This window comes from Marichromatium bheemlicum, from assembly GCF_012276755.1.
Lineage (GTDB): Bacteria > Pseudomonadota > Gammaproteobacteria > Chromatiales > Chromatiaceae > Marichromatium > Marichromatium bheemlicum.
This window is the reverse complement of the sequence record NZ_JAAXKX010000025.1, coordinates 1-52,383: the sequence shown is the minus strand read 5'-3', so window position 1 is coordinate 52,383 and position 52,383 is coordinate 1. Positions and strand designations below refer to the sequence as shown.

Here is a 52,383-nt window from a genome sequence, read left to right as displayed (position 1 = left end):
GAAAAGCCCCGTTCCTACCCGTCTCGAGTAGGAACGGGGCTTCCGCGCATCTTATGAAACGCGCACGCGCGCGAAGCGGCGCTTGCCGACCTGGTAGACGTGCTCGGAGCCAGAGGCACAGACCAGGTGGGTATCCTCGATACGCTCACCATCAATCCGGACCGCTCCCTGACCGATCATGCGAATCGCCTCAGAGGTGCTCTTCACCAGACCGGCCTCCTTGAGCAGGTTGGCGATCGGCAGCCCACCATCAGCCTGTGGCGCCACCGCCAGCGACTCGATCTCCTCGGGCATCGCCCCCTGCTGGAAGCGCGCGATGAACTCCTCCTTCGCGTGGCGCGCAGCCTCCTGACCATGGAAGCGCCCCACCAGCTCGAGCGCCAGCTCGAACTTGATGTCACGCGGATTGGCCCCCTCCTCGACGGCCTGTTGCCAAGCCTCGATCTCGCGCATCTCACGTCGGCTGAGCAACACGAAGTAACGCCACATCAGGGTGTCGGACACCGACATGATCTTGCCAAACATCTCGCTGGGCGCCTCGGTGATACCGATATAGTTGCCGAGCGACTTCGACATCTTCTGCACCCCGTCGAGCCCCTCGAGGATCGGCACGGTGATCGCCACCTGCGGCTCCTGACCAAAGCTCTCTTGCAGCTGACGCCCCACCAAGAGGTTGAACTTCTGATCGGTACCGCCAAGCTCGACATCGGCCTTGAGCTGACAGGAGTCGTAGCCTTGGATCAACGGATAGAGGAACTCATGGATGGCGATCGGCTGGCCGCTCTTGTAGCGCTTGTCGAAGTCGTCGCGCTCGAGCATGCGCGCCACCGTGTGGCGGGCAGCGATTTGGATCAGCCCGGCGGCCCCGAGTTCGTCCATCCACTGCGAGTTGAAGATGACCTGGGTACGGTCGGGGTCGAGGATCTTGAAGACCTGCTCACGATAGGTCGCAGCGTTCTCCATGATCTGCTCGCGGGTGAGCGGTGGGCGGGTAGCGCTCTTACCGCTGGGGTCGCCGATCATGCCGGTGAAATCGCCGATCAAGAACAACACCTCGTGGCCGAGGTCCTGGAACTGGCGCAGCTTGTTGATCAGCACCGTATGACCGAGGTGCAGATCGGGCGCGGTCGGATCGAACCCGGCCTTGATGCGTAGCGACCCTCCACGCGCGAGCTTCTTGCGCAACAGATCCTCGACGAGGATCTCATCGGTACCGCGCTTGATGAGCGCGAGGGCGTGGTCGAGTGCTTCCATCGTTATCGTGTCTTCTCAGCTATGGCGCGCCCTTGGACGCAAAGGGAAGAGCCTACGACGCCACCCAAGGGGACTCAAGCGCAATCGCCCGCGTTCATCGACGCCACCAACCGTCCTTGTGAGAGGACGGGCTTTGAGACTACACTAGTATTCGAAAATAAAGCCCTATCCCATTGTAAAACATAAAGATTATGCGCGACTACAAATTCAGGCAGAGCGATATCTCGCTACGGCCCCGCCGCAGACGCGGACCACGCGTACTCCCAACCCTACTGCTGCTAGCAGTACTCGGCGGGAGCGGTTACGGTGTCTACTGGTGGTTTGAGCACATGCCCCAGGGCGGCCCTCAAGCGGTCGACACCGATGCGCGTGTCATCCCGCTGGAGCTCCCACCGCTGCAAGCGGACCTGAACGACGACCCCGCCCCCTCCACTGGGACGCGCTGAACCGGCTCAGGCCGAGAACGAGGACCCGCAGCCACAGGTAGTGGTGGCGTTGGGGTTGCGGATCACGAACTGGGCGCCGTGCAGGCCCTCGGTGTAGTCGATCTCGGCCCCCATCAGATATTGCATGCTCATCGGATCGACGAGCAGCTTGACCCCATCGGTTACGACCTCGGTATCACCCTCCTCGGTATGCTCCTCGAAGGTGAAGCCGTACTGAAACCCCGAGCAACCGCCGCCCTGGATATAGACGCGCAGCATCAGCCCCGGATTGCCCTCATCGGCGATCAGCTCCGCCACCTTCGAGGCAGCCGATGGGGTGAAGATCAGTGGAGCATCGGTAGCGGCATCGGCGCTCATGACACGGGAATCCTCATAACGATGGTGATGCCCGTCGAGATGCGTCCCACCGACCCTGGCTTCAACCATGACGGTCACCGGGACGCTTGACGCCTAATCGGCCAGCCGCAACGGCCAAGGGAAGGAGGCACTGGTCGCGGCCAGGTGTTCGCCGGACGGCTCGACCCGGATAACGACCAACTGCGGGACAAACCCCTCGGGCAACTCGAGCCAGCCCGAGCAGTGCTGATAGTGCTCGAAGTCCATGGCGATCGCCGCCGGCTCGGCGTCAAGTTCGTCGAGCGACCAGCGCACCGGCTCGGCGCCCGCACCGACCATCACCCCCTCGACCACCAGACTCACCCGCCCCTGGACCCGACCGACCCCATCGACGAGCTGGGTGAGGAGGAAGTCATAGCCGTATCGACCGGGCTGTGACAGCGCCGACAGGCGCAGGTCGTGGGCGCGCACTGCCCCCTTGTCGCCGGCCAGGACCAGACGCTTGAGGTAGGACAGCTCGCGTGCCTGCTCGAGTCGGACCGCCTGCGCCACCTCCAACCGCTGCTGCAGCCCCTGCACCGTCTCGCGCTCGATAATGCGTTCACGCGCGAGGATCAGGGCCTGCTGGCGGGCGGCATCGAGTTCGCGCTGCAGCGTCTCGCGCTCGACCGTGCGTGCGGCCAATTGCGGCTCGAGCAGGGTCCGCGCCGGAATACGCCCGAACTCGTAGCCGACCCCGAAGGTAAACGCCATGAGGCCGACCCCGGCGAGCAGCGCGAACAATCGATCAGGACGCCCGCCACCGCTCGCCATCGGCCGCTCAGGGTAGCAGCGCCAAGGCGCCGAGCCCGAGTGCCTCATCGAGCCCGAGCATCAGGTTCATGTTCTGCACCGCCTGACCGGCAGCACCCTTGACCAGATTGTCGATCACCGACTGGACCACGACGACACCGCTCGCGCCCTGACGGGTGACGGCGATACGACACAGGTTGGAGCCGCGTACGGTACGGGTCTCGGGGTGCGAGCCGGCCGGCATCAGGTCGACGAAGGGCTCGCTGGCATAACGGCGCGCATAGATCGCCTCCAGGTCCCGGCCCGGCTCGAGTTCGCGAGCGTAGAGCGTGGCCTCGATGCCGCGCACCATCGGCACCAAGTGAGGCACGAAGGTGAGATTAACCGGCGCGGCGGCGACGCCGTTCAGGTTCTGGGTGATCTCCGGGCCGTGGCGGTGGCCACCGGCGGCATAGGCCTTGAAGCTCTCGCCGACCTCGGCCATCAGCTGACCGACCTTGGCCTTGCGCCCGGCCCCGCTGACCCCCGATTTACCATCGGCAATCAACCACGACGGGTCGACCACGCCGGCCTCGAGCAAGGGCAACAACCCGAGGGTCACCGCCGTCGGATAACAGCCGGGGTTGGCCACCAGACGTGCCTCGCGGATCTGATCACGGTTGACCTCGGGCAGGCCATAGACGGCCTCGGCCACCAGCTCGGGGCAGGCGTGCGACATCCCATACCAGCGCTCCCACTCGGCGATATCCTTGATACGGAAATCGGCAGCGAGGTCGATCACCCGGGTACCGCGCGCCAGCAGCTCGGGGACCAGCTTCATCGCCGTCCCGTTGGGGGTGGCGAAGAACACCAGATCGCAATCGGCGAGGATCTCGGGATCGGGCGCGGTAAAGCACAGGTCGACATGACCACGCAGATGCGGAAACAGCTCGGCGACCGGCACCCCGGCCTCACCTCGTGAGGTGATGACCGCGATCTCTACCTCGGGGTGAGGCGCCAGGATGCGTAGCAACTCGGCCCCGGTATACCCGGTGCCACCAACGATACCAACCTTAAACATGCTCAAGCCTCCATGCACGGACCTGCGGCGGGCCGCACACGACGAGAATCCACTGTATAGATAGAATGCAAGACGACGCGCGGCTACGGGCGACACAGCCCTCGTCAGGCACCGACGCGCGCGACAGATGGGGGCCGGGCCCCGGCTGCCGGATCAACCCGACGCGGGAAGGACACGATGGGTACGAGATCACGCCAGCCATGGGGTGCGGCGGACGGACACGGGATGCGTGCGCATCCCGCATGGGATCGATGTACGGACCGCCGCCTAGGCGATCGCGGCCGCCGGACGGAACCGGCGCGCCCGAATCCGGGGAAGGATCAGCTGCAACCGCCACCGGAACCGCAGCTGGAACAACCACCACCCGGGAGCTGGGGGAGGTTGTTGAAGACGAAGGTAGCCGAACCCTCGCCATCGTCGGAGAAGTCGATCTCGACGCCACGCAGATATTCGAGGGTACCGTCGTCGACCACGACCTTGAAGCCGTCGCACTCGAGCACGCCGTCGTTGTCGTTGACGGCATCGGTAAAGGTCATGCCGAAGCTGACGCCGCTACAGCCGCCGGGCGAGGCGAACACACGCACCCCCTGCACGGTCGCGTCGACCTGTGAAAACAACTCCTGCATCTTCGCCTGGGCCGGCGCCGTCAGGGTCAGCTCCGCGTCGGTGAGCGCTGCGGACATGTGGGGCGAACCTCTTCTTCAGAAAACGGAAAAAATGGCTTTCGAGCATAGCAAAAGCCACCGGGGTCATCCAGCAAGTGCAAGGTAGACACGCCGATCAGAGACGTCCGTCGGCGATCAGCATCGAGAGATGGCGTTCGGCGTCGAGCAGATGGCGAGCCCAGTGCAGCTCGTAGCCGGCACACCAAGCCGCCAACGCCCACTCCGGATCCGCGTCGTAGGCGCACAACCCACCCTTGAGTTCGCAATAAATATCGGTGAGGTCATCGGCGAGGCTGCCGGACATCGCCTCGCGCCCCTCGCTGGCGAGATCGAACTCGAGCCAATAACCATCACGATCGGCAAGCAGGCGATGCAGGTGGGAGAAGAGCTCGAAGCGGGCGTCGAGATCGACCGGGGGGACATGTCCGGCATTCAACCCGCTGGCGCTCAATGAGGCCATCAGCGCCTGCAGCCGAGGCAGTAGCTCGGCGACCTCGGGCAACCAATGCAGCGCCCCCCGGGTCGAGGACTCGATCAGGGCACAGTAGCGCCGCGCCAGGGTGACGAGTTCACCGCAGGGCGCTTCGGCGGGGGGTGATGGGCGGGTAAGGACTTCCATGTCAGGGAGTGTAGCCGAGAACACGGCCCAGTGACCGCCACTCGACCCAACCCCTTCGATCGGACGGGGTCTCAGACCTCGACCATCTCGAAATCCTCCTTCCCCGCCCCGCACTCCGGACAGCGCCAATCGGCCGGCACATCGGCCCAACGGGTACCAGGGGCAATGCCGTCCTCGGGCCAGCCCTCGGCCTCGTCGTAGATCAACCCGCAGACGATACAGAGATAGGTCTTCATCGGTTACAGCCTCGCGTTTCCCCGCGTCGAGCGGCCCGGTGTCGACACCCAGCCGGCGCGCGCGGTTAAATACCGAATGAACAGAATCGGGGGAGACCCTGCGGCTTTCAACGCCGATGACCGCCACGACGGGCGCACACCAGTATGCCGGGCAGCGTTGGCCAGCAGCCGTGTCGACGACGTCAACGGTCCGTCGCCGCCGGCTGCCCGCGCCTGTCACCGGCGTCAACCGATGGCCGCCGCGCTGTTGTCGGCCACCACGCCCCGCGCCAGCGCGCGGGGCCTCTCGCGGAGATATCTCGAATGATCAATGACAGCGCTGAGCGAGCGGTGGTGCTCTGCATCGGCGGACACGACCCGAGCGGTGGCGCCGGCATCATGGCCGATGCCGAGACGATCGCCGCACACGGCGGTTTCGCGGTGAGCGCGATCAGCGCGCTGACCGATCAGGACACCTGCGGCGTGCGCGCCATCCATGCCCAGCCGGGCGAGCAGCTCGAGGCCCAGTGCCGCACCCTGATCGCTGATAGCGCACCACGCGCGATCAAGATCGGGCTGCTCGGCAGCTCGCGCGCGGTGCGCGTGATCTCCACCCTCGCCGACGAGCACCCCGAGCTGCCACTGGTGCTCGACCCGGTGCTCGCCTCGGGGACCGGTCAGCGCGTCGCCGATGCCGCGGTGCTCAATCAGCTGCGTCACAACCTGATCGCACGCAGCACCCTGGTGACCCCCAACCTGCCCGAGGCCCGCACCCTCACCGATCACCAGTCACCCGACCAGTGCGCCGAGCGGCTGCTCGCCACCGGCGCGCGCTGGGTGCTGATCACCGGCACCCACGACAGCACCGAGCAGGTCACCAACCGTCTCTACGGACGCAGTGGCGCACGACATGAGTGGCACTGGCCACGGCTAGCGGGCGAGTACCACGGCTCCGGCTGCACCCTGGCGAGCGCCATCGCGGTGCGCCTGGCCAGGGGCGAGTCGATGGTCGAGGCGGTAGCCGGGGCCCAGGAGTACACCTGGAACACCCTCGACCAGGCCTTCCGCACCGGACGCTGCCAACTCACCCCCAACCGCTTCTACGCCCTGCGACACCCATGAGCCAGGCATTGCGCGGGCTTTATGCCATCACCCCCACCACTACCGCCCCCCGCGCACTCACCGCGTGCGTGGCCGAGGCCATCGCCGGCGGCGCTCGGCTGATCCAGTATCGTGACAAAGGGGCGCACGCGCACGCGCACGCGCGCGAACAACAGGCTCGCGCACTGCTTGCCTGCTGCCGCGCCGGCGGCGCGCGGTTGATCATCAACGATGATATCGCGCTCGCCGCACGCATCGCCGCCGACGGCGTCCACCTCGGGCGCGAGGACGGCGACCCGCGCGCCGCCCGCGCCCTGCTCGGGGCGCAAGCGATCATCGGCGTGTCCTGCTACGACGACCTCGAGCGCGCCCACCAGGCCGCGGCGGCCGGGGCGAGCTATGTCGCCTTCGGCAGCTTCTTCGCCTCGCCGACCAAGCCCGCGGCGGTGCGCGCCACCCCGGCGCTGCTCACCGCCGCGCGGCGCGAAATCCCGCTGCCGCGAGTTGCGATCGGGGGGATCACACCACAAAATGGCGGTTTGCTGATCGCGGCGGGGGCGGACATGCTCGCCGTCGTCAGCGGAGTCTTCACGGCGCCGGACATCGGTGCCGCGGCCCGCGCCTACACTTCACTGTTCCCCAAGGAGTCTTCCTGATGAGCCGATCCCATGCACTCTTCGAAGCCGCGCAGCGCCACATCCCCGGCGGTGTCAACTCGCCGGTGCGCGCCTTCCGAGGCGTCGGCGGCGACCCGGTGTTCTTCGAGCGCGCCGAGGGTGCCTATGCCTACGACGCCGACGGCAAGCGCTATGTCGACTATGTCGGCTCCTGGGGGCCGATGATCCTCGGCCACGCCCACCCCGCGGTGCTGGCCACGGTCGAGGAGCGGATGCGCAAGGGTCTGTCCTTCGGCGCCCCGACCGAGCTCGAGACCCAGATGGCCGACACCGTCTGCAAGCTGGTGCCGAGCATGGAGATGGTGCGTATGGTCAGCTCCGGCACCGAGGCGACCATGAGCGCACTGCGCCTGGCGCGTGGCTACACCGGTCGTGACAAGGTGGTGAAGTTCGAGGGCTGCTACCACGGCCACGTCGACTCGCTGCTGGTCAAGGCCGGCTCCGGCGCCCTGACCTTCGGTGAGCCCAACTCCCCCGGCGTCCCCGCCGCACTCGCCGAGCTGACCATCACCCTGCCCTACAACGACATCGACGCGGTGCGCGAGACCTTTGCCAAGATCGGCTCGGAGATCGCCTGCATCATCGTCGAGCCGGTGGCCGGCAACATGAACTGCATCCCGCCGGTCCCGGGCTTCCTCGAAGGACTGCGCGAGGTCTGCACCGAGCACGGCGCGGTGCTCATCTTCGACGAGGTCATGACCGGCTTCCGCGTCTCGCTCGGTGGCGCTCAGGGACACTTCGGCATCACCCCCGACCTCACCACCCTCGGCAAGGTCATCGGCGGCGGCATGCCGGTCGGTGCCTTCGGTGGCAAGCGCGAGATCATGGAGTACGTCTCCCCGGTCGGTCCGGTCTATCAGGCCGGCACCCTCTCGGGTAATCCGATCGCCATGGCCGCCGGACTCAAGACCCTCGAGCTGATCAGCGAGCCGGGGTTCTACGACCGTCTCACCACCGCCGCCAGCACGCTGCTCGCCGGGCTGCGTGAACGCGCCGCCGCCGCCGGGGTGCCCTTCACCACTAACCAGGCAGGGGCCATGTTCGGCCTGTTCTTCAGCGCCGAGCCGGTCACCGGGTTCGCCCAGGCGACGGCCTGCAACCAAGAGCACTTCAAGGCCTTCTTCAACGGCATGCTCGAGCGCGGTATCTACCTCGCACCCTCGTCCTTCGAGGCGGGCTTCATCTCGATCGAGCACGGCGAGGCCGAGATCCAGGCAACCCTCGACGCCGCCGCCGAGGTATTCGCCGAGATCGCCGGCTGATCCGGAGCGATCGCCCCACCCCGGACGGGTCCTGCCCGCCCGGGGCACCCACCCCCTCCCCCACCAGCCATTACCACACGCCCCGCGCACCTTGCGTACACAAAGAGAAAAATGCCGAGTCGTGCGCGCCACACCAAGGACACGTTACGCAAACACCCCCGCAGACCCTCCCGCGCATGCGTTCAACACGATCCGCCGACACCGCCTCGAAAACCCCTCGCCACCGGCGAATGAAGTCCCGCCCCGTGACCACACCACGCGCACACACCGCAATCCACTCAAGGTGACAGCCTTAGTCATCCTGCGAGCACGCGAGAAAATTGCGAAAACTCGGCAATTGAAGCACACCAAAAAGACGCGATAAAGCAAATAAAAACAACAATTTGCAATCACCCTCAAGGACGATTGCGCGCTATACCCGGGAATGAACCAGAGATCAAGCCCGCCCCGCCTATACCAAGTATTCGCTCATCAAATCCAGTCTCCGACTGCCTCGTCGAAATCTACACTGGCGCTTGTGGTCATTGACGGAATGATTGCAAATTCGTTTACACGGCACTAATGTCGCCACGCATCGAGTTCCAGACGGCCTTCCATCGATGCAGTGGAGGCCCAGATCTCAAACACAGAGGATAGAGCGATGGACTATCAGAGCGTCTACAAGCAATCGATGAAAGACCCCGAGACCTTCTGGGGCGAGGCGGCACGCCTCATCGACTGGGACAAGCCGTGGGACAAGGTCCTCGACGACAGCAACAAGCCGTTCTACCGCTGGTTCAGTGGCGCGATGATGAACACCTGCTACAACGCAGTGGATCGTCACGTCATCGCCGGACGCGGCGACCAGGCCGCGATCATCCACGACAGCCCGGTGACCAACACCAAGCGGGTGATCACCTATGCCGAGCTGCAGGATCAGGTCGCCCGCCTGGCCGGCGCCCTGCAGGCGCAGGGGGTGACCAAGGGTGATCGGGTGATCATCTACATGCCGATGGTGGCCGAGGCGTTGATCGCCATGCTCGGCTGCGCGCGCATCGGCGCCATCCACTCGGTAGTCTTCGGCGGCTTCTCCTCGCACGAGCTGGCCACTCGCATCGATGACGCCAAACCGAAGCTGATCATCGCCGCCTCCTGCGGCATTGAGCCCAACCGCGTCGTCCACTACAAGCCGCTGCTCGACGAGGCGATCGAACTCTCCGACCACAAGCCCGAGCACTGTCTCGTACTGCAGCGTCCTGAGGAGCCCGGCACCCTGATCGAGGGCCGCGACCTCGGCTGGGCCGAGGCGCTCGCCGCCGCCACGCCGGCCGACTGCGTCTCGGTGGCCGCCACCGACCCGCTCTACATCCTCTACACCTCCGGCACCACCGGCCAGCCCAAGGGCGTGGTGCGCGACAACGGCGGTCACGCCGTGGCGCTGGCCTGGAGCATGGGCAACATCTATGACGTCGAGCCCGGCGACGTGTTCTGGGCCGCCTCCGACGTCGGCTGGGTGGTGGGTCACTCCTACATCGTCTACGCCCCGCTGCTGCGCGGTTGCACCACCGTGGTCTACGAGGGTAAGCCGGTCGGCACCCCGGACGCCGGCGCCTTCTGGCGCGTGGTCGAGGAACACAAAGTCAAGGTGCTGTTCACCGCGCCGACCGCCTTCCGCGCCATCAAGGGCGCCGACTCCAAGGCCGAGCACCTCGGGCGCTACGACATCAGCTCGTTGCGCGCGCTGTTTCTCGCCGGCGAGCGTTGCGATCCCGACACCCTGCACTGGGCCGAGGACATCCTCAAGCTGCCGGTGGTCGACCATTGGTGGCAAACCGAGACCGGCTGGGCGATCGCGGCCAACTGCATCGGTATCGAACGCCTCCCGGTCAAGGCCGGCTCGCCGACCTGCGCCGTCCCCGGCTACGACCTCCAGGTGCTCGACGACGAGGGCGAACCGGTCAAACCCGGTAACATCGGTCGCATCATGATCCGCCTGCCGATGCCGCCCGGCTGTCTGTCGACCCTGTGGGGCAACGACACCCGCTTCGTGCAGTCCTACCTCTCGGCCGAGCCCGGTTACTACCTCACCGGCGACGCCGGCTACCTCGACGAGGACGGTTACGTCTTCGTGATGAGCCGCATCGACGACATCATCAACGTCGCCGGCCACCGACTCTCGACCGGCGCGATGGAAGGCGTGCTCGCCTCGCACCCGGACGTTGCCGAGTGTGCGGTGATCGGTGCCGCCGACGAACTCAAGGGCGAGCTGCCGCTCGGTCTGGTGGTGCTCAAATCCGGGGTCGAGCGCGATCACGACACGATCAAGAAGGAACTGGTCAAGCTGGTGCGCGAGCAGATCGGGCCGGTCGCGGCCTTCAAGACCGTGGCCGTGGTCGAGCGCCTGCCCAAGACCCGCTCGGGCAAGATCCTGCGCGGCACCATGAAGGCGATCGCCGACGGCACCGCCTACAAGGACCCGGCGACCATCGACGACCCCTCCGCGCTCGACGAGATCGCCAACTCGCTCAGCGCCATCGGCTACGCCCGCCGCGGCTGAGCCCTACCCCGGCCGTCGTTGCTGACGGCCGGCAGCAGGCAGCACCGCCCGCCACCTGGCGGGCGGTCTTCTCCACCGCCTCCCCGGCGGTTCCCCCCCAGTATCAACGGCCTCAATCTGCAGCATTGTCGACAATCAGGATTGACAAAGCCGAAAAACACGATATCTTCGCTGTCATTCTTTGAAAGTGTCGACAATCCTGATGACCAAGGCGACCACGGCCCCCATCGAGCCAAGCGCAACCATCGCCGATCGCATCTTCGATCAGCTGCGCCAGGCAATCGTCGAGGGCAGCATCCCCGCGGGCAGCAAGATCAGCGAGCCGGTGCTCGCTGCCCGTTACGGGATCAGTCGCGGCCCGCTGCGCGAGGCGCTACGTCGACTCGAGTCGATCAAGCTGGTCGAGCGCCGCGCCAATGTCGGCGCCCGGGTGATCCAACTCAACAGCGACCAGCTGCTCGAGATCTACGACGTGCGCGAGGCGCTCGAAGGTATGGCCGCGCGGATCGCCGCCGAGCGCATGCCGGATGAGGCCATCGACGAGATCAAGCGGCTGCTGGCACAGCATCGTGGCGAGATCGCCCGCGACGACTGGCAGACCTACTTCCAGGAGGAGGGCGATCTGGACTTCCACTTCCGCATCGTCCAGGGCGGTGGCAACCAGCGGTTGTTCGACATTCTCTGCAACGATCTCTACCACCTGGCGCGGATGTACCGCTGCCAGTTCGGGATGAGGAGCGAACGGGCGCGCGACGCGCTCAAGGAGCATGAACTCATCGTCGACGCCATTGCGGCGCGCGACGGCGAGCTGGCGGAGTGGCTGATGCGTCGCCACATCCGCGCCTCGCGTGAGGCCATCGCCCGACGCCTCGTCCCACAGACCGGACGGTGAAACCCGGGCCAGCCCCGAGCATCGTCAACCACCACAGTCACGGACGCCGCGCGCGTCCGGACCGTTCAAGGAGACCCAACATCATGAGCGACACCATGACAGCCGGCGCACGACTGCGACTCGCGGTCCAGGAAGAGAACCCCCTGCAGATCGTCGGCGCGATCAACGCCTATCACGCGATGATGGCCGAGCGCACCGGCTACCGTGCCATCTACCTCTCCGGTGGCGGTGTCGCCGCGGGCTCCTACGGCCTGCCCGACCTGGGCATGACCAGCCTCGACAACGTCCTCGAGGACGTGCGTCGCATCACCGACGCCACCGAGGTTCCGCTGCTGGTCGACGCCGACACCGGTTGGGGCGGCGCCTTCAACATCGCCCGTACCGTTCGCCTGCTCAACCAGGCCGGTGCCGCCGGCTGCCACATCGAGGACCAGGTCGCGGCCAAGCGCTGCGGTCACCGTCCGGGCAAGGCGATCGTCTCGCAGGCCGAGATGGTCGATCGCATCAAGGCCGCGGTCGACGCACGTCGTGACGACTTCGTGATCATGGCGCGCACCGACGCGCTCGCCGTCGAGGGCATGGACGCGGCCATCGAGCGCGCCGTGGCCTGTGTCGAGGCCGGCGCCGACATGATCTTCCCCGAGGCGATGACCGACCTCGAGCAGTACCGCCAGTTTACCGCCGCGGTCAACGTCCCGGTGCTGGCCAACATCACCGAGTTCGGCGCCACCCCGCTGTTCAAGACCACCGAGCTGGCCGAGGTCGGCGTCTCCATGGTGCTCTACCCGCTGTCGGCCTTCCGCGCCATGAACAAGGCCGCGCTCAACGTCTACCAGGCGATCCGCAACGAGGGCTCCCAGGCCAGCGTCATCGACACCATGCAGACCCGCATGGAACTCTACGATTACCTGGGCTACCACGCCTTCGAGCAGAAGCTCGACGCGCTGTTCGAGCAGAACAAACCCGAGTAACCCGCTGACGCCGGAGACGGCGGCCTTGATCGGCCGCCGTCTCCCGCCCCGCCGTGCACTGCACCGTGCCCGGGGCCAACCCGATCCGAGGAGAGAATCATGGCCGAGACCTCGCAGAGCCAGCTGCCTAAGCCGAAGAAGTCCGTCGCCCTGTCCGGCACCGCCGCAGGCAACACCGCCATCTGCACCGTCGGTCGTACCGGCAACGACCTGCACTACCGTGGCTACGACATCCTCGACTTCGCCGACCAGGCCGAGTTCGAGGAGATCGCCTACCTGCTCATCCACGGGCGCCTGCCCAACCACGCCGAGCTGGCCACCTACAAGCGCAAGCTCAAGGGCCTGCGCGGCCTGCCTGCGGCGCTCAAGACCGCGCTCGAGCAGCTGCCGCCCTCGGCCCACCCGATGGACGTGATGCGCACCGGTTGCTCGGTGCTCGGCACCCTCGAGCCCGAGAAGGAAGACATGTCGGTGGCCGGCGCGCGCGACATCGGTGACCGCCTGATCGCCAGCTTCGGCTCGATGCTGATGTACTGGTATCACTTCTCGCACAACGGTCGGCGCATCGAGGTCGAGACCGACGACGACTCGATCGGCGGCCACCTGCTCCACCTGCTCCACGGCCAGACCCCGTCGGACGAGTGGGTGCACGCGATGCACACCTCGCTGATCCTCTACGCCGAGCACGAGTTCAACGCCTCGACCTTCACCTCGCGCGTGGTCGCCGGCACCAACTCCGACATCTACTCGGCGATCACCGGCGCCATCGGCGCGCTGCGCGGCCCCAAGCACGGCGGCGCCAACGAGGTCGCCTGTGACATCCAAAACCGCTATGCCACCGCCGACGAGGCCGAGGCCGACATCACCGAGCGGGTCGGGCGCAAGGAGATCATCATCGGCTTCGGCCACCCGGTCTACACCATCGCCGATCCGCGCAACAAGGTAATCAAGGCCGTGGCCAAGCGCCTCTCCGAGGGCAATGGCGACATGCGCATGTTCCAGGTCGCCGAGCGTCTCGAGACGGTGATGTGGGACCTCAAGAAGATGTTCCCCAACCTCGACTGGTTCTCGGCCGTGTCCTACGCGCAGATGGGCGTGCCCACCGCGATGTTCACCCCCTTCTTCGTGATCTCGCGCACCACCGGCTGGGTGGCTCACGTCATCGAGCAGCGCCAGGACGGCAAGATCATCCGCCCGAGCGCCAACTACGTCGGCCCCGAGGACCTCAACTGGCTGCCGATCAAGCAGCGCTGAGCCAGCTACCAGCTACCAGCTACCAGCTACCAGCTACCAGCTACCAGCTACCAGCTACCAGCTACCAGCTACCAGCTACCAGCTACCAGCTACCAGCTCGAGGCTGGGGCTGGTGGCCGGCGGCTGCAAGCCACCGCATTCCCAACCCACTGGAGACCTCATCCAAATGAGCGCACATATCGCCGACGCCAACGTCCGCCCCGATCCGGATCAGGAACTGGTCGCCATCGCCGACTACGTCTGCAACACCGAGATCGACTCGGCCGAGGCCATCACCACCGCCCGCCACTGCCTGATGGACTCGCTCGGCTGCGCCATGCTCGCGCTGCAGTACCCCGAGTGCACCAAGCACCTCGGCGCCATCGTCCCCGGCACCGTGGTGCCCAACGGCTCGCGCGTGCCCGGCACCGCGTTCCAGCTCGACCCGGTCAAGGCCGCCTGGGACATCGGCGCCATGGTCCGCTGGCTCGACTTCAACGACACCTGGCTCGCCGCCGAATGGGGTCACCCTTCGGACAACCTCGGCGCCATCCTCGGTCTCGGTGACTACCTCTCGCGCAAGGCAGTGGCCGACGGCGCCGCGCCCCTGACCGTGGGCGACGTGCTCCAGTACATGGTCAAGGCGCACGAGATCCAGGGCGTGCTCGCCCTCGAGAACAGCTTCAACCGCGTCGGTCTCGACCACGTGCTGCTGGTCAAGGTGGCCTCGGCGGCGGTCTCGGCACTGATGCTCGGCGCCGATCGCGACCAGGTCATTGACACCCTGTCGCAGGCCTGGGTCGACGGCCAGGCGCTGCGCACCTACCGTCACGCCCCCAACACCGGCTCGCGCAAGTCCTGGGCAGCGGGCGATGCCAGCTCGCGCGCGGTGCGTCTGGCGATGATGGTCGATCGAGGCGAGATGGGCCTGCCCTCGGTGCTGAGCGCGCCGACCTGGGGCTTCTACGACGTGCTGTTCAAGGGCAACAAGTTCGCCTTCCAGCGCGACTACGGCAGCTACGTGATGGAGAACATCCTGTTCAAGATCAGCTTCCCTGCCGAGTTCCACGCCCAGACCGCGGTCGAGTGCGCGATGCGCCTGCACGACCAGGTCAAGGACCGCATCGACGAGATCGAGCGCATCGAGCTGGTCACCCAGGAATCGGCGATCCGCATCATCAGCAAGGACGGCCCGCTCTACAACCCGGCCGACCGCGACCACTGCCTGCAGTACATGGTCGCCGTGCCGCTGATCCACGGCCGTCTCACCGCCGCCGACTACGAGGACGGCGTCGCCGCCGATCCGCGCATCGACGCGCTGCGTGAGAAGATGGTGGTGCGCGAGGACCCGCGTTACACCGCCGAGTACCTCGATCCCGAAAAGCGCTCGATCGCCAACGCGGTACAGGTCTTCTTCAAGGACGGCAGCAGCACCGAGCTGGTCGAGGTCGAGTACCCGATCGGTCACCGTCGTCGTCGCGCCGAGGGCATCCCGGTGCTCGAGGCGAAGTTCCTCGCCGCGCTCAAGACCCGCTTCCCCAAGGGTCAGGCACAGCGCATCTACGACCTCTGCCAGGACGAGCAGCGTCTGATGCAGACCCCGGTGAACCAGTTCATGGACCTGTTCATGATCTGATCCCGGTCGCGCGCCCCGCCGGGGCGCGCCCACGGGGCGCCTGGCGGCGCCCCGGCCCATTGCAAATCCCCCGCACCGCCCCACCTCTGCCGATATCCCGGCAGTCCCCAATGACCTTGGCGCCCGCCTCTCCATGAGCCATGCTCACCCCATGGTCTCCGAACGCACCCTCGCAGCCCTCAGCGGCCGTGACGAGCGATCATCCATCGCATACCCTTGACCCGTCGCACCCGGACAGCGGCACCTCGCGGAGGCAGCGCGGCAATGCACCCCCCAGCTTCAGACAGCGAGCAGTTGCGTATCGAGAACGCGACGCTACGCCGCCGTCTCGCCGCACTCGAGGCCCAGCACCACGCCGCCAACCGGCCCGACATCGTGGCGCTGCTCGACAACTTCCCCGGCATGGCCTATCGCTGTCAGAACGACAGCGATTGGAGCATGGACTATGTCAGCGCCGGCTGTCTGGCGCTCACCGGTTATCCGCAGGAGGCGTTGATGCGCTCGCGGGTCATCTACGCCGAGCTCATCCACCCCGAGGACCGCGCCCCGGTCTGGACCCAGGTCCAGGCAGCACTCGCCGCGCACCGCACCTTCGAGATCGAGTACCGGATCAACCATGCCAACGGCACCATCCGCTGGGCCTGGGAGCGCGGCTGGGGACTCTGGTCCGAGCACGATCACCTGGTGACACTCGAGGGCTTCATCACCGACATCTCCGCCTACAAGCAGGCCGAACTGGCGCTGCGTGACAACCAGGCGACACTACGCGCACTGCTCGACACCCCAGAGGACTCGATGCTGCTGATGGACGTCACCGGCAAGCTGATCGCCTGTAACGACATGACCGCCCGACAATTGCACCGCGATCGCCGCCAACTGGTCGGGCGCAGCCTGTTCGCCTTGCTCCCCGCCGAGGTCAGCACCAATCTGCGCCAGCAACTCCAACGCGTGACCGACAGCAGCGCGCCGGTGCGATTCCAGGAACAGTATCGCGACCGCTGGTTCGACCACATCCTCTACCCGGTCTGCGACAGTCTCCAGCGGATCTCACAACTGGCGCTCTATTCGCGCGACATCACCGAGCAGAAACAGCTCGAGCGCGACCTCGAGCAACTGGCCATCTCCGATCCACTCACCGGGCTGTTCAACCGTCGTCACTTCTGGTCGCTGGCCGAGCAGAGCCTGACCCAGGCGGCGCGCAAGCACACCCCGAGCAGCGCGCTGATGATCGACATCGACTACTTCAAGTCGATCAACGACCACCATGGGCATCTCGTCGGGGACCAGGTGTTACAGACCACCGCCAACCGGCTCAAGGACAATCTGCGTCAGAGCGACATCCTCTGTCGTTACGGCGGCGAGGAATTCGCCGCCTTGCTCCCCGAGACCGACCTCGACACCGCCTGCGAGACCGCCGAGCGGTTGCGCCAGCGCGTCGCTGCGGCCGCGATCGAGACCGATCGCGGGCCGCTCTCGGTGACGATCAGCATCGGCGTGGCCGAACTCGGCGGACACATCGAGGCCCGGCTCTCGACCCTGCTCGAGTGCGCCGACCGCAAGCTCTACGCCGCCAAGCAAGGTGGACGCAACCGGATCGCCTTCTGGACACCGTCGCGTGAACAGCTCCGCCACCTCGACGGCGACAGGCATCACGCCTGACCCCTCAGCGCGCCAGCGCCTCTCGCAGCCGCCGCCAGGGGAAATTGCCGCTGAACCCCGGATAGGCACCGCCCGGATCGACCTTCGACTTGTAGCGCCGCCCACCACAGACGAAGCTGCGGGTGTCGAGTTCACCGTGCCCGCGCACCTGCGCCGGGCTCAGATCATAGGTCACGAGCAGCGGGCGCAGCAGCACGATCAGCGCCTGGATCTGGGGCTCGGGGAAGGGATCGCGGCCATCGCCGTCGTTGACCAACTCGATACCGATCGAGTGGGCGTTGTGGCCACGGGCGTGATGGGCAACCTGGGCGACCGGTGTCCCGGCCACCGTGGTGCCGTCGCGCCCGATCAGATAGTGGTAGCTAATCCCCGGGGTCCGAGCGAAGTGGCGTTGATTGGAGGCGAGGGTGCCGCCCCCCGAGTGCCACAACCGCCCCGCCTTGCAGCCCGGCCCCCCGGTGGCATGGATCACCACCAGATCGATGTCGCGGGCCGGCACCACCGCGGTACCGAACAAGAGCAGCAGACCGACCCACCAGCGCCCGTCTTTGCAGAGCATCATCCGCATCTCCAAGGTCGAGCGTCTATCGCCCCAAGGATCTCGGCTATGCTGGGCGGTTTGAACCCAGCCTCAGGAGGATCAGGCCATCCTCTCCCTGACCGATCTCGCCACCCTCGTCATCCTCACCGTCGCCGCCTTCACCCATGGCGCCCTCGGCTTCGGCTTCCCGTTGCTCGCCACCCCGTTGCTGGCGCTGGTGATGGACCTGCGCATGGCGATCCTGCTGACCCTGATCCCGACCATCCTCATCAACCTGGTGAGCATCGCCCACGAACGCCACTGGCGCGAGGCGCTGCACCGCTTCTGGCCGCTGCCGGTGAGCACCATGATCGGCAGTCTAATCGGCACCCAGTTGTTGCTCAGTATCGACCCGCAGCCCTTCCAGATCCTGCTGGCGCTGGTGCTGGTCGCCTTCCTGCTGCTCGAGCGCCGTCAGGGCAGCGGCCCGGAGCGCCGGGTGCCGCACTGGGCGCTGGCACTGCTCGGACTGAGCATGGGTCTGCTGGCGGGGCTGATCAACATCTTCGCCCCGGTGGTGGTGGCCTTCGCGCTCTACACCCGGATGAACCCGGTGCTGATGGTGGCGACCTTCAATCTCAGTTTCATCACCAGCAAGAGCGGTCAGGTACTCGGCTTCGCCAGCCGCGACGCGCTCGACCCCAGCGTAATCGGGCTGGCGTTGATACTGCTCCCGGCGGTGCTGCTGGCACTGTGGATCGGCATCCGGGTGCGCCGCCGCCACGGTGCGACGAGCTATCGCAACTGGCTGCGCGGCGCACTCTGGGCGATCGCCGCACTGCTCCTCATCGAGGCTTGGTGAGACGGCTCAGTCGGCCTCGGCGAGCGAGTCGAGATCGATCTCCCAGCGCTCGAGGATGCGCCGATACACCGCCAGCTCGCTGTCGGCGAAATGACCGTCTGCCCGTGCCACCAGCAACAGGATGCGCGCCAGCAAACGCCGGTACGACACCTCGGTGATCGGTGCAAGCACCGCGTCGATCCAGCTCGGGTCGTTCAACCCGACGTAGTGCGCAGTCCCGGCATGGGCGATCAGGTCGTCGCAATAAGCGTCGAAGACCTCGGCGAAACGGTTGTGATCGACCCCGAGCGTCTCGAACACCCCGAGGTCGTCGAGGACCTCGAGTTCGCCGTCAGCGACCTCGCCATCACTGACGATGAAGAGGGTGATGACCCGCAGCAACGCCTCGGCGCTGTTATCGGGATAAGGGGTGAGTTCGAGCGTCGACATACCGGCTCCACTGCGATGATTGAGGATGTACCTGGCCCGATCATCGCATAGGTCCCGGACCCGGCACGAGTCACCAGCCGCCTTCAGTCACCAGCCGCCAGCCATCAGCCTCCAGTGGGTGGTCGTCCTCGACCACCGTCGCAGAAGCGGGGCGTCGCGCGCCGCCTTTGCTGGTCGCTGGTCGCTGGCGGCTGATGGCTGATGGCTGATGGCTGATGGCTGACCCCGCCGATTGCACCTACCGTCGAGTGGCACCACAATGGGGCGAGCCCTGGCGGGGCGGTGCGTGATCCGCATCGCGTCGTGCCGCAGTCACCGCTCCCCAGCAGTACAGGGGTCGGAGCGGCGCCCGAGCCGCCGGGTCCGTGCAACCGCGATCATCCAGGAGCCCGCATGTCCAGATCCCTGCCCTCTCTCGCCGCGCTGGCGCTCGCCACCATCGCCACCTCCGCGCTGGCGGCCAACCCCCGGGTAGCGATGGACGTGTCCATCGACGGTGAGCCGGCCGGCACCATCACCCTGGAGCTGTTCGCCGACACCACCCCGAAGACCGCGGAGAACTTCCGCGCACTCTGCACCGGCGAGCAGGGCGAGGCGCTCGCCTACGCCGGCAGCCCCTTCCACCGCATCATCCCCGGCTTCATGATCCAGGGCGGTGACTTCACCAACGGCAACGGCACCGGGGGACGCTCGATCTACGGCGAACGCTTCCCCGACGAGAACTTCGAGCATCGTCACAACCGTCCCGGCATGCTGTCGATGGCCAACGCCGGTCCTGACACCAACGGCTCGCAGTTCTTCATCACTCTGGTGCCTACCCCCTGGCTCGACGGCAAGCACGTGGTCTTCGGCCAGGTCGTCGACGGCATCGAGGTGGTCAAGGCGATGGAGGCCCAGGGCTCGCGCTCGGGCCGCACCCGCGCGCCGGTCGTCCTTGAGACCTGCCGCGCACTGTAAGAACTCACTGGGGTGGGGCGCCCTTGCGCTGTTGGCCGTCAGCCCCACCCTCTGCCCAAGTGCTCAACCGACCTCAACGAGGAGCTGATCATGCGTACCCCCTCTCGCGATACCTTCCTCGATCCACGCGAGCAGCCGCACGCGTTGGTGCCCGAGCACCAGCCACAACTGCAGACCTGGGACGAACTCACCCAGGCGCAGCAACACACCAATGACCGTGAACCCCCCTTCGCCCGCCAGATCGAGGCGGCGGTACTGCGCGGCCTGCGCTGAACCACCGCCGGCGCATGGAGGCGCCAGCGCTCACTCATCGCGCTCTCGCACCCGCAGGTAACGCGCAAAGCGCGGGATCCCGTTACGGGTGTATCCCTGATAACGAAAGGTCACCCAGGCACCGAGCGGCGGCGGATCGCGCCGCTCGGCATCGCTCAGCCCACTGCCGAGCCGAAAACGCCGCCCCTCGCCATCCTCGACCAACAACGCCCCGACCATGCCGCGCAGCCGTCCCTTGCCGGGCAGGTAGGCGATCACCCGGGCCTCGGCATCCTGGTAGGGCTTGAGCTTGAGCAGATCGTCACCGCGACCGGCCCGATAGGGCGCGCTGGCACGACGCAGCATCAGCCCCTCGCCACCAGCGGCGAGCACACGGTGCAGCCGCGCCATCAGGCGGACATGATCACGACCCCGCCACTGCTCGACGCGCTGCAACGACGCTGGCTGAGGTGTCGCAAACAACCGGCGCAACGCCCGCAGCCGACCATCGAAATCGAGCGCGCAACCGGGCAGGTCGAACACCATGAAACGCACCCCGCGCCAGGCCTCCGGGTCGGGTTGTTGCCGGCGAGTGATCCCGGACAAAGGCTCGAAGCGACCTCGCCCCAGCCACAACTCGCCATCGAGCGCGAGACGCGGCCAGCCGTCGGTAAAGGCCGCCGGGGCGACGATCTCCCGCCCGCTGCGGCTGAACAGTCGCGAGCCATCCCAGTAGGCGCGCACCCCATCGAGCTTCTCGCTCACCCAATAGTCGGAGACCCGCACCCCCTTGCGATAGACTCCGGCGAGGGTCAGCGCCGGCGTCCCCTGCTGGACCGGCAAGGGGTCACCGACACGACAGCCCGACGGCCAGTCGTCGGCCATCGCCACCACGGGAGCCAACGCCAGTACCCCAGCCCGCAGAATCGACAACCAGGACATTTATTCGCCCCCGATTCACCCACATGATGATGCGGGGAAGCTTAGAAGAACGCCCCTCACCCACCCGGTAAACTGGACGAGCGCAACGGCACGCCAGCGCATACCGCGCCGTCGGTTGGCACCTCAGCCAGCCGGTCGTCTCCAACATCACTCGGGACCACCAACAGCCGTCCCACCAGGAGTTCGTCTTGTGAACACGCAGCGCCCCGCGCCAAAACGCCGCCTGGCCGAGTGGGTCGAGCTGATCCAACAGCGAGAGATGCCGATCTTCAACAACACCGTGCATCAGGTGCTGCGGGTGTTCGACGACGAGCTGGCCCCCGCCGCCGCGCTGGCCCAGGTGATCATGCAGGACCCCTCGCTCACCACCCGTATCCTCAAACTCGCCAACTCGGTCTATTACAATCCGGCAGGCGCCAGTAGCGGCTATACCCTGACCACGGTCAACCGCGCCGTGGTGGTGCTCGGCTTCAACGCCGTGAGCAACATGTGCCTGGCCGCGACCCTGGTCGACGACACCATTGAGGGGGCCACCCGCGAGCGCGTCGCGCGCGAACTGGCACGCGCCATCCACGCGGCGATGCAGGCCCGCTCGATCGCCACCGCGCGTGAGGACAAGGCACCCGAGGAGGTCTTCATCGCCGCGCTGCTGCATCGCGTCGGCGAGCTGGCCTTCTGGTGCTTCGGCGGTGAACAGGCCGAGGCGCTCGATCAGTTCTACCGCCAGCAGCCCGCCACCCTCCCCGAACGCGGTCAGGAACGCATCCTCGGTTTCCGCCTCAACCAGCTCAGCGGCCAGCTAGCCCGGGTCTGGCACCTCAATGACCTGGTGCGCGAGGCGATCGCCACCCCCAGCATGCTCGACGAACGGATCCAGACCGTGGTGCTCGGTCAACAGATCGCACTCTGCGCCGAGGACGGTGGCTGGCGCAGCGCACGGATGCAGAAACTGGTCCAACGCACCGCCAAGATGATCGACCTGGCAATCGGCGAGACCCACAAGAGGCTGCAGCAGAACGCCCGCGAGGCCGCCGAGATGGCCGCCGACATCGGCGCCCAGATCGCCGTACCGCACATCCCGCAACACGACGAGACGTCCGACCAACCCGCGTCCGACCAACCCACCCTCGACCAACCCGCCCCCAACCAACGTCCAACCGCGGCGACCACCGCCGTCCCCGAACCCGATGCACAACTCCAGCTGCGCGTGCTGCGCGAACTCTCGGCGCTGATCGAGGGCGGGACGGCCAACCTCAACCAGGTGATGACCCTGGCCCTCGAGGGTATCCATCGCGGCGTCGGCATGGACCGGGTGGTGTTCGCTCTGATCACCCCGGACAAGCGCACCCTCAAGGCCAGGTACGCCCTCGGCAGTGAGCACGAGCGGCTGCTCGCACGCTTCCAGTTCACCCGACTGCCACGGCAATCTCACCCCTTGTTCGTCGCCCTCGAGCGCCAGCAACCGCGCTGTATCCAGGAGCGCGCACTCGACGAGGTCCCGGCGACGGTCATCCAGGCACTCGGGCGCACCCCCTTCATGATCGCCCCGATTGACATCGCCGGGCAGGGCATCGGCCTGCTCTACGCCGACCGCGCCACCAGCGCCCGCGCCCTCACCGAGCCGCTATTCGAGGACTTCCAGCACTTTGCCAAGCAGGCCAGCCAGGGGCTGACCCTGGCGGCGCGCCGACGCGCGCGCTGACCCGCGCGCGCCGCGCTGGAATGTATACTAGAGGCCCGACTCAACCCCTTTTCGCGTGAGACGCTCCAATGCTCTGTTGGGCCCGTTATCTGTTCATCGCCATCATCCTGGTGCTCGGGACCGTCAGCATGCTCGGTGCATGCGGCCAGAAGGGTCCGCTCTACCTGCCCGAGCCGGAGCCGGGCACGCCACCAACGACCACCGGCGAAGACCTTCCCGAGGTCCCCGCCCCCGATCAGCCCTAGCCGAGCACCACATCGACGCCGCATGGATCACTTCAACTATCGAGACGACCTGCTCCACGCCGAGTCCGTCCCCCTCACCGAGATCGCCGAGCGCTTCGGCACCCCCTGCTACGTCTACTCCAGGGCGACCCTGGAGCGTCACTGGCACGCCTTCGACCGCGCCTTCGGCGAGCAGCCGCACCTGGTCTGTTTCGCCGTCAAGGCCAACTCCAACCTCGCCGTGCTCGACACCCTGGCGCGACTCGGCTCGGGCTTCGACATCGTCTCGGTGGGCGAACTCGAGCGCGTGCTCGCCGCCGGCGGCGATCCGGCGCGGGTGGTCTTCTCCGGCGTCGGCAAGCGCGCCGACGAGATGCGCCGCGCCCTCGAGGTCGGCATCCGCTGCTTCAACCTCGAGTCCGAGGCCGAACTCGACCGTCTCGACCGGGTCGCCGGCGAGCTCGGCGTGATCGCCCCGGTGTCGCTGCGGGTCAACCCCGACGTCGACGCCCGCACCCATCCCTATATCTCCACCGGACTGCGCGAGAACAAGTTCGGCATCGACATCCGCGCCGCCGAGGCGGTCTATCGCGACGCCGCCGCGCGGCCCAACCTGCGGGTCACCGGCATCGACTGCCACATCGGCTCGCAGCTCACCGACCTCGCCCCCTTCATCGACGCCCTCGACCGAGTGCTCGCGCTCGCCGACCGCCTCGCCGAGGCCGGCATTGCCATCGAGCACCTCGATCTCGGCGGCGGGCTCGGTATCCGCTATCGTGACGAGCTGCCGCCCGACCCAGCCGCCTATGCCGCCGCCATCCGCCACCGTCTCGCCGGCAAGCCCTACGAAGTCCTCATCGAGCCGGGCCGCGCCATCGCCGGCAACGCCGGCGTGCTGCTCACCCGCGTCGAGTACCTCAAACCGACCGAGGCGCGTCACTTCGCCATCATCGACGGCGCCATGAACGACCTGCTGCGCCCAGCGCTCTATCAGGCCGAACAGGAGATCGTGCCGGTGCACCTCGACCCCTCGCTCGAGACCCAGCGCTATGACCTGGTCGGCCCGGTGTGCGAGACCGGTGACTTCCTCGGCAAGGCGCGCCAGCTCGCCATCCGTGCCGGTGACTTGCTGGCGGTGCGCGGCAGCGGCGCCTACGGCTTCACCATGAGTTCGAACTACAACAGCCGCCCGCGCGCCGCCGAGGTCATGGTCGACGGCGACGAGGTCCACCTGGTGCGCGAGCGTGAGTCGATCGAGTCGCTGTTTGCGGGGGAACGGAGGCTACCGTGAAACGTCGCCCCGAGCCCGAGCTGATGGACACCGAGGAGCAGGCCCGCGCCTATGCCGAGGCTGACTTCTCCGAGTCCAACAGCCTGTTCATGCGGCTGCTGGCCCGTCACGCAAGTGGCGGGCTACCGGGCACGGCAGCACTCGACCTCGGCTGCGGCCCAGCCGACATCGTGCACCGCCTGCTGCGCACCTATCCACGGCTGCACTGCGATGCACTCGACGGTGCCATGACCATGCTCGAACAGGCGCGCACCACCCTCGAGGCCGGTGGCGAACCATTCGCCGGGCGCTGGCAACTGATACACGATCGCCTCCCCTCAAGCCGTCTCGAGGGCTGCCGTTATGACCTCATCCTCTCCAACAGCCTGCTCCACCACCTCCATGACCCCCAGGTGCTGTGGCAGACGATCCGCACCCAAGCCAACCCCGATGCCCTGGTACTGGTGATGGATCTGTTCCGGCCGCCCTCGGCGGGCTGGGCCGAAGCACTGGTCGAGACCTATGTCGCCGACGAGCCCGAGGTGCTGCGCAGCGACTTCCGCCACTCGCTGTTCGCCGCCTACGAGCCGTGCGAGGTGGTCGAACAGCTCAACACCGCCGGGCTCGAGGGCTTCGAGGTCGGAGTCGTCAGCGACCGCCATCTGGCGGTCTGGGGACGCATGCCGGGATGAACCCGGCGGCGGCATGCAGGAGATCGACGTGATGAAGGTCCGCTTCACCAAGATGCACGGGCTCGGTAACGACTTCGTGGTGTTCGACGCGGTGCGCCAGCACATCGCGCTCACCCCCGAGCGGCTGCGCCGACTCGCCGACCGGCGCTTCGGCGTGGGCTGCGACCAGATCCTGCTGGTCGAGCCGCCGCGGCTGCCGGGCACCGAGTTCCACTACCGGATCTTCAACGCCGACGGCTCCGAGGTCGAGCAGTGCGGCAACGGCGCGCGCTGCTTTGCCCGCTTCGTGCGCGAGCAAGGGCTGACCACGCATGACGAGATCCCGGTCGGTACTGCCGCCGGGGCGATCCGCCTCTACCTCGAGGGCGACGGCCAGGTCCGGGTCAACATGGGCCGACCGCGGCTGGAACCCAGCGAAATCCCATTCATCGCCGACGCCCAGGCAACCTGCTACGGTCTCGAGGTCGCGGGCGAGCACCACCAGATCGGCGCCGTTTCCATGGGCAACCCGCACGCGGTACTGCTGGTCGAGGACGTCGAGCGCGCGCCGGTGGCACGACTCGGGCCGGCGATCGAGCACCACCCGCGCTTCCCGCAACGGGTCAACGTCGGCTTCATGCAACGGCTCGCCGGCGACGCGATCCGCCTGCGGGTGCACGAGCGCGGCGCCGGCGAGACCCTGGCCTGCGGCACCGGCGCCTGCGCCGCGGTGGTCAGCGGGCGGCTGCGCGGGCTGCTCGACGAGCGCGTACGCGTCGACCTGCCGGGCGGGGGGCTTATAATCGACTGGCGCGGCCCGGATGACGTCGTGTGGATGACCGGGCCAGCCGAATCAGTGTTCCACGGGGAGATCGTTCTATGAGGGGTCAATCGTGATCACACAGGCAGAGCAGCCCGAGGACAGGGACGAGGCGCAGGAGGCCACGGTCGCCGCTTATCTGCAACGCCATCCCGACTTCTTCGAACACCACCCGGAGATCCTCTCCGCACTCCGCATCCCACACCCCACCGGCGCCGGCGCCATCTCGCTGATCGAACGTCAGGTGCGGACGCTACGCCAGGAGCTCGACACCGAACGCCAGCGCCTCGGCCAGCTCATCGCCCGCGCCCGTGAGTACGAGTCACTCTCGACCCGGCTGCACGCACTGGTGTTGAAGCTGATCGCGATCAACGACCCCGAACAGCTGTGCACGCGACTGCGCGAGGTGCTGCTGCAGGAGTTCCGCGCCGACGCCGTCACCCTCAGGCTGTTCCCGCGCGATCCCGAGACCGCCGCAACCGACCCGCTCGGTGCCGCCTTCGAGGACTTCCTCGCCCGCAAGCACGCGCTCTGCGGGCCGCTCGACGGCGACAAGGCCGAGGTCCTGTTCGGCGAGGCGGCAACCCGCGTGCGCACCGCCGCCCTGGTTCCCATCCGCACCGGCGCCCGCTCGGGCGTGCTCGCCATCGGCAGCGCCGACCCCGAACGCTTCCGCCCCGAACTCGGCACCGACCTGCTCGACCGCCTCGGCGAGATCATCGCCCACAAGCTCAACGCGCTCACCACGGTCGAGCGCTGCGACCAGGAGTAAGCACGCGATGTCCGCCGAGACCTCCACCCAGTTGCTCGCGCGCTTCCTCGACCACCTCGCCCACGAACGCCGACTCGCGCCGCTGACCGTCGCCAACTATCGCCGTGATCTCGAACGCCTCATCGCCTGGCTGGAGACACACGCCGAAGTACCGATCGAGGCCATCGACGGCGAGACGGTGCAGCGCTATATCGGCGCCCGTCATCGCGACGGCATCGGTGGGCGCACCCTACAGCGCGAACTCTCCAGCCTGCGCACCCTCTATCGCTGGCTGTTGCGCGAGGAACTGGTCACCTCCAGCCCAGCGCTCGATATCCGTGCCCCCAAGACCCCGCGCAAGCTGCCCAGGACGCTGGAGGCCGATCAGCTCTGCGCGGTGCTCGACCGCCCCCGCGAGGAGGTGCTGGAGATCCGCGACGGGGCGATGATCGAGCTCTTCTACTCCGCCGGGCTGCGCCTCTCCGAGCTGGTCGCACTGGATCTCGCCGAGGTGCCGCTCGAGGTCGACGAACTCGAGGTCGTCGGCAAGGGCGCCAAGACCCGGCGCGTACCGGTCGGGCGCAAGGCGCGCGAGGCGCTGCGCCAGTGGCGACTGCTGCGTCCCTTCGTCGCCGCCCCCGAAGAGTCAGCGCTGTTCGTCAGCCTGCGCGGCACCCGCATCCACCCGCGCACCGTCCAGGCGCGGCTGACACAGTGGGCCCAGGTCCAGGGGCTGGCCCAGGGGCTACATCCGCACATGCTGCGCCACAGCTTCGCCACCCACCTGCTGGAGTCCTCGGCCGATCTGCGCGCCGTCCAGGAGCTGCTCGGCCACGCCGACATCGGCACCACCCAGATCTACACCCATCTCGACTTCCAGCACCTCGCCCAGGTCTACGACCAGACCCACCCGCGCGCCAAGCGTCGGCGCTGAGCGCCCGTTACAATGCCGGCGGCCACGCCACCCGCACCACCATCCCAGGGACCTCCATGCTGCTCTCGCCTCGCTATCGCTTCCTCTTCGTCCACATCGCCAAGACCGGCGGCACCAGCGTGCGCGCCGCGCTCCAGGGGCTACGCTGGCGCGACCCCTGGTACTACCCGATGTTCCTGTGCAGCCGCATGAGCCACCTCAGCGGTCACCGCATCGGCACCAAGCTGCCGCGCCACGCCAAGGCGGTACTCGCCCAGGAGCTGTTGCCGCGTCCCTTCTACGACTCGCTGTTCAAATTCGCCTTCGTGCGCAACCCCTGGGACCTGCAGGTCAGCTCCTTCCACCACATCCGCCGCGAGCGCCCGCACTATCTCGGTGGCCACCAGGAGTTCGCCGACTTCCTGCGCTGGAAGCTCGACCCCGAGCGTCCCTACCAGTACCACGTCGACACCTCGATCACCCGCCAGAGCGACTATCTGGTCGACCTCCACGGCGAGGTCATCGTCGATTTCATCGGTCGCTACGAACAGCTCCACGACGACTTCGACACTGTCTGCACGCGCATCGGCATCACCCCGCCGGCACTCCCTCACGCGCGCAAGGCCACCGATCGCAAACGCGACTACCGCAGCTATTACGACGATGACACCGCCGAGCTGGTGGCACGTCACTTCGCCCGCGACATCGAGCTGCTCGACTACCGCTTCGACCCGGACTGAGCGCCCGGTTCAGTCGCGCGGCACCAGATCGCGATAGGCGTGCCAGGTGGCGTGCCCGAGCAGCGGCACGGCAACGAACAGCCCGAGCAGCAGGCTCATCAGTCCGAGCCCGACGATCACCACGATCAACCCCGCCCACAGCAGCATCGGCACCCAGTTGAGCCGCACCGCGGCGAAGCTGGTGCGCGCCGCGGTGAAGGCGTCGACCGGGCGATCGATCAACATCGGCACCGTTACCGCGGCGATGCAGAAGGCCGCGGCCGCGAACACCGCCCCCACCCCGACCAGCACCGCCACCAGCCCGAGATGATCGCCGGAGAGAAAGACCACGGCGACGAAGCGCTCCCAGCTCGGCAACGGATCGGTGAACAGCATGATGAACAGGAACACGGTGGCAAGGATCCACAGCTGCAGGATCATCAGCAGGAAGCCGGTGGCAATGCCCAGCTGCCCCTGGTTGCGGCGGAAGGCCTCGAGCGCCTGACAGCGTTCGAGCGACTCGCCGACCTCAAGGTGCGCGCTCATCTGGTAGAGCCCGATGGCCAGCAGCGGTGCGACCAGATAGAAGGCGGCGAGCAGGAAGGGCAGCAGGAAGGCGAGACGCCCGAGCGCCAGCGGCACACTGATCGCCAGGCTAATCAGCACGATCCCGGCGCCATAGCGCAGGCTGTAGCCGGGAGCGGCGCGCAGATCGCGCCAACCGGCACGCAGCCACCGCAAGGGCTGAGCCAGGGCAACCCGGTTGACCCCGGGCGGCGGATGGGCGGCGGATTCGGATGGAGTGGACGGCGACATGCGGGTATTCCTCCGCGCTCGATCGACCACCAGATAGCTGGAGGCGGAACAGCAAACCGCAACGCCAGCGGCTAACCGTCAACGGCCGGGGGCTTGAATCGCCAAGCCGCGAAGGCGAAAAGACGGGCCTTCGACGGACACCGCTCCCCCCGACCACCATCAAGTCATTCCCAGCGCCGTGGACAGGGCCGACGAATGGGGACAGAATCACTGACGAGGCCACTCACCGGGGCGACAACCAGCCAACCGGCCAAAGCTGTCCTAAACTCGCAGATACGAATCCCACCCCATTGAGGGCTCACGCCCGATACTGCGTGGAGGCAGTCAGCACCAGAGACACACAGCCAACAGACCCGATCCATTAGGCCAAAGGGCGGCATTGCCTCGTTGCGCAGCTCATCATTCACCGAGGCGGCATCCCGGTTGACCTGTTCATATTTGGCACATCGCGCAGGAAACCGTCATGGCACTCGTGAAGACCCCCAGCACACCCGGCCCCCAATCGACCGGCGAGACACGCACCAACGCGGCAACCGCCCGCGAGGCAGAGGCACAACGCAGGCGCGCACGCACCCTGGCAAAGCAGCAGCAGGCCGCCGAACGCGTTGCCTCGGCAACCGCCCAGCTCTCCTCCGGGATCAACGAGGCAGCCTCAGCGGCCGAGGAACTCAAGCGCTCCTCCGACCAGATCGCCACTGGCGCCGAGGAGGCTTCAGGGGCGGCGCAGGAGTCACTGGCAGCCTTCAAGCAGGTTAGCTCCGCGCTCGACCGCCAACTCGACAACGCCACGCTGTCGCAGACCAAGGTCGATGCCTCGCAGACGCTGATCGTCAAGGTCAGCGCGGACGTCACCGGCATGATCACCAACGTCGGGGTCGCGGCCAAACGCCAAGGTGAATCGGTCAGGATGGTCGCCGAGCTGGAGCAACAGGCGGCCAACATCGGCGACATCGTCAAGGCCGTCGCCCGCATCGCCGACCAGACCAACCTACTCGCACTCAACGCCGCCATCGAGGCGGCACGTGCCGGCAAGCATGGCAAGGGGTTCGCCGTGGTCGCCGACGAGGTCCGCACACTCGCCGAGACATCGGAGAAGAGCGCCAAGCAGATCCAGGATCTGGTTGGCCAGATCCAATCCGAGGTCAAGGTCATCTCCGACGGCATCAACGACTCGGCGACCAAGGTACAGGGCGAGGTCGAGAACGGTCGAGCGGTCACCTCACAGCTCGAACAGATTCGCGCCGATGCGATCGAGATCACCGCCGCGGTCCAGGAGATCGCCGCCAGCGCCCAACAATCCAACGCCGCGGCGAGTCAGGCACTGAAGGGCGCCGAGGAGATCGCGGCGGCGGCCGAGGAGCAGTCGGCGGCATCAGAAGAATCGGCCAAGACCGTCGCCGAACAGACCCAGGCACTGGCCGAGTGCGAACAGGCCGCACAGAATCTCTCCGAGCTGGCTGAGGACCTCAAGAACTCCACCGATATCACCAAGAGCGCCGAGGAGGTGGCCTCGGCCGCCGAGCAGCTCTCATCGGCGGTACAAGAGATCAACCGCTCGGGCACCCAGATCATGGCCGCCGTCGAGCAGATCCGTAAGAGTGCGCAAGTACAGGCCTCGGCCACCGAGGAGTCGGCAACGGCCATCAACCAGATCGAGAAAGGGGTCGACGACTCGCTGCAACGCTCGCGTATCTCGGGCGAGAAGGTCGGCGCCATCACCGAGTTGCTGGCCAACAACAAGAGCAGCATCGACGCGCTCATCGCCGGCGTCGCGGACTCGGTCGACTCCTCACGCCTGAGCCTGCGTCAGATCAAGGACCTGGAACTGGTCTCGCGACGCATCGACAAGATCGTCGACGCCATCACCACCGTCTCCATCCAGACCAACATGCTGGCGGTCAACGGCTCGATCGAGGCCGCGCGCGCCGGAGAGTTCGGCAAGGGGTTTGTGGTCGTTGCCACCGACATCCGCAACCTCGCTCACGACTCGGCGGAGAACGCCGACCGCATCAAGGACCTGGTGAAGGCGGTACAGGACCAGATCGGTGTCGTCGGACGCGATCTGGAGGAGATCATCTCGGCGGCGATCAGCGAGGCGGAAAAGGCCAAGTCGATCACCACGGGACTGGAGACCATCGAGACCGATATCGCCGAGGTCAGCCGCTCATCGACGGAGATCGAGGCCGCGGCCAGCGAGATCTCCGCCGCCATCGCACAGGTCAAGGTCGGGGTCGACCAGATCGCATCGGCCGCCCAGGAGGCCGAGAAGGCCTCGACCGAGGCTGCGGCTGCGGCCCGCCAGCAATCACAGGGAGCGGAGGAGCTGGCGGCGGCCATCGAGGAGATCGCTTCGCTGGCCGATGAGCTGCAGAGCGCTTGAGGCCCATCGTGGTTACGCGGGAGACAGTCATGACCCAAGACCTGGTCAAATCGTCACCCCCCGCCGCGCCGAGCGGCGAGGATGTGGCCACAGAGGGGCAGGAGCACGACCTGCGTCAGTTCGTCATCTTCGTGTGTGGTAGCGAGGTCTTCGCCGTCGACATGGCGCCGGTACAAGAGATCATCCGGGTCCCCGATGTGGTCCGGGTACCGCTCGCGCCCGCCACCCTGGAGGGCCTGGCCAACCTGCGCGGCAAGGTCTTGCCCATCATCAACCTGCGTCGTCTGTTCGGCTTCGAGGAACGCGACGACGACGACGCCACGCGCGCCCTGGTGATCGATCTCGGTCAGCCACTGGGGTTCGTTGTCGATCGCGTCAGCAGTGTGGTTGGGGTCGAGCCCTCGTGTATCGAGGAGGTCGGGTCACTGGCAGCGACGGTGAAGACCGACCTGCTCTGCGGGCTGATCAAGGACGTCGGCGGTTTCCCCATGGTAATGGAGCTCGACTTCAAACGGCTGATCGACACCGAATTCACCGCGATCACGACCCTGGCTCGGCATGGCGCCGCGGCACTGGCCGAGACCAGGGGTGTCGAGGAGGAGGAGGAAGAGGACGCGGACGAGCTCCAGCTGGTCAGCTTCGAGGTCGCCGAGCAGGAATACGCCATTCCGATCGAAAACGTGCAGGAGATTGTGCAGTTCCCCGAACAGGTGGTGAAGATCCCGCGTGCCGAACCCCATGTGATCGGGTTGATGACACTGCGCAATCGCCTACTGCCATTGGTCTCGCTGCGCTGTCTGTTCGACTTGCCGCCACACACCGCCGACGAACACAGCCGCGTCCTGGTGGTACAGCTCGGAGAGTTCGCCGTGGGCCTGGCGATGGACAGCGTCAACGAGGTGCTGCGCGTCCCCTGGTCGGCGGTCGACGCCATGCCCAAGCTGTTGGCGCGACATGATGACCTGTCGGACATCGAGCAGATCTGCCGACTCGATGAAGGACAGCGTCTGGTCTCCATCATCTCGACAGACAGACTCTTTCGTCATTCATCGATCCGAGAGGCCTTGAACAGCGTGGAAGACATGGACTACGACAATCGTACCGATGACGACATTGAGGGCGACGAGCAGGACGACGACGAGGAGCAGATGGTGGTATTCCGGCTCGACAAGGAGGAGTTCGGCATCCCCATTGAAAGCGTACAGGAGATTGTCCGCCTCCCCGACGAACTCACCCATGTCCCCAAGGCACCCGACTTCGTCGAAGGGGTCATCAACCTACGCGGCTCGGTATTGCCGGTGATCGACCAGCGCCGCCGCTTCGGCCTGCCGACAGTCGCGCGTAACGATCGACAGCGCATCATGGTATTCCTGCTCGAGGGCATACGTACCGGCTTCATCGTCGACTCCGTAGCCGAGGTGCTCAAGATCCCGAAGACGGCGATCGAGCCGGCGCCACAGCTCTCCAGCGAGCAGGCCAGACTGATCGCGCGGGTAGCCAACCTAGAGGGTCAGAAGCGTATGATCCAGTTGATCGAACCCTCGCAGCTGATCGCCAAAGAGCAACGCGTCGAGCTAGAGGAGCTGACCGAGACCCCCGCCTAGGGGTCCCGACATGAGGCCGGCCCACCGACCAGGAGTTCACGTGATCAAGCTGTTGATCGTCGACGACTCGGCGCTGATGCGCCGCCAGCTCAAGGCCCTCTTCCAGGCCGAGGGCGATTTCGAGATCCGCGTCGCCCGCAACGGCCGAGAGGCGGTCGCCGAGAACATCGACTTCGCCCCAGACGTCGTCACGCTCGACATCAACATGCCGGAGATGGACGGGCTGACCGCGCTGTCGCTGCTGATGGCCGAGCGGCCGGTCCCGGTGGTGATGGTCTCCTCGCTGACCGAGAAGGGGGCCATCGCCACCTTCGAGGCGCTCAACCTCGGCGCCGTGGACTACATCCCCAAGCCCGGCGGCACCATCTCGCTGTCGATGATCGAGATCGAGGCCGAGATCGTCGCCAAGGTCCGTGCGGCATCACGCGCACGCATCCGCACCGCCCGCGGGCTAGCCGCACGTATCCGAGGCGACGCCCCGGCACGCGCCCTACGCCCCCGGACCAAACCGACCAGGGCAACACCCGACGACACCTCGAGCAGTAGCAGCGGCATCGTGGTGATTGGGGTCTCGACCGGCGGCCCACGCACCCTCGAGGACATCCTCCCCAGACTCCCTGCCGACTTTCCCTGGCCGGTGCTGGTGGCACAACACATGCCGCCAAGCTTCACCCACCCCTTCGCCGAGCGCATGGACCTGCTCTGCCAGCTCACGGTCTCCGAGGTCAGTCGCCCCACCGCAGTCGTCGCCGGCAACATCTACATCGGCAAGGGCGGCGCCGACATGGTCCTGGCACGACGCGGCGGCAGGCTGACGGCGCTAGCCCGCCCCGAGGACCCGACCAAGCTCTGGCACCCGTCGGTCGAGCTACTGGGACGCTCGGTACTCGAGCACTGCGACCCGGCCCGGGTGGTCGCGGTGATGCTGACCGGCATGGGACACGACGGCGCCCAGGCATTCACCGAACTCAAACAGCGCGGCGCTCGCACCATCGCCGAGTCGGAGGAGAGCGCGGTGGTATTCGGCATGCCGGCCGAACTCATCTCGCGCGGTGGCGCGAGCCTGGTGTTGCCGGTCGAGCGCATCGCCGACCAAGTGCAGATCTGGGTGGAGCGCTAAGCCGATGACGACCACCGCCCCCCCTCTAGCGCCGACCACGAGCGAGGTCGCATGACGACGGGAGATCGGGGCCTCGGCGACCACGCCCCCCAAACCAACCGCGGAGCACGATGGCATGGCACTCAAGAAACCCGCTCCGACAGCGCCATCCAGCGATGACGAGCGCCGTCTGGCACGCGATCTCCCTGGGCTGCTGAGCGCGCTCGCCGCGGCCGATCCGCTCGCGCGCCGCTGGGCAGCACGCGATCTGGCCGCCCACCCGAACGCGTCACGCGCCCTGGTCGACCGACTCAGGATCGAGACCGAGCCGAGCGTCAGCCAGGTGATCCTGACGACACTGACCCGACTCGGCGACGAGATCGCGGTCGCCGGCCTCACCGAGTGTCTGCGCAGCGAGGACGCCATGCTGCGCAACGCCGCCATCGAAGCGATGAAGCAGCTCCCTGACGAGGTCGCCCCGGTCATGGAGCAGCTGCTGAAGGATGACGACCCGGACGTGCGCATCTTTGCCGTCGACGTACTCGAGTCGCTGCGCCACCCCCGCGTCGAGGAATGGCTCATCCGCGTCATCGCCGAGGACCCACACGTCAACGTCTGCGCCACCGCGGTCGACCTGCTCGGCGAGGTCGGCTCCGAACGCGCGGTTCCGACCCTGCACGCGCTCAAGGCCCGTTTCGTCGACGAACCCTATATCCAGTTCGCCGCCGATCTGGCCCTGAAACGCATCGCACAAGGCTGACCCCGGATGACACAGGCGCGCATGATCAGCGACGAGGACTTCCGCAAGTTCCGGGAATTTTTCTACCGCAAGACCGGCATGCTGTTCGAGGACAGCAAGCGCTACTTCGTCGACAAGCGCCTGCTCGAGCGGATGGATGCCACCGACTCGGAGAGCTTTCGCGCCTACTTCACCATGGTGCGTTTCCAAGCCTCCGGCGAGGAGCTGCAGACACTGATCAACGCGATGACGGTCAACGAGACCTACTTCTTCCGCGAGGAGTACCAGTTCCGCTGTCTGGTCGACTCGATGCTGGAGGAGATCGTCACGCACACGAGGCAACAACGTGCGCTGCGGATCTGGTCGGTGCCCTCCTCGTCAGGCGAGGAACCCTATGGCATCGCCATCTATCTGCTCGAACACTGGCCACGGCTCGACGACTGGGACATCGAGATCGTCTCCTCCGACATCGACACCGAGATCCTGAACCAGGCCAGACGCGGTCGTTATACCCACCGCTCGATACAGAACCTGCCACCGTCGCTGCTGGCCAAGTACTTCAGACGCGACGGTGATCACTACCTGATCGATCAGGAGCTGCGCGAGGCGGTCGACTTCACCCGGGTGAACGTCAGCGACGCCGCGGACATGCGCAGACACCGCCACTTCGACATCATCTTCTGTCGCAACTTGCTGATCTACTTCGACGACCTGTCGCGCAAGCAGACCGCCGAGTCCTTCTACGACGCCCTCAACCCGGGCGGCTTCATCTGTCTCGGTCACTCCGAATCGATGAGTCGGATCTCGTCGCTGTTCCGGGTACGCAAGTTCCCCGAGGCGATCGTCTATCAGAAACCCTGGGAGGCCCGATGAAGCGGATCCTGGTCATCGATGACGCCGCGACGGTGCGGCTCTATCACCGCAGCATCCTGGAAGAGCTGGGCTTCGAGGTGAGCGAGGCAGTCAACGGCCTCGAGGCATTGGAACGGGTGGCCGAGGGTGACTTCGACCTCTATCTGGTCGATATCAACATGCCCAAGCTCGACGGCTATGGCTTCCTGCGCGAGCTGCGCGGCAAGGACATGCCACAGGCGCCGGCGATCATGGTCTCGACCGAGGCCGGCGCCAACGACCAGAAGCTCGCCTTCCTGTCCGGCGCCAACCTCTATATCGTCAAGCCGGTCAGACCCGAACGGCTCGCCTCGCACGTCCTGACGCTGCTCGGCATGACATCGAACGGCCGGGGAGCGCCGTCATGAACCCACTGCTCGATCAATTCATCACCGAGGGGCGAGACATCCTCCAGACCATCGGTGAACGCCTGCTCCAGCTCGAGGACACCCCCGATGACAGCGCCCTGATGGGCGAACTCTTCCGCCTGGTGCACACCCTCAAGGGCAACAGCGGACTGTTCGACCTGCCGGAGATGACCCGTGTCCTGCATGCCGCCGAGGACCTGATGGACGCGGTACGCGATGGGAGACGGCCCTTCGATCGCCCGGTGGCCGACAGGCTGCTGGAGGCAATGGACTTCGTGCTCGCCCTGATCGACGAGATCGGCGACAGTGCCGAGTCGGCGCCACCGAATACCGCGCGACACGCCAACGACGCACTCGAACTCGCCAATGCGCTGCGAAGCCTGCTCGCCGCTGCCCAGGCCACGACACCAACCGCCACCGAGACCGAGCCAGCGCCCTCCCCAACACCTGCGGCGATACCGTTCGAATCGCTCCCGAGCAGGATCCAGCAGGAACTGGCCCAACGCCTCGAGGCCGGCGAACCACTGTGCTGGCTGACTTACGAACCCGAGGAGGAGTGTTTCTTCAAGGGCGAGGACCCCTTCCACCAGGTCTTGCAGCTTGGCGAACCCTACTGGCGCCGGGTGAGCAGCCGCGAGGACTGGGCCCCCCTGGACGAACTCGACGCCTATCGCTGCATCCTGCGCTTCGAAGCGATCCTGAATACCCCAGCCGAGGCGCTGCACGAGCACTTCCGCTACATCCCGGAGCAAGTACAGATCGTCCCGCTGCAGCCGCCAGCGCCGAGCATTGCACCAGCCCCCTCATCCGAGCCACCGCCCGATGCCGAAACAGCCTGGTCCTTCAACGTCGTACTGGAGGCCCAGCGCGAGATCCTCGGACTGACCGACAACCCGCCGTGGCTGAGCGGGCGACTGCGCGCGGTCGCCACCACCCTGGAGGCGGCCTTCGCCAGCATCGGCCAGGCGGTGGATCGCGACGCACTACAGCAAGCCCTGCACTCGGCCGACGCCTCTCAGTCCTCACAGCCTCTACTACACTGGCTCGACGAACAGCAGCGTCTCGGCGACACCCAGCTCCCGGCCGCCGCCCCCCCACCGACCACAGCCACCGCCGCTCGCCCTGAGGCGCCAGAGGCGGAGGAGCCGATCAAGTTCGGTCGCCGCGCCGAGGACCGACTGGCCGGTCACACACTCAAGGTCGATCAGGTCAAGATCGATCGATTGATGAACCTGATCGGCGAGATGGTAGTCACCAAGAATGCCCTGCCCTATCTCGCCAACCGCGCCGAGGAGGTGTTCGGGACACGCGAGCTGGCCCGTGAAATCAAGGCACAGTACGGAATCATCAACCGCATCGCCGAGGAGATGCAGGACGCCATCATGCAGATTCGCATGATGCCCGTCTCATTCGTGCTGCAGCGCTTCCCGCGTCTGGTCCGCGATACCGCCCGCAGACTCGGCAAGGAGGTTCGGCTGGTGATGGAGGGCGAGTCGACCGAGGCCGACAAGAACATCATCGAGGCCCTGGCCGACCCGCTGGTGCACATCGTGCGCAACAGCCTCGACCACGGCCTTGAGTCCCCTGCCGAGCGCCGCGCCTCCGGCAAGCCGAGCGAAGGACGGCTGACCATCTCCGCCCGCCAGGAATCCGACCGGGTGGTGATCGAGATCAGCGACGACGGTCGCGGTATCGACCCGGAGCGGATTCGGCGCAAGGCATACGAGCGCGGCCTCATCGGTGAACCCGAGCTGGAACGATTGACCGATCAGGAGGCAATCAACCTGGTATTCGCGGCGGGCTTTTCCACCGCCGAACAGGTCTCGGACCTGTCCGGGCGGGGCGTCGGCATGGACGTCGTGCGCAACGCCATCGCCTGTGTCAACGGCACCGTCGAGCTTCACAGCCAGCTCGGCCAGGGCACCCGACTGCAACTCTCGCTACCGCTATCGATGGCGGTAACCAACGTCATGATCATCGAGTCGGCCGGGCAGCGCTTCGGCGTCCCGATGGACACGGTCGCCGAGACCGTCAGGGTCGCGCGCAACGACATCCGTACCATCAAGCGCCGTCTCACCACGGTGCTGCGCGGACGCCTGGTGCCACTGGTCACACTCAACGACCTGCTGGGACTCACCATCGAGCAGGCCCCCAACGGCGACGACGAGTTCGCCGTGCTGGTGGTCCGCATCGGCCCGGACCCTCTCGGCATCATCGTCGACGACTGTCGGGAAACGATCGACATCATCCTCAAGCCTCTCACCGGAATCCTCGCCGGGCTAGGCGGCTACGCCGGCTCCGCGCTGCTCGGTGATGGCTCGGTACTGCTAGTGCTCAACCCGAGGGAGCTGCTCTGATGGCACTCGCATTCAAGAAGGTAACCGTGGTCGTCAGTGAGCAGATGACCGTCGAGGACGCCGAGGTACTACTCGACTGGCTGATCAAACACCCACGTGGACGGATCAATCTATCCGCCTGCACCCATCTGCACGCCGCCAACCTCCAGGTCCTGATGGCCGCACGGCCGAGGATCTCGGCCTGGCCACGCCATGCGCCGCTGGCCGCCTGGATCAAGGCGGCCCTGACCCCATGAGGAGTTCAAGACCATGTCCAAGACGATACTGGTTGTAGACGATTCGGCAACCATGGTGATGAGCCTCAAAGCCAGCCTGGAGATCGCCGGCTTCACCGTGGAGACCGCGGGCGACGGCGTCCAGGCGATCTCCAAGCTCAAGTCCGGGATCAAGCCGGACCTCATCCTCACCGACATCAACATGCCCAACATGGGCGGCATCGACTTCATCCGCAACGCGCGAGCCCTGCCCGGCATGCGCTTCACCCCCATCCTTGCGCTCACCACCGAGAGCCAACAGGCCAAGCGCGACGAGGCCAAGAAGCTCGGCGCGACCGGCTGGCTGGTCAAGCCCGTGGGTGGGGCCGATCTGATCAAGGTCATCAAACAGGTACTGCCGGGGGCCTGAGGACCTCAGACGATGCCCATCACCAACCAACACCAAGTGGTGATCGATGCGAATCTGGCGCAGGCCCGCATGTTGCGGCGCACCATGGGCTGGATCAACCTGCTCGGCAGCCTCGCCATCACCATCCTGGTGTACCTGACCCACGACTGGTTGAACCTTGGTCTGCAAACGGCCGGCTCCAACGCCGCGCTCATCCATGCGCTGATCTTCGGCGGCGCCGTGCTCGGCACCAACTTCATCGCCGGGTTGGTGTTCTTTCGCTTCAGCTTCCGCGTCAACAGCGCCCTGTGCCAGACCTGGGACCGGGTGATCCAGGAGCTTCGCCAGGGCCAGCAACAGGCACAGGGGGACAAGGAGGCGCGCGCGCTCACGGTCGAGCAGGACCAAGCCATCGAGCAACAGCTCGGCGAAACGGTCGCCGAGACCGAGGCCTCGACGCTCAACGTCATCGAGCGCACCAGCCAGCTCAATGCCGACGCGGCCCATCTGCTGGACTATCTGAAGAAGTCCACGGGCAATGCCAAGTCGATGGAAGAGGACATCTCCGGCAGGCTCGAGGACATCACCGAGATCGCCCTCCTGGTACAAGAGCTACCCACGCGCATCCAGGCGGACATGGAGGCCATCGAGAAGGTCCTCCACGACATCCGCCAACTCGGCGGACTGACCAGCTCGATCAAGCAGATCAGCAAGAAGACACGACTCCTCGCACTCAACGCCGCTATCGAGGCGGCGCGGGCGGGCGAGGCCGGACGCGGCTTCGCCGTCGTCGCCGGCGAGGTGCAGTCGCTGGCCGACCACGCCACCGAAACGGCCGACACCATCGAGGACGGGCTCAACCGCGCGCTCCAAAACGTCGAGCGGAACCTCCAGTTCACCCTACTCGAGGGCTCCCAGGAACAGCTAGAGCAAGCGAGCAAGGCGGTCGAGTCGATCCATCGACTCCGCGACAACTACGAGGACGTACGCCAGTTCTATAAGGTGTTGTTCTCGGTCATCACCCATCACAACACCAGCCTGGCAACCCAGATCTCGGACATCCTCGGGTTGCTGCAGTACCAGGACGTCACCGGCCAGCGACTGGAGCGCATCCGCACCACTCTGAATCACCGCGCCAGCGTCTTGATCAACGCCGATGACGATCCCACGCAATTGCCAAACCAGCTCCGGGCGGTGTTCGATGACTATCTGCGCAGCGAGGCAAACCATGCCCGCTCGCAGACCAGCCAAGCGGCAGAGGACCCGAACGAACCACGCATAGAACTCTTCTAGCAACCGGCCCTGGCGCCCGAGAACCAACCCGCGCGCGACACTGCCAGGCCGAGATAGCGCCGCCGACAAAACGCCCCGAATACCATGACGAACGCACTCGGACACCTCTTACAAGACCAACGCAACGCGCTATTCACGGCCTGGCTGGAACGCGTCAAGGCGATGCTGCCACCGCCATCCTCGCCCATCAGCGCAGCGCCACCGCCTCCGGGACACCACCTACGAGCCATCTTCGAGGGCATCCTCGATGCCCTCGAACAGCCACCGTCGGAGGACTTCACCCTCGGTCCAACCGACTCATTGACCGATCACCTGCGTCAGCTCGTCAGCGACCAGGCGCGCCACGGCGGCAGCGCCAACGAGACGGTCGCCCTGCTACTCACGCTCAAGCGTTTGATCACGGCCCGTTTGGTCACCTCCACCACGCCCCCGGAGGTCGATGGCCTGCTGTGGCTCGACCGCGTCTTCGATGGGCTGACGCTCAGCACCTTCGACGCCTTCGTCGAGGTCCGCGAACAGATCATCACCCAGCAGAGCCTGTCGCTACTCGAACTCTCGACCCCGGTACTACGCCTCTGGAACCGCATCCTGTTGCTGCCGCTGGTCGGGGTCATCGACACCATCCGGGCCCGCCAGGTCACCGAGCGACTGCTGGAGGCGATTGCCCATCACGAGGCGCGGGTCACCATCATCGACCTCACCGGCGTGCCGATCCTCGACACCAGCGTCGCCCAACACCTGATGAAGACGATCGACGCGGCCTGCCTGCTCGGCACCCGCATCGTCATGACCGGCATCAGCCCGGAGGGCGCACAGACCCTTACCAAGCTCGGCATCCGCTTCGACGACGTGCTCAGCCGCGCCACATTGCGCGCGGGCATCGCCGAGGCGCTGCAGCTCATTGGACTGCGCATCGGCCCGATCGAGGATCGACACTCATGAAGATCCCGATCCTGCGACTGGGACGCATCCTGCTGGTCTCCATCCAGGACGACCTGACCGACAACGACGCCATGCAATTCCAGTCGGACCTGGTCGAACGCGTGGCCGAGATCGAGGCGCTCGGTGTGGCGATCGACATCACTGCGTTGGACGTGGTCGATTCCTACATGGCGCGCGTCATCAACGACACCGCCTGCATGGTCGGACTCCTCGGCGCCGAGGTGGTGATCTGCGGCGTTCAGCCGTTCGTCGCGATGACGTTGATCGAGATGGGACGTGACCTGCTCGGCGCCAACTGCGCATTCAACCTCGAACAGGGGCTGGAGATCCTCAACCGTCGTATCGCCACCCGTGGCGACATTCACATCGACGAGGACGAGGATGACTGAGGCCTTTGCCAGTGAACTCATCCCGATCCGCACGCCGACGGATATCGTCACCGCACGGCGTGCCGCCCGGACCCTGTGCGAGCGTCTCGGCTTCGGCAAGGCCGATCAGACACGGCTCGCCACCGCCGTCTCCGAGCTGACCCGCAACGTCATCCAGTACGCCGGCGAGGGCAGTTGCCAGATCAGCGATACCTCGGACGCCAGATACCGACGCATCCGCGTCCTGGTCGAGGACCACGGCCCGGGGATCCCCGACACCACCCTGGCGCTCACCGACGGCTATAGCACTAGCGGCGGGCTCGGTGCCGGCCTACCCGGCACACGGCGCCTGGTCGATGACTTCGGCATTGAGTCGATGCCGGGACTCACCCGGATCACCATCGCCCTGCAGAAGCCATTGTGACCACCCCACCATGACTCCAGGCGGTGACATGCATTCAGACCGATACACACCCCCTTCGGCGCCCTCGCCCCCCGACCCCGACATCGTCGCCATTAGCATGCGCATCGATACCGAGTCCGATGTCGCGGCCATCTGCCGCGCAGTCCGCGCCTTGGCCGAGCGCATGGCATTCAGCCGCAGCGCGGCCTACTCCCTCGCCACCGCCGCGTCCGAGCTGGCGACCAATCTCCTGATCCATGCCGGCGGCGGCCAACTACAGGTCGCCCCGCTCACCGGCATGCGCACCGGGATCGAACTGCTGGCCGAGGACCACGGACCGGGCATCGGTGACCTGGCGCTCGCGCTGACCGATGGCTACAGCACCGCCGGCGGTCTCGGCTGTGGACTGCCCGGCGTCGACCGTCTGATGGATCTTTGCGACATCGACTCCGTGCCGGGCCACGGCACCCGAGTCAGGGCGGTCAAATGGCGCTGACCCCTCCGTTCCCCCACCCGTGCATCGGTCAAGCGCTGCGTTCACACCCGAACGAGCTGCACTGTGGTGATCAGCTCGGCTGGTGGACACGACCCGATCGGCTGCGCCTGGCGCTTGCCGACGGCCTGGGCCACGGGCACGAGGCTGAAGTCGCAGCCAGCGCGGCCATCGCCCAGGTCGCGGCCATGCCCGATCACCACCTTGAGGACATCTTCCTCGCCTGCGATCAGGCCCTGCGGGACACACGGGGCGCCGCGCTCGCCATCGTCGACATCCACCCCCAACTCGACCGACTCCGCCATGCCGCCGTCGGCAACATCCGCAGCGTCATCGCCCACAGCGGCCTCATCCGACGCCTGAGCAGCGCTCGCGGCATCGTCGGCGCGGGCTACCGGGATCTGCGCGCCGAGTCGTTCACCATCACCGTCGGCGACTGGCTGACCCTGTTCACCGACGGGATCCAGGAGAGCGCCAAGGTCCTCAACGGTCTCGACGATGCCACGGTCTCGGACCAGCTCGCCGAACAGCTCATCGAGCGCTGGGCCGACGGGCACGATGATGCCGGCATCCTCATCTATCGCCATGCCTGAACCCAAAGCACCACAACACACCGGGGAACTCGGCCAGCGTTACACCGAACTGTTGCACCGCGCCGTCTTCGCCAAGAACCCACTGGTCTCGGAAGCGGCGCTAGCCGAGGCGGCCGACCTCGGACGCACCCTGATCGCCCGCGCCGTGCCTCTTGAGGAGGTCGGAGAACTCCATCACGAGGCACTTATCCAACTCGCCCACGACCATCCCGACTTGCCATTGAGCCAGGTCGCCGGGCAGATCACAGCCCCGCTGATGGAGGCCTACATGGCCTACAGCCTCGCCTTCCGCGAGCAGCTCGAACGCCGCGCCGAGGCCATTGTGAACGCCCGTCTCGAGCAATCGCGCCGCCTGGAGGCGATCGGCACCCTGGCCGCCGGTATCGCCCACGACTTCAACAACATCCTCGGGGCCATCCTCGGCTTCAGCGAACTGCTCGGCGACGAACTCCCCGCCGACTCTGCGGGCCGCCATCACCTCGCGTACATCCAACAGGCGAGCTTTCGGGCGCGCGATCTGATCGCTCGCATGCTCACCTTTGCACGGGCAATGGCCGACACCCCGAGCGCCGTCGAACTGGTCTCACTGACCGAGGAAACGTTCAAGCTACTGCGTGTCTCGCTACCGGCGACCATCCAGCTCGCATTTGCGCCGCCCAACCGAGACGCCTGGGTCCTGGCCGAGCCGAGCCAGCTGCAGCAGATCGTGATGAATCTTTGCATCAATGCCGCCGACGCCATCGGCGACCAACCAGGTAGTATCCAGGTCGCCATCCAGCCCATCGCCACCGCGGCCGGCGCGATGATCAGACTCAGGGTCGAAGACGATGGTGAAGGTATGAACGACGAGACCCTGGAGCGGGTCTTCGACCCCTTCTTCACCACCAAGGCACCCGGCAAGGGCAGCGGATTGGGGCTATCGGTCGTGCACGGGCTGGTCACCAAGCTACAGGGAACGATCGAGGTCGAGAGCACCCTCGGCAGCGGCACCCGCTTTCTCATCGATCTACCTCGCCTTTCCCACCCCGATACCACCGCGCCGCCCACCGCCACAGGAGAAGCGCCATGACCAAGATCCTGATCGTCGACGACGACGACCTCTTTCGCACCATGCTCGTAGAGATGGTGCGTCGCGAGGGCTACGAGGTCAGCGCCGTCAGCAACGGCAAAGAGGCACTCGAGCACATCGAGCACGATCGTCCGCAGCTCATCATCACCGACATCCTGATGCCGGAAATGGATGGCATCGAACTCATCATGGAGCAGAACAGACGAGGCAACACCATACCGGTCATCGCCATCTCCGGGGGACGGCGCGCCATCAGCCTGGAGTTCAACCTGGAATCGGCCGAACTCATGGGCGTGCGGGCGACGCTACCCAAGCCCTTCACCCGCGAACAACTCAGGAGCGCCATCACCGAGGCCCTGCAATGAGCCCGGCGCAAGGCGAGCCAGCGGCCAAAAGATTGAACCGCCAAGACACCAAGGGCGCGAAGGGAGAAAAGCCTTCAGCCGCCAGCGGCGCTGCACTCAACGATCGATACCTGGATCGTGCGCCACGGCTGACAGCGGGCGGTGCCGTGGTCGAAGGCGCACACACGCTGGCGACTGAAGGCCGATCGCCCGAAACTTGAATCTCCGCGCTCTTTGCAGCTTTGCGGTTCAATTCGCTGGCGGCTGGCGGCTGGCGGCTGGCGGCTGGCGGCGGCGGCTGGAGGCCAGGACGTTGAACCGCAAAGTCGCGAAGTGCGCCAAGGATCTCGAAAACAGCCAGTCGCCTGTTATCAGTGGATGACAGGCACGCACAGGTCGTGAGGTCAAACAGCAAGAGGACAGCGCAGCACAATTCACCTTCGTGTTCTTTACGACTTTGCGGTTCAATCCGCTGGCCGCTCACGGCTCACGGCTCACAGCCAGGACGTTGAACCGCAAAGTCGCGAAGTGCGCCAAGGATCTCGAAAACAGCCAGTCGCCTGTTATCAGTGGATGACAGGCACGCACAGGTCGTGAGGTCAAACAGCAAGAGGACAGCGCAGCACAATTCACCTTCGCGCTCTTTGCGGCTTTGCGGTCCAATCCGCTGGCCGCTCACGGCTCACGGCTCACAGCCAGGACGTTGAACCGCAAAGTCGCGAAGTGCGCCAAGGATCTCGAAAACAGCCAGTCGCCTGTTATCAGTGGATGACAGGCACGCACAGGTCGTGAGGTCAAACAGCAAGAGGACAGCGCAGCACAATTCACCTTCGCGCTCTTTGCGGCTTTGCGGTTCAAACGGCTGACGACTGACGACTGGAGGCTGGAGGCTGGAGGCTGGCGGCTGGTAGCTGCCAACCGATGAAGCCGTTAGACTCGGGCGCTGGCCCATCGTCAGGAGAAGGAACGGAGACCCCATGTCGCATGCCCCCTTCCAGCAGATCGCCGAAGACGTCTACTGCATCGAGACTGGCCTCTATCGCCATGGATTGGCCGCCTGTTATCTAGTCCGTTCGGACGACCACCTCGCCTTCATCGACACCGGTACCGATCACACGGTCCCGATGCTGCTCGAGGTCATCGCCGAGCTAGGGCTGAGTCCGGACGAGGTCGACTACGTCATCCCCACCCATGTCCATCTCGACCATGCCGGCGGCAGTGGCTCGCTGATGGCCGCCTGCCCCGAGGCACGGTTGGTGGTACACCCACGTGGCGCGCCCCACCTGATCGACCCCGAGCGGCTGATCGCCGGCGCCACCGCGGTCTATGGTGAGGAGGACTTCGTCAAGGACTACGGCACCCTGCGCCCGGTCCCCGAGTCACGCGTGATCATTGCCGAGCACGGTCAGACCTTCCAGCTCGGCGCGCGCACCCTGACCTTCCTCGACACCCCGGGGCATGCCAACCACCACGGCTGCATCCTCGACTCGCTCACCCACGGCATCTTCACCGGCGACACCTTCGGCATCTCCTATCGCGAACTCGACAGCGATGCCGGTCCCTGGTTGTTCGCCCCGACCACCCCCGTCGCCTTCGACCCCGAGGCCTGGTTCGAGACCATCGATCAATTGCTGGCACTCGAACCCAGGTCGATGTATCTGACCCACTATGGTCGCATCGACCGACCCGGTGAACTCGTCGGCATGCTGCGCGAGAGTATCCGCGCACTGGCCGAGCTGGCGCTCGCCGAGGAGGGGCACGACGACCCCGAGCGTGGTGAGCGCCTCACCCGAGCGGTTGGCGACTGGCTCGTCAGTAGCGCGCGCGCACACGGCATCGGCCTCGCGGAGACACGGCTACGCGAGCTGCTCGCGGTCGACATCGGGCTCAATGCCCAAGGGCTGGAGGTGTGGCTGAAACGGCGGGAGAAGCGCGCCGCGCGCTGAACGGCGAGAGGGGCCCCGCCACACCATGGCGGGGCGGAATCAATCAGTCGGCAAGACGATAGCGCGCGCCGCAATACGGACAGGTGACCTCCCCGTCCGGGGCGTCGGCGATCGGCAGATAGACCCGCGGATGGAGGTTCCATACCGGGGTCTCCGGGCGCGGGCAGGCGAGCGGCAGCTGCGCGCGGGTGACCGCGATCGGTGCCGCCTCCTGGGGTTGACGGGTAGCGGGATCGGCCATGGATCGAACCTCCGTGATCGTGGGCGCCGCGCCCTCGATGGACGCGACGCAGATTGCACTCAGACCAGGGTCAGCCAGTCGGCACGGGCCTCGTCGCGGCCATGGACCAGTTCAAAGTAGGCCGACTGCAGTCGCTCGGTGACCGGCCCACGGGTACCGGCGCCGATCGCCCGGCCATCGACCTCGCGGATCGGAGTCACCTCGGCGGCGGTGCCGGAGAAGAAGGCCTCGTCGGCAATATAGACCTCGTCGCGGGTGATGCGCTTCTCCACCACCTCGATACCAAACGCCTTGGCCAGGGCGATCACGGTACGACGGGTGATACCGTCGAGCGCCGAGGTCAGGTCCGGGGTGTAGAGCACGCCGTCGCGGACGATGAAGACGTTCTCGCCACTACCTTCCATCACACAGCCCGAGGCGTCGAGCAGCAGCGCCTCGTCGTAACCGTCACGCTGCGCCTCCTGGAGCGCCAGCATCGAGTTCATGTAGTTGCCGTTGGCCTTGGCCCGGCACATGGTGATGTTGACGTGATGGCGGGTGAAGGAGGAGACCTTCACACGGATGCCGTTGCGCATGTTCTCCTCACCCAGGTAGGAGCCCCAAGGCCAGGCGGCGACCACACAGTGCACCTTGAGATTGTCGGCACGCAGCCCCATCCCCTCCGGTCCGTAGAAGCACATCGGGCGCAGATAGGCCGATTCGAAACCGTTCTCACGCACCACCGCGCGCTGCGCCTCATTGATGGTGTCACGATCCCAGGGCATCTCCATGCCGAGGATGTGCGCCGAATTGAACAGCCGGTTGGTGTGGTCCTGGAGCCGGAAGATAGCCGTGCCCCGATCCGTCTGATAGGCGCGAACCCCTTCGAAGACACCCATGCCGTAGTGCAGGGTATGGGTCAGTACGTGAGTCTGGGCCTCGCGCCAGGGCACCATCTCACCATCCAGCCAGATCAGACCGTCGCGGTCCGCCATCGTCGTCATATTCTGCTCCGTATCGACCGGCCCCCGCATGGGGTCAGTCACCATAATGAGGGTCCGGGCCCCCGGATCGGTCCGTGGCACGAACCCTGATAACACATGTGCGCGGCGATACCCGACTCGGTCGGGTCGTCTCGACACCCCAATGACTGGCGCGTCTGTCGGTCCTGCGCCCGGCGACGGAACCGCGGCGCGCCCGCAAGATCCCGATCCGCGGCACCATCCCTGTGCGCCGGATCGGTCGATAGCCCGACGGGCTCCAGCCGTCGGTCGAAACGGCGACAACTGCGTCGCCGGACGTTCCCCCGAGCACCTCGGGGCAGGCGAAGATGCCCGCCCGAGCGCCGGTAGTCCGGCATCAGGGCTCAGGGTATGGGATGCGTGGGCGGCCCGCTAGTCGCACTCCCCCATCAGCTCGCACCACAGCGCCCGCACCCGCGCCCGCTCGTCCAGCAACTGGTCGTCGGCGATGGTTTTGGGCTGTTCCTGCAGGGCGCTGCGATGATAGGCGGCACGTAAGACCTTGTAGGCCTCGGCGAGATTCTCAGCGGTGTCTCCTGGCAGCAGGTCGATGCGTGCCAGGGTTTCGAGCAGGCGGACGTTGTCGGTCCAATCGGCGAGCTCCGGATGATCGGCAGCCCAGCGCAGTACGGAGTATTGAACCATAAACTCGATATCGGCAATACCGCCTGGACCTTGCTTGAGGTCAAAACGTCCGCCACCGCTACGATCGAGATTGGCACGCATCTTCGCGCGCATCTCGCGCACATCGCACCGCAGCCGCTCGGGATCGCGGCGCTGACACAGGATCTCGCGGCGCACCTCGAGAAAGCGCTGCGCTAGCTCGGGGTCACCGGCAACCGGCCGGGCACGGACCAGTGCCTGGTGCTCCCAGGTCCAGGCGTCGTTGGCCTGATAGCGGGCAAAGGCCCCGATCGAGCGCACCAGCATCCCCTTACCACCGTCCGGACGCAACCGCATGTCGACCTCGTACAGGATACCGGCCGGGGTCCGGGTGGTCAGCAGATGGATCAGGCGCTGGCCGAGACGACCATAGAACTGTTCGTTGCTGATCTCGCGCGCACCATCGGTCATCGCGGTCATCGACTCGCTGGCGTGGATGAACACCAGGTCGAGATCGGAGCCATAGCCAAGCTCGATGCCGCCGAGCTTGCCGTAACCGAGTACCAGGAAGCCCGATCCTGCCCCAGGCATCGCGGTGGGACGACCGTGGCGCGCCCAGAGGTGGGCGAGGGTCAGGTCGAGCGCGCGCGCCAGGGTCACCTCGGCGATCTCGGTGAGATAGTCGCTGACCACCATCAACGGGATCACCCCGGTGAGGTCGGCGGCGGCGACGCGCAACATATTGCCCTGTGCGAACTGGCGCAGCCGCTCCATCTGCTGTTCGAGGTCCTCGGGGTCGAGCGGGCCGAGCAGCACATCGAGTTCTTCGTCGAGTTCCTCACGGCGCAGTGGCGCATAGAGCCGACGCGGGTCGATCATCTCATCGAGCAGGAGCGGCTGGCGTGCCAGTCGATCGGTGAACCAGGGGCTCATCCCGGCCAGACGCGCCAGCTGCGCAATGATGCAGGGATGTTCGACCAGCATCGCTAGATAGGAGGTTCGCTGCATCACCGCCTCGAGCAGCCGCAACACTCGCTCCAGGGCGAGGTCGGCGTGCTCACTGGCGGCCACGATCGGCAACGCCAGTGGCATTAACTGTGCCAGACGCTCACTGCCACGACGGCTCACCTTACGCTCGGTGGTATCGCGAAAGGCGTCGAGATGCGCCAGTGCCGACTCAGGGCTGAAGAAACCGGACTCAGCAAGCACCACCAAGGCCCGCTCACGGTCGTACTCGCCGCGCCACAGCGCCGCCAGCTGGTCCTCGTGCTCGTGGTCGGCGGGTTGGTCCTCACCACTCGGTGGTGCGAAGACCTCGTCGAAGTGACGCTGTACCCGATCACGATGCGCCGCCAGGACCGGCGCGAAGGCCGCCCAATCGACAAAGCCCATCGACCGCGCCAGCCGCTCGCGCGCCAGCGGCTCCTCGGGCAGGGTGTGGGTCTGGCGGTCGCGCCAGGCCTGCAGCCGGTTCTCGACCCGACGCAGAAAACAGTAGGCGTCATCGAGTTCGCGGACCGCCTCGGCCGGCAACAGCTCGCGCACCTCGAGGAGCGCCAGCACCTCGCGGATCGGGCGAATCTGCAGCTCGGGGTCGCGCCCCCCGCGCACCAGCTGGAAGGCCTGACCGATGAACTCGATCTCGCGGATACCGCCAGGACCGAGCTTGATGTTGGCATCCATGCCACGCCGATACAGCTCCTTGGCGATCAGTCGCTTGAGCTCACGCAGCGACTCGATCGCGCCGAAGTCGAGATAGCGGCGGTAGACGAAGGGGCGCAGCATCGCCTCGAGCAGGGCGATGTCCTCGGTGTCACCACACACCGGCCGAGCCTTGATCATCGCGTAGCGCTCCCACTCCCGCGCCTGCGACTGGTAGTAATCCTCCATGGCGTCGAAACACATCGCCAACGGACCTGAATCGCCGAAGGGGCGTAGTCGGGTGTCGACGCGGAACACGAAGCCATCGACCGTCTGCTGACCGAGCGCCTGCACCAGGCGCTGACCGAGCCGGGTGAAGAACTGCTCGTTGCTGAGCGCGCGCGGCCCGTCACGGACCTCGCCGCGCTCGGGGAAGGCGAAGATGAGATCGATATCGGAGCTGAGGTTGAGCTCACGCGCGCCGAGCTTGCCCATCGCCAGCACCACCATCTCCAGGGCGCGACCCTCGGCATCGCAGGGCACGCCCAGCTCGGCCCGGGTCCACGTCTGGAGCTTGGCGAGCGCCTGCCGGATACAGCAGTCGGCAAGCTCGGAGAGGTCCTCGAGCACCTCCTCGAGCGCGCCCTCGCCGCTGAGATCACGCCACACGATGCGCACCTGCTCGCGGCGCCGGAACAGCCGCAGCGCGCGCGCCAGCGCCTGTTCGTCGTCGACCCCGGCGAGCGCTTGGGTCAACGCGCGATCGAGATCCCCCGGCCCATAGGTGCGGAAGAGATCGCCGCTGGCCAGCAGCTCGGCGAACATCTCGGGGTGACGCTGTACCTCCAGCGCGACGAACTCGCTGCCGTCCCACACCGCAGCGCGGGCGCGCGCGAAGACGGGGGTATCGGGCACCTCGACACCCGTCTCGGCGGCCCAGGCCAGCCAGTCCTGCCAGTGACTCTCGGTGACGGGTTCGGTGCTCATCGGTTGGCTCATCGGCGCTACAGGGTCTCGATCTGGTAGTCGGCACCGATGCGGCTTGCCGCGCCCGGCGCCAGGTTGAGGGTCTCGGAGGCGGTGTTGACCGTCTCCACGCAGAGGAAGCGGTGCGCGTCCTCGGGCGCGAGGTCGTCGGCAAAACGGTGGATCTCGGTCGCGCCCGGGTTCCACACCACCCAGGTGCGGCTGCCGCGCGCGCGCACCCGGATGCGTCGCCCCAGCACCGGGTCGTCGAGCCACAGCGGACCGGGGGCGTCGAGATAGATACGATTGACCTCCTCGCCGCCGGCGCTCACCGGACCTTGCTGCCGACATGGCGCGACCGGCGCGCCCCGCGCCTTGTCCAGATAACACCGACCATCGAGCCCGTGCAAGCGAACCCGGTCAGGCGCGCCGACGCGCAGATAGGTATGCAGCCCCTGGGTAAGCGTCCAGGGGTGATCGGCCTCGTTACGGGTCTCCAGGGTCACCCCCAGGGTCGCCCCGACACGGATCTCCAGCAAGAGCGCGCAGGGGTACGGCCAGGCGGCGAGGGTCGCAGGCTCAGGCACCAGGCGCAGCCGCACCGCTCCGTCGGGCTGGGGCGCGCAGTCGCACAGCCGCCAGTCGGCGGTGCGGGCGAAACCGTGGATCGGACCGCCGTCCGGATCGACCCCGAACCAGGGCCAGCACAGCGGGACCCCGCCCATGCGCTCGCGCCCGGGACGGAAGGCGGTGCGACTGCCGACGAACAGCAGATCCTCGGCGCAACCGCGCGGTCGGTAGGCGAGCACCTGGGCCCGGCGGACCGAGACCAACGCCTCGGCCAGCGGGGTCTCGATCCGGGCGAGCAGATCGCCCGCCGCGGTCGCGACCAGCCGCACCCCGGCGCAGACCGCCTCCCCGACCTCACCCATCAGCACGCCCCCACGCGACGCGGACGAACACCATGAACAGGCGAGGGAAAGCGGGCACGGACATCGCGGCAACCTTCACGAATGCGGATTCGGTCGATTATACGCCGCGTGACGGGAGTGAGCGGCCAGCGGCCAGCGGCCAGGATGTTGAACCGCAAAGTCGCAAAGTACGCAAAGGCGCTCGAAAGCAGCTAGTTATCAGTGGATTACATGCGCTCTGGTTACTTGAGCACGGCCATTCAGCGATCTTGGCTTGCCGAGCCGCGGGAGAAGCAAGAAGAAAAAAATTCACCTTCGTGTTCTTT

Annotated in this window: 54 protein-coding genes; 39 read left to right on the top strand and 15 right to left on the bottom strand. The window is 66.4% G+C overall.

The window, feature by feature from the left end:
* Positions 1 to 51: 51 nt before the first annotated feature.
* The 7 genes from tyrS to HF203_RS14140 all read right to left on the bottom strand — a co-directional run bounded on the left by tyrS (position 52) and on the right by HF203_RS14140 (position 5,408).
* Complete coding sequence (gene tyrS / locus HF203_RS14170; RefSeq protein ID WP_168670753.1) at positions 52 to 1,254, bottom strand: tyrosine--tRNA ligase; 1,203 nt, start codon at positions 1,252 to 1,254, stop codon at positions 52 to 54.
* A 452-nt stretch (positions 1,255 to 1,706) separates the two neighbouring features.
* Positions 1,707 to 2,057, bottom strand: a complete 351-nt coding sequence (erpA, locus tag HF203_RS14165; protein ID WP_168670752.1) for an iron-sulfur cluster insertion protein ErpA — start codon at positions 2,055 to 2,057, stop codon at positions 1,707 to 1,709.
* A 93-nt stretch (positions 2,058 to 2,150) separates the two neighbouring features.
* A complete protein-coding gene (locus HF203_RS14160; protein WP_168670751.1) occupies positions 2,151 to 2,849 on the bottom strand; it encodes a DUF6776 family protein in 699 nt (232 codons plus the stop codon).
* A gap of 7 nt (positions 2,850 to 2,856) precedes the next feature.
* Positions 2,857 to 3,888 carry an N-acetyl-gamma-glutamyl-phosphate reductase gene (argC, locus tag HF203_RS14155; RefSeq protein ID WP_168670750.1) on the bottom strand — a complete coding sequence of 344 codons (1,032 nt, stop codon included), beginning with the start codon at positions 3,886 to 3,888 and terminating at the stop codon, positions 2,857 to 2,859.
* Positions 3,889 to 4,208: 320 nt separating this feature from the next.
* A complete protein-coding gene (locus HF203_RS14150; RefSeq protein ID WP_168670749.1) occupies positions 4,209 to 4,571 on the bottom strand; it encodes a HesB/IscA family protein in 363 nt (120 codons plus the stop codon).
* A gap of 97 nt (positions 4,572 to 4,668) precedes the next feature.
* Positions 4,669 to 5,172: a DUF5063 domain-containing protein gene (locus HF203_RS14145; protein WP_168670748.1), complete on the bottom strand. Its 504-nt coding sequence runs from the start codon at positions 5,170 to 5,172 to the stop codon at positions 4,669 to 4,671.
* Positions 5,173 to 5,243: 71 nt separating this feature from the next.
* On the bottom strand, positions 5,244 to 5,408 hold the full coding sequence (locus tag HF203_RS14140; protein ID WP_005221727.1) for a rubredoxin: 165 nt from the start codon (positions 5,406 to 5,408) through the stop codon (positions 5,244 to 5,246).
* A 303-nt stretch (positions 5,409 to 5,711) separates the two neighbouring features.
* Here HF203_RS14140 and thiD point away from each other — a divergent pair, with 303 nt between their 5' ends.
* The 9 genes from thiD (at position 5,712) to HF203_RS14095 (ending at position 17,354) form a co-directional block, all read left to right on the top strand.
* Positions 5,712 to 6,509, top strand: coding sequence for a bifunctional hydroxymethylpyrimidine kinase/phosphomethylpyrimidine kinase (gene thiD / locus HF203_RS14135; RefSeq protein WP_168670747.1), 798 nt, complete (start codon positions 5,712 to 5,714; stop codon positions 6,507 to 6,509).
* Positions 6,506 to 7,144 carry a thiamine phosphate synthase gene (gene thiE / locus HF203_RS14130; protein WP_168670746.1) on the top strand — a complete coding sequence of 213 codons (639 nt, stop codon included), beginning with the start codon at positions 6,506 to 6,508 and terminating at the stop codon, positions 7,142 to 7,144. Before thiD ends, thiE begins: the two co-directional genes overlap by 4 nt.
* Positions 7,144 to 8,427, top strand: coding sequence for a glutamate-1-semialdehyde 2,1-aminomutase (gene hemL / locus HF203_RS14125; RefSeq protein WP_168670745.1), 1,284 nt, complete (start codon positions 7,144 to 7,146; stop codon positions 8,425 to 8,427). The genes thiE and hemL overlap by 1 nt, the downstream gene beginning before the upstream one ends.
* A gap of 616 nt (positions 8,428 to 9,043) precedes the next feature.
* Positions 9,044 to 10,963: a propionyl-CoA synthetase gene (locus HF203_RS14120; RefSeq protein WP_425483212.1), complete on the top strand. Its 1,920-nt coding sequence runs from the start codon at positions 9,044 to 9,046 to the stop codon at positions 10,961 to 10,963.
* A gap of 202 nt (positions 10,964 to 11,165) precedes the next feature.
* Positions 11,166 to 11,855 carry a GntR family transcriptional regulator gene (locus HF203_RS14115; RefSeq protein WP_168670743.1) on the top strand — a complete coding sequence of 230 codons (690 nt, stop codon included), beginning with the start codon at positions 11,166 to 11,168 and terminating at the stop codon, positions 11,853 to 11,855.
* An 83-nt stretch (positions 11,856 to 11,938) separates the two neighbouring features.
* Positions 11,939 to 12,826, top strand: coding sequence for a methylisocitrate lyase (gene prpB, locus HF203_RS14110; protein WP_168670742.1), 888 nt, complete (start codon positions 11,939 to 11,941; stop codon positions 12,824 to 12,826).
* 99 nt (positions 12,827 to 12,925) lie between these two features.
* The gene (prpC, locus tag HF203_RS14105; protein WP_168670741.1) at positions 12,926 to 14,080 is read left to right on the top strand and encodes a bifunctional 2-methylcitrate synthase/citrate synthase; all 1,155 of its coding nucleotides are present in this window, start codon (positions 12,926 to 12,928) and stop codon (positions 14,078 to 14,080) included.
* A gap of 166 nt (positions 14,081 to 14,246) precedes the next feature.
* Entirely contained in the window at positions 14,247 to 15,695 is a 1,449-nt protein-coding gene (locus HF203_RS14100; RefSeq protein WP_168670740.1) for a bifunctional 2-methylcitrate dehydratase/aconitate hydratase, read from the top strand.
* Positions 15,696 to 15,959: 264 nt separating this feature from the next.
* Positions 15,960 to 17,354 carry a sensor domain-containing diguanylate cyclase gene (locus HF203_RS14095; RefSeq protein ID WP_168670739.1) on the top strand — a complete coding sequence of 465 codons (1,395 nt, stop codon included), beginning with the start codon at positions 15,960 to 15,962 and terminating at the stop codon, positions 17,352 to 17,354.
* A gap of 4 nt (positions 17,355 to 17,358) precedes the next feature.
* On the opposite strand, the gene HF203_RS14090 is transcribed toward HF203_RS14095, so the two are convergent.
* A complete protein-coding gene (locus tag HF203_RS14090) occupies positions 17,359 to 17,916 on the bottom strand; it encodes an N-acetylmuramoyl-L-alanine amidase (protein ID WP_168670738.1) in 558 nt (185 codons plus the stop codon).
* Between the two features lie 85 nt (positions 17,917 to 18,001).
* Here HF203_RS14090 and HF203_RS14085 point away from each other — a divergent pair, with 85 nt between their 5' ends.
* Positions 18,002 to 18,736, top strand: a complete 735-nt coding sequence (locus HF203_RS14085) for a TSUP family transporter (RefSeq protein ID WP_343043935.1) — start codon at positions 18,002 to 18,004, stop codon at positions 18,734 to 18,736.
* A gap of 6 nt (positions 18,737 to 18,742) precedes the next feature.
* Here HF203_RS14085 and HF203_RS14080 read toward each other — a convergent pair whose 3' ends face one another.
* Positions 18,743 to 19,165, bottom strand: a complete 423-nt coding sequence (locus HF203_RS14080; RefSeq protein ID WP_168670737.1) for a TerB family tellurite resistance protein — start codon at positions 19,163 to 19,165, stop codon at positions 18,743 to 18,745.
* A gap of 393 nt (positions 19,166 to 19,558) precedes the next feature.
* Between HF203_RS14080 and HF203_RS14075 the strand changes: the two genes are divergently transcribed.
* Both HF203_RS14075 and HF203_RS14070 read left to right on the top strand, forming a co-directional pair.
* Positions 19,559 to 20,122 carry a peptidylprolyl isomerase gene (locus HF203_RS14075; protein ID WP_168670736.1) on the top strand — a complete coding sequence of 188 codons (564 nt, stop codon included), beginning with the start codon at positions 19,559 to 19,561 and terminating at the stop codon, positions 20,120 to 20,122.
* 90 nt (positions 20,123 to 20,212) lie between these two features.
* On the top strand, positions 20,213 to 20,395 hold the full coding sequence (locus HF203_RS14070) for a hypothetical protein (RefSeq protein ID WP_168670735.1): 183 nt from the start codon (positions 20,213 to 20,215) through the stop codon (positions 20,393 to 20,395).
* 30 nt (positions 20,396 to 20,425) lie between these two features.
* On the opposite strand, the gene HF203_RS14065 is transcribed toward HF203_RS14070, so the two are convergent.
* Positions 20,426 to 21,316: a DNA ligase gene (locus HF203_RS14065; protein ID WP_168670734.1), complete on the bottom strand. Its 891-nt coding sequence runs from the start codon at positions 21,314 to 21,316 to the stop codon at positions 20,426 to 20,428.
* A gap of 190 nt (positions 21,317 to 21,506) precedes the next feature.
* On the opposite strand from HF203_RS14065, the gene HF203_RS14060 reads away from it, so the two are divergent.
* The 8 genes from HF203_RS14060 (at position 21,507) to HF203_RS14025 (ending at position 28,407) form a co-directional block, all read left to right on the top strand.
* Positions 21,507 to 23,018 (top strand): HDOD domain-containing protein, encoded by a 1,512-nt coding sequence (locus HF203_RS14060; RefSeq protein WP_343043932.1) that lies wholly within the window; start codon positions 21,507 to 21,509, stop codon positions 23,016 to 23,018.
* A 68-nt stretch (positions 23,019 to 23,086) separates the two neighbouring features.
* Positions 23,087 to 23,263, top strand: coding sequence for an LPS translocon maturation chaperone LptM (lptM, locus tag HF203_RS14055; RefSeq protein WP_168670733.1), 177 nt, complete (start codon positions 23,087 to 23,089; stop codon positions 23,261 to 23,263).
* Positions 23,264 to 23,285: 22 nt separating this feature from the next.
* Positions 23,286 to 24,533 (top strand): diaminopimelate decarboxylase, encoded by a 1,248-nt coding sequence (gene lysA, locus HF203_RS14050; RefSeq protein WP_168670732.1) that lies wholly within the window; start codon positions 23,286 to 23,288, stop codon positions 24,531 to 24,533.
* Positions 24,530 to 25,204, top strand: coding sequence for a class I SAM-dependent methyltransferase (locus HF203_RS14045; RefSeq protein ID WP_343043931.1), 675 nt, complete (start codon positions 24,530 to 24,532; stop codon positions 25,202 to 25,204). The genes lysA and HF203_RS14045 overlap by 4 nt, the downstream gene beginning before the upstream one ends.
* A 31-nt stretch (positions 25,205 to 25,235) precedes the next feature.
* Positions 25,236 to 26,066 (top strand): diaminopimelate epimerase, encoded by an 831-nt coding sequence (dapF, locus tag HF203_RS14040; RefSeq protein ID WP_168670754.1) that lies wholly within the window; start codon positions 25,236 to 25,238, stop codon positions 26,064 to 26,066.
* Between the two features lie 10 nt (positions 26,067 to 26,076).
* Positions 26,077 to 26,775, top strand: a complete 699-nt coding sequence (locus HF203_RS14035; protein ID WP_168670731.1) for a DUF484 family protein — start codon at positions 26,077 to 26,079, stop codon at positions 26,773 to 26,775.
* A gap of 7 nt (positions 26,776 to 26,782) precedes the next feature.
* Positions 26,783 to 27,688 (top strand): tyrosine recombinase XerC, encoded by a 906-nt coding sequence (gene xerC / locus HF203_RS14030; protein ID WP_168670730.1) that lies wholly within the window; start codon positions 26,783 to 26,785, stop codon positions 27,686 to 27,688.
* 56 nt (positions 27,689 to 27,744) lie between these two features.
* On the top strand, positions 27,745 to 28,407 hold the full coding sequence (locus tag HF203_RS14025) for a sulfotransferase family 2 domain-containing protein (protein WP_168670729.1): 663 nt from the start codon (positions 27,745 to 27,747) through the stop codon (positions 28,405 to 28,407).
* A gap of 9 nt (positions 28,408 to 28,416) precedes the next feature.
* On the opposite strand, the gene HF203_RS14020 is transcribed toward HF203_RS14025, so the two are convergent.
* Positions 28,417 to 29,202, bottom strand: a complete 786-nt coding sequence (locus HF203_RS14020) for a DUF2189 domain-containing protein (RefSeq protein ID WP_168670728.1) — start codon at positions 29,200 to 29,202, stop codon at positions 28,417 to 28,419.
* A gap of 463 nt (positions 29,203 to 29,665) precedes the next feature.
* Here HF203_RS14020 and HF203_RS14015 point away from each other — a divergent pair, with 463 nt between their 5' ends.
* From HF203_RS14015 to HF203_RS13930, 18 genes are all read left to right on the top strand, one after another.
* Positions 29,666 to 31,582: a methyl-accepting chemotaxis protein gene (locus tag HF203_RS14015; RefSeq protein ID WP_168670727.1), complete on the top strand. Its 1,917-nt coding sequence runs from the start codon at positions 29,666 to 29,668 to the stop codon at positions 31,580 to 31,582.
* Positions 31,583 to 31,611: 29 nt separating this feature from the next.
* On the top strand, positions 31,612 to 33,186 hold the full coding sequence (locus tag HF203_RS14010) for a chemotaxis protein CheW (protein WP_168670726.1): 1,575 nt from the start codon (positions 31,612 to 31,614) through the stop codon (positions 33,184 to 33,186).
* Between the two features lie 40 nt (positions 33,187 to 33,226).
* Complete coding sequence (gene cheB / locus HF203_RS14005; RefSeq protein WP_168670725.1) at positions 33,227 to 34,306, top strand: chemotaxis-specific protein-glutamate methyltransferase CheB; 1,080 nt, start codon at positions 33,227 to 33,229, stop codon at positions 34,304 to 34,306.
* 115 nt (positions 34,307 to 34,421) lie between these two features.
* The gene (locus tag HF203_RS14000) at positions 34,422 to 35,045 is read left to right on the top strand and encodes a HEAT repeat domain-containing protein (protein WP_168670724.1); all 624 of its coding nucleotides are present in this window, start codon (positions 34,422 to 34,424) and stop codon (positions 35,043 to 35,045) included.
* Between the two features lie 6 nt (positions 35,046 to 35,051).
* Complete coding sequence (locus HF203_RS13995; RefSeq protein ID WP_168670723.1) at positions 35,052 to 35,897, top strand: CheR family methyltransferase; 846 nt, start codon at positions 35,052 to 35,054, stop codon at positions 35,895 to 35,897.
* Entirely contained in the window at positions 35,894 to 36,283 is a 390-nt protein-coding gene (locus tag HF203_RS13990; protein WP_168670722.1) for a response regulator, read from the top strand. Before HF203_RS13995 ends, HF203_RS13990 begins: the two co-directional genes overlap by 4 nt.
* The gene (locus tag HF203_RS13985) at positions 36,280 to 38,640 is read left to right on the top strand and encodes a chemotaxis protein CheA (RefSeq protein WP_168670721.1); all 2,361 of its coding nucleotides are present in this window, start codon (positions 36,280 to 36,282) and stop codon (positions 38,638 to 38,640) included. The genes HF203_RS13990 and HF203_RS13985 overlap by 4 nt, the downstream gene beginning before the upstream one ends.
* Positions 38,640 to 38,876, top strand: a complete 237-nt coding sequence (locus tag HF203_RS13980) for a hypothetical protein (RefSeq protein WP_168670720.1) — start codon at positions 38,640 to 38,642, stop codon at positions 38,874 to 38,876. The genes HF203_RS13985 and HF203_RS13980 overlap by 1 nt, the downstream gene beginning before the upstream one ends.
* A gap of 13 nt (positions 38,877 to 38,889) precedes the next feature.
* Positions 38,890 to 39,264, top strand: coding sequence for a response regulator (locus HF203_RS13975; RefSeq protein ID WP_062275764.1), 375 nt, complete (start codon positions 38,890 to 38,892; stop codon positions 39,262 to 39,264).
* A 12-nt stretch (positions 39,265 to 39,276) separates the two neighbouring features.
* Positions 39,277 to 40,536: a methyl-accepting chemotaxis protein gene (locus HF203_RS16280; RefSeq protein ID WP_168670719.1), complete on the top strand. Its 1,260-nt coding sequence runs from the start codon at positions 39,277 to 39,279 to the stop codon at positions 40,534 to 40,536.
* Between the two features lie 84 nt (positions 40,537 to 40,620).
* Positions 40,621 to 41,478 carry an STAS domain-containing protein gene (locus tag HF203_RS13965; protein ID WP_168670718.1) on the top strand — a complete coding sequence of 286 codons (858 nt, stop codon included), beginning with the start codon at positions 40,621 to 40,623 and terminating at the stop codon, positions 41,476 to 41,478.
* Entirely contained in the window at positions 41,475 to 41,867 is a 393-nt protein-coding gene (locus HF203_RS13960; protein WP_062275770.1) for an STAS domain-containing protein, read from the top strand. The genes HF203_RS13965 and HF203_RS13960 overlap by 4 nt, the downstream gene beginning before the upstream one ends.
* Entirely contained in the window at positions 41,860 to 42,270 is a 411-nt protein-coding gene (locus HF203_RS13955) for an anti-sigma regulatory factor (protein ID WP_168670717.1), read from the top strand. Before HF203_RS13960 ends, HF203_RS13955 begins: the two co-directional genes overlap by 8 nt.
* A gap of 97 nt (positions 42,271 to 42,367) precedes the next feature.
* A complete protein-coding gene (locus HF203_RS13950) occupies positions 42,368 to 42,745 on the top strand; it encodes an anti-sigma regulatory factor (protein ID WP_246221795.1) in 378 nt (125 codons plus the stop codon).
* Positions 42,736 to 43,335: a SpoIIE family protein phosphatase gene (locus tag HF203_RS13945; RefSeq protein ID WP_168670715.1), complete on the top strand. Its 600-nt coding sequence runs from the start codon at positions 42,736 to 42,738 to the stop codon at positions 43,333 to 43,335. Before HF203_RS13950 ends, HF203_RS13945 begins: the two co-directional genes overlap by 10 nt.
* A complete protein-coding gene (locus HF203_RS13940) occupies positions 43,328 to 44,404 on the top strand; it encodes a sensor histidine kinase (protein ID WP_168670714.1) in 1,077 nt (358 codons plus the stop codon). Before HF203_RS13945 ends, HF203_RS13940 begins: the two co-directional genes overlap by 8 nt.
* Positions 44,401 to 44,769 carry a response regulator gene (locus HF203_RS13935; protein ID WP_062275779.1) on the top strand — a complete coding sequence of 123 codons (369 nt, stop codon included), beginning with the start codon at positions 44,401 to 44,403 and terminating at the stop codon, positions 44,767 to 44,769. Before HF203_RS13940 ends, HF203_RS13935 begins: the two co-directional genes overlap by 4 nt.
* Before the next feature lie 956 nt (positions 44,770 to 45,725).
* Positions 45,726 to 46,694, top strand: coding sequence for an MBL fold metallo-hydrolase (locus HF203_RS13930; RefSeq protein WP_168670713.1), 969 nt, complete (start codon positions 45,726 to 45,728; stop codon positions 46,692 to 46,694).
* Positions 46,695 to 46,737: 43 nt separating this feature from the next.
* Here the strand turns inward: HF203_RS13930 and HF203_RS13925 are convergent, their stop codons facing one another.
* From HF203_RS13925 to HF203_RS13910, 4 genes are all read right to left on the bottom strand, one after another.
* Positions 46,738 to 46,935: a zinc-finger domain-containing protein gene (locus tag HF203_RS13925; protein WP_168670712.1), complete on the bottom strand. Its 198-nt coding sequence runs from the start codon at positions 46,933 to 46,935 to the stop codon at positions 46,738 to 46,740.
* A 59-nt stretch (positions 46,936 to 46,994) separates the two neighbouring features.
* Complete coding sequence (locus HF203_RS13920) at positions 46,995 to 47,918, bottom strand: branched-chain amino acid transaminase (RefSeq protein ID WP_168670711.1); 924 nt, start codon at positions 47,916 to 47,918, stop codon at positions 46,995 to 46,997.
* 390 nt (positions 47,919 to 48,308) lie between these two features.
* Positions 48,309 to 51,167 (bottom strand): bifunctional [glutamate--ammonia ligase]-adenylyl-L-tyrosine phosphorylase/[glutamate--ammonia-ligase] adenylyltransferase, encoded by a 2,859-nt coding sequence (gene glnE, locus HF203_RS13915; RefSeq protein WP_425483211.1) that lies wholly within the window; start codon positions 51,165 to 51,167, stop codon positions 48,309 to 48,311.
* Positions 51,168 to 51,184: 17 nt separating this feature from the next.
* Positions 51,185 to 52,078 carry a D-hexose-6-phosphate mutarotase gene (locus HF203_RS13910; protein WP_168670709.1) on the bottom strand — a complete coding sequence of 298 codons (894 nt, stop codon included), beginning with the start codon at positions 52,076 to 52,078 and terminating at the stop codon, positions 51,185 to 51,187.
* A gap of 32 nt (positions 52,079 to 52,110) precedes the next feature.
* Here HF203_RS13910 and HF203_RS16130 point away from each other — a divergent pair.
* Positions 52,111 to 52,383: hypothetical protein (locus HF203_RS16130; protein WP_210424794.1), on the top strand; the 273-nt coding region annotated here is incomplete at its 3' end.

Excerpts from the sequence above, each read along its gene's own strand:
- HF203_RS13945 (WP_168670715.1), top strand. The coding sequence starts at position 42,736 with ATGGCGCTGACCCCTCCGTTCCCCCACCCGTGCATCGGTCAAGCGCTG.
- HF203_RS13975 (WP_062275764.1), top strand. The coding sequence starts at position 38,890 with ATGTCCAAGACGATACTGGTTGTAGACGATTCGGCAACCATGGTGATG.
- HF203_RS14025 (WP_168670729.1), top strand. The coding sequence starts at position 27,745 with ATGCTGCTCTCGCCTCGCTATCGCTTCCTCTTCGTCCACATCGCCAAG.
- erpA (WP_168670752.1), bottom strand. The coding sequence starts at position 2,057 with ATGAGCGCCGATGCCGCTACCGATGCTCCACTGATCTTCACCCCATCG.
- lysA (WP_168670732.1), top strand. The coding sequence starts at position 23,286 with ATGGATCACTTCAACTATCGAGACGACCTGCTCCACGCCGAGTCCGTC.
- HF203_RS13990 (WP_168670722.1), top strand. The coding sequence starts at position 35,894 with ATGAAGCGGATCCTGGTCATCGATGACGCCGCGACGGTGCGGCTCTAT.
- tyrS (WP_168670753.1), bottom strand. The coding sequence starts at position 1,254 with ATGGAAGCACTCGACCACGCCCTCGCGCTCATCAAGCGCGGTACCGAT.
- HF203_RS13920 (WP_168670711.1), bottom strand. The coding sequence starts at position 47,918 with ATGACGACGATGGCGGACCGCGACGGTCTGATCTGGCTGGATGGTGAG.
- HF203_RS14095 (WP_168670739.1), top strand. The coding sequence starts at position 15,960 with ATGCACCCCCCAGCTTCAGACAGCGAGCAGTTGCGTATCGAGAACGCG.
- HF203_RS14080 (WP_168670737.1), bottom strand. The coding sequence starts at position 19,165 with ATGTCGACGCTCGAACTCACCCCTTATCCCGATAACAGCGCCGAGGCG.
- HF203_RS13925 (WP_168670712.1), bottom strand. The coding sequence starts at position 46,935 with ATGGCCGATCCCGCTACCCGTCAACCCCAGGAGGCGGCACCGATCGCG.
- glnE (WP_425483211.1), bottom strand. The coding sequence starts at position 51,167 with ATGAGCACCGAACCCGTCACCGAGAGTCACTGGCAGGACTGGCTGGCC.
- HF203_RS13955 (WP_168670717.1), top strand. The coding sequence starts at position 41,860 with ATGACTGAGGCCTTTGCCAGTGAACTCATCCCGATCCGCACGCCGACG.
- HF203_RS13935 (WP_062275779.1), top strand. The coding sequence starts at position 44,401 with ATGACCAAGATCCTGATCGTCGACGACGACGACCTCTTTCGCACCATG.
- HF203_RS14075 (WP_168670736.1), top strand. The coding sequence starts at position 19,559 with ATGTCCAGATCCCTGCCCTCTCTCGCCGCGCTGGCGCTCGCCACCATC.
- HF203_RS14070 (WP_168670735.1), top strand. The coding sequence starts at position 20,213 with ATGCGTACCCCCTCTCGCGATACCTTCCTCGATCCACGCGAGCAGCCG.
- HF203_RS16280 (WP_168670719.1), top strand. The coding sequence starts at position 39,277 with ATGCCCATCACCAACCAACACCAAGTGGTGATCGATGCGAATCTGGCG.
- dapF (WP_168670754.1), top strand. The coding sequence starts at position 25,236 with ATGAAGGTCCGCTTCACCAAGATGCACGGGCTCGGTAACGACTTCGTG.
- HF203_RS14140 (WP_005221727.1), bottom strand. The coding sequence starts at position 5,408 with ATGAAGACCTATCTCTGTATCGTCTGCGGGTTGATCTACGACGAGGCC.
- HF203_RS14015 (WP_168670727.1), top strand. The coding sequence starts at position 29,666 with ATGGCACTCGTGAAGACCCCCAGCACACCCGGCCCCCAATCGACCGGC.
- hemL (WP_168670745.1), top strand. The coding sequence starts at position 7,144 with ATGAGCCGATCCCATGCACTCTTCGAAGCCGCGCAGCGCCACATCCCC.
- thiD (WP_168670747.1), top strand. The coding sequence starts at position 5,712 with ATGATCAATGACAGCGCTGAGCGAGCGGTGGTGCTCTGCATCGGCGGA.
- prpB (WP_168670742.1), top strand. The coding sequence starts at position 11,939 with ATGAGCGACACCATGACAGCCGGCGCACGACTGCGACTCGCGGTCCAG.
- thiE (WP_168670746.1), top strand. The coding sequence starts at position 6,506 with ATGAGCCAGGCATTGCGCGGGCTTTATGCCATCACCCCCACCACTACC.
- HF203_RS13995 (WP_168670723.1), top strand. The coding sequence starts at position 35,052 with ATGACACAGGCGCGCATGATCAGCGACGAGGACTTCCGCAAGTTCCGG.
- HF203_RS13930 (WP_168670713.1), top strand. The coding sequence starts at position 45,726 with ATGTCGCATGCCCCCTTCCAGCAGATCGCCGAAGACGTCTACTGCATC.
- argC (WP_168670750.1), bottom strand. The coding sequence starts at position 3,888 with ATGTTTAAGGTTGGTATCGTTGGTGGCACCGGGTATACCGGGGCCGAG.
- HF203_RS14065 (WP_168670734.1), bottom strand. The coding sequence starts at position 21,316 with ATGTCCTGGTTGTCGATTCTGCGGGCTGGGGTACTGGCGTTGGCTCCC.
- HF203_RS13910 (WP_168670709.1), bottom strand. The coding sequence starts at position 52,078 with ATGGGTGAGGTCGGGGAGGCGGTCTGCGCCGGGGTGCGGCTGGTCGCG.
- HF203_RS14100 (WP_168670740.1), top strand. The coding sequence starts at position 14,247 with ATGAGCGCACATATCGCCGACGCCAACGTCCGCCCCGATCCGGATCAG.
- prpC (WP_168670741.1), top strand. The coding sequence starts at position 12,926 with ATGGCCGAGACCTCGCAGAGCCAGCTGCCTAAGCCGAAGAAGTCCGTC.
- HF203_RS14090 (WP_168670738.1), bottom strand. The coding sequence starts at position 17,916 with ATGATGCTCTGCAAAGACGGGCGCTGGTGGGTCGGTCTGCTGCTCTTG.
- HF203_RS13980 (WP_168670720.1), top strand. The coding sequence starts at position 38,640 with ATGGCACTCGCATTCAAGAAGGTAACCGTGGTCGTCAGTGAGCAGATG.
- HF203_RS13985 (WP_168670721.1), top strand. The coding sequence starts at position 36,280 with ATGAACCCACTGCTCGATCAATTCATCACCGAGGGGCGAGACATCCTC.
- HF203_RS14000 (WP_168670724.1), top strand. The coding sequence starts at position 34,422 with ATGGCACTCAAGAAACCCGCTCCGACAGCGCCATCCAGCGATGACGAG.
- HF203_RS13940 (WP_168670714.1), top strand. The coding sequence starts at position 43,328 with ATGCCTGAACCCAAAGCACCACAACACACCGGGGAACTCGGCCAGCGT.
- lptM (WP_168670733.1), top strand. The coding sequence starts at position 23,087 with ATGCTCTGTTGGGCCCGTTATCTGTTCATCGCCATCATCCTGGTGCTC.
- HF203_RS14115 (WP_168670743.1), top strand. The coding sequence starts at position 11,166 with ATGACCAAGGCGACCACGGCCCCCATCGAGCCAAGCGCAACCATCGCC.
- HF203_RS13950 (WP_246221795.1), top strand. The coding sequence starts at position 42,368 with ATGCGCATCGATACCGAGTCCGATGTCGCGGCCATCTGCCGCGCAGTC.
- HF203_RS13965 (WP_168670718.1), top strand. The coding sequence starts at position 40,621 with ATGACGAACGCACTCGGACACCTCTTACAAGACCAACGCAACGCGCTA.
- HF203_RS14020 (WP_168670728.1), bottom strand. The coding sequence starts at position 29,202 with ATGTCGCCGTCCACTCCATCCGAATCCGCCGCCCATCCGCCGCCCGGG.
- HF203_RS14010 (WP_168670726.1), top strand. The coding sequence starts at position 31,612 with ATGACCCAAGACCTGGTCAAATCGTCACCCCCCGCCGCGCCGAGCGGC.
- HF203_RS14145 (WP_168670748.1), bottom strand. The coding sequence starts at position 5,172 with ATGGAAGTCCTTACCCGCCCATCACCCCCCGCCGAAGCGCCCTGCGGT.
- HF203_RS14150 (WP_168670749.1), bottom strand. The coding sequence starts at position 4,571 with ATGTCCGCAGCGCTCACCGACGCGGAGCTGACCCTGACGGCGCCGGCC.
- xerC (WP_168670730.1), top strand. The coding sequence starts at position 26,783 with ATGTCCGCCGAGACCTCCACCCAGTTGCTCGCGCGCTTCCTCGACCAC.
- HF203_RS14160 (WP_168670751.1), bottom strand. The coding sequence starts at position 2,849 with ATGGCGAGCGGTGGCGGGCGTCCTGATCGATTGTTCGCGCTGCTCGCC.
- HF203_RS13960 (WP_062275770.1), top strand. The coding sequence starts at position 41,475 with ATGAAGATCCCGATCCTGCGACTGGGACGCATCCTGCTGGTCTCCATC.